Below are 54603 nucleotides of genomic sequence, written 5' to 3' on the forward strand. Positions count from 1 at the left end.
AGGACGTCAAACTGATGTTCGCCATGATCCGGGACTACTGGAATGGCAGCTACCGTGATGTGCCCTGGAAAACTATCGCCGCCATTGCCGGCACCCTCCTTTATGTACTGAACCCGCTGGATGTGATTCCGGACCTGCTGATCGGCATTGGCTTTCTGGATGATGCCGGTGTGGTGGCGCTTTGTCTGAAACTGGTGGAATCGGATCTCTATCGTTATGCCGCCTGGAAGGAGCAGCAGGAAGACCAAATTAGTGCACGCACGTAAAAATCGCACCTTAGCAGTGCAATAAACTCCATATTCACCGGCAATCCCTGCCTTACCTCCCCTCCAACTCCCTTCTCTCCATTGAATTGCATTGTTTTGGAACACCTCTTGCTAACAACGCACTCCATCAATGCACGCACTGCCCGGCAAGAGGCAGCCATCTTATCTATCAGGAGAGAAAACCCGTGGACATCACGAGTGCAGTACATACCCTGACCGAAAGCGCCAACACGCTGTTCATTCTGATTGGCGCCATTATGGTGCTGGCCATGCACGCCGGCTTCGCCTTCCTGGAAGTGGGCACCGTTCGCCACAAGAACCAGGTCAATGCCCTGGTCAAGATCATGACTGACTTCGGCGTCTCTGCCGTTGCCTACTTTTTCGTGGGCTACTACATCGCCTATGGCAGCCACTTCATGGCCGGCGCCACGGAACTGACCGCTGCCAACGGCTACGATCTGGTCAAGTTCTTCTTTCTGATGACCTTCGCCGCCGCCATTCCCGCCATCGTCTCCGGCGGCATTGCCGAGCGGGCCCGGTTCTACCCCATGCTGATTGCCTCCGGCCTGATCGTGGCCTTTGTGTACCCGTTTTTCGAAGGCCTGATCTGGAACGGTAACTACGGCTTCCAGGCATGGCTGGAGACCCAGTTTGGTGCAGGATTCCATGACTTCGCCGGCTCCGTTGTGGTGCACGCTGTCGGTGGCTGGATTGCCCTGGCTGCGGTCCTGCTGCTTGGCGCCCGTAATGGCCGCTACCGGAATGGCAAGGTGGTGGCCTTTGCGCCCTCCAACATTCCGTTCCTGGCCCTCGGCGCCTGGATACTGACCGTGGGCTGGTTTGGCTTCAACGTGATGTCCGCGCAAACGCTGGACGGCATCAGTGGCCTGGTGGCGGTGAACAGCCTGATGGCCATGGTTGGTGGTGTGCTGGTCGCCATGCTGGTTGGCCGTAAGGACCCGGGCTTTATCCATAACGGTCCGCTGGCCGGGCTGGTGGCCGTGTGTGCCGGTTCCGATCTGATGCACCCGGTCGGTGCGCTGGTGACCGGTGGTATTGCCGGGGCCGTCTTCGTGTACCTGTTCGAATGGGCCCAGGCGAAAATCGAGCGCCTGGACGATGTGTTGGGTGTCTGGCCGCTGCACGGTGTGTGTGGCGTCTGGGGCGCCATTGCCGCTGGCATCTTTGGCCAGGAAGCCCTCGGCGGGCTGGGCGGCGTCAGCCTGATGTCCCAGATTATCGGCGCCGTTGCCGGCGTGGTCGTGGCTTTCGTTGGCGGCCTGATCGTGTACGGCGTGATCAACGCGATCTCCGGGCTCCGCCTGACCCAGGAAGAAGAGTTCAACGGCGCGGACGTGAGCATCCACAAAATCGGCGCCACCTCAATGGACTAAGGCCTGACGGTTAATACCCGGTCAGCTCCATGTAGCCCTCCCCCCGATGGCTGCCGGTGACGCTGGCCGGGCTTTCCCAATAAGGGAAGCGGCCCAGGTTCCAGTATTCTCCGGCCGGGGCTTCCACTGTCAGTTCCACGCCTTCCGATGGTATCCGAATGCGCCATCGCACCGGCACCTCGCCACGCTCTGTCTCCCGGCGCTGCTCCGCCGTCACCTCCAGTTGATCTGGCCCCAGGGTTATCGGGTCCCGCTCCGGAGTAATCCAGGTACCGGACAAATAATCCCCGGCTTCCTGGCGCAGGCGAAACACCATGACCTTGTCACCGGAGTCCAGGTGCAACGCAAACCAGTCCCAGCCCTGCTGCCCCGCCTTCAGAAACTGACTGCTCCACTCCCTGTCGAACCAGCCCTGCCCGGAGACCTGATATGTTTCGCCTTCGATCGTGACGCTGCCACGAATAGCAATGTCTACCAGGCTGAAGTACATCGAGCCCTCACCACTGTCGGATTTGGCGCTGAACCCCTGGTTGCCGTGGGCGACAGGCTCCCCCTGATTAGCCAGAGCCAGATCGTAAGCCCAATCATCACCACTGGCCCGCAATCGCCAATGACCACTGTCCGACTGCAAGCGCCAGTCATCCAGCCAGACTTCAAAGGGCGTTGCAGTTGCCCCCGCCTGCCCGATGTCTCCCCGCGCCAGTTTTTCGGCAAACCGGTGGTCACCACGGAATGATACGGCGGCATGGGCCATCCAGCCAGCTTCCAGCGGCCAGCTTTCGGGTTCCGGCACCGGTTCGTCGGGTGACCGCGCCTTCAGGGCCTGGCGGAACTGGGTCCACTGCAGGCCCATGGGCTCCCCCTGTTCAGTGGTCAGATTAGCCGTGAGGTACCACCACTCGATCCGGTGGCGGGGATGGGGGCCCATATCGCCCGGGAATGACAGGCGATCCCCCGGACCCGGCTGTGCAAATTTCCCCTGCTCGTCCCCCAAACCGGCAAAGCCGGTTTCTTCCGGTGCGTCCGTGCACCCCGACAGGATGCATGCCAAAACCACCAGCCATCCCGCAACAACGGTCACACTGTTCATCGTTCACCTCCGCGGGCACCGCTGGCAAACTCGGGCGGGGGCACCTGCCCCGTCAATTGTCGGCGCATCAGCAAGGCGATGCATCCGCCGATGGCCAGACACAGCACAGCCATTTCCAGCCAGAACCCCGGGTATACCGTCATCGGCAACGACCAGCCAAACGCCAGTGGATTAATGCGGCTGACCAACACCCAGGTCAGCCAGATCCCCAGCGGCAACGCCACCAGTGCCAACGCGCCCGTCAGCACCATGGCAAGCCGGCACAACTGGCCGGCCACTTCGGCCCGCGACATTCCCCACACCGATAACAGCCGGAAATACCACGCCCGGGTTGTGAAAAACACCCAGCCCATCATCAACAAGGATCCGGCCGCCAGCGCCAGGGTCAGCAAGGTGATTGCCCGGGTCAGCAGGAACGTCTGGTCAAATACGGCGGAAGCCAGGGAGCGAATGCTTTCGTTGTCTCTGATCACCGGTTTCTCGGTGTCCCAGGCTCTGGTCAGCGCCTGTTCAATCTGCGCCACCGGCAAGGAGCCGGTGTTAATGGAAAAGCTCTCGAAAGCCGGGCTGTATGCACCCGGCAAACGATGCCCAGCCAACAGGACTTCTCCCGCCGGGCGGCCGTAATCGGCATAGACCCCAACAACAGGCAGGCGCAGGGAGTCACCACCAACCGAGATAAACATCTCGTCACCGGGCTGGAAACCTTGCCGACGCGCCAGCTGCTCGTTGACCATGACACCGGTTCCCGCTGCCAGTTGCGACCAGGCCCCCGGTGCTGCAGACAGAAGCTCCCAGCCGTCGACCAGCGGGCCAATGGGCGATATGGCGAAGAGGTCCGTCGCAACCGGCTCACTATCGCGCCCGGCGCCTTCCATGCCCTCAACCCACACTCTTCCTCGCTGCACAAGGTGCCAGTCACCAAGGTCTTCCAACGCTGACAGCATGGCCACGGCGGCCCGCGATGGTTCGCCCTCCGGCACCTCTACATAGAGTTCCGCTGCGAGGCGCTGACCCAGCCAGGTCTCGAAGGTATCTTCGAAGGTGGTGACCAGGGCCTGAATCGCCAACACCATGGCTACCGCGAATTGCAGCGCCACCACTGGCATGGCAAGACGGCGAAACAGTACCGACAACTCCCGCAACCGCCATTGCCTGACCACATCCCCGCTACGGCGGGCCTGCCAGTCAGCAAGCCCGGAAAGCATCCGGGGTGTCAACAGCCCCAGGGCGACAAACACCACCGCTATTCCGGTGAACAGCCAGATCAGCGTGGTGGTCAGGGCGACTGTCGCCAGCCCGGCCAGCAGCAAAGCCACCAGCAAAAGGCGATAGTTCCGGCTACCAGGCGCTATTCGCCAGAGCGGCTTCAGGGTATCGACGAAACAGGCGGCCAGTACCACCAGCGCCATAACCAGTGCCGGCCACAGCAGATCGCCGGTTTGCACGGCATACAGGGGCGCGTCGAACAGCCTTTCCATGGCTTCCCCGAATCCGCTGCCCAGTGCGCTGGCAAGCCAACGCCCAAGCCAGATGCCGGGCACCACACACAGGGTTGTCAGAACCGTCAGTTCAATCAGCAACCACCACCGGACGCTGGCCGCCGGAACCCCGAAGCGTTCAAGCAGGGCAAAACTTTCTCGCCGCTGCGCCAGTCCCAGCAGGTAGACACTCCGCACCAGCAACGCGGTGATAAGCAACACCAACAACCCCAGGGCATCCAGGTTCAACAGGAAGCTTTCCCCCAGCTCTCCGGTATCAGGACCCATTGAAAAGTCACGAATCCGGTAACCGGTGGGCAGGGTCCCAGCAGGCATGTTCCCCTCCACCAATAGCGCCAGCCTGGCGGGTTGACCCTGGCTGGCAAGCTCCGAGGCTTCACTGATATCCAGGAACGGGTGTCCATCGAGCAGATCTTCCCGGGCCTGCCCGGGGACGTCATCGCCAAAGCACGCTCCGGCAAACGGATCAACGCCGATAACCCTGCCCTCGGGGGCCGGTCTCTGCACTTCCAGCCAGGGCATGACGCACAGCCCCTGTCGGCGCAAGCGAACAAAGTCGCTGACCGTGACCGCCTTCTGGTCCTCGCGAACCACCTGCTGACGACCAGCCACCGCCTGCTCACTTTGCGCCAGGCTGGCGCGGGCGAGATCCGTCAGATGGCTAACACCGGTCCACAGGGTAGTTGCCAGTACAATCATCAGCGCCAGTGCCACCAACTGCATGGGATGGCGCCGATAATGGCTAAACAGCGCGGCAAACAGGGTCATGACGGCGACGATGTCACAACGGGCTGCTCCAGCCCCAGGTCAAGGCGCGACTGACAGCGGGCCGCCAGCGCCAGGTCATGGGTGGCGAGGATCAACGAACAGCCGGTTTCCTGCTGCATACTGAACAGGCAGTCTGCCACGTCATCCGCCGTGTGGTGGTCCAGGCTTCCCGTCGGCTCGTCCGCCAGGATCAGGCCGGGACTCATGGCAAATGCCATGGCCAGGGCGGCACGCTGACGCTGACCACCGGACACCTGATCCGGATACCGGTCCGCCAGTTCTCCGATTCCCAGGCGCTCCAGCCAGCCCTTTGCAGACGGCTCCGGCTGCCCCGCCAGTCGCGCCCGGAAACGGACATTCTCAAGCAGGGACAGTGCCGGCATGAGATTGGCATCCTGGAACACTACACCGATTGCGCGTCGTCTCAGGACCGCCCAACGCCTTTCTTCATCCCGGGAATAGCCGCCAGCATTCCCCTGGAAAGTTTCTCCCAGCACCCCAATACGCCCACGATCCGCTGCTTCCAGACCGCACAACAGGTTCAGCACCGTGCTTTTTCCAGAACCTGAACGACCGGTGAGCGCCAGTGAGCCTCCTTCGCCAAGTTCCATGTCGAGGTCGGACAGCACCTCTACGGCTTCACCCGCTCCGACAAAGCGTTTAACCAACCTGGTGACCTGTACGACTGCCATTGATGGTTCCCTTGGTAAAATGTATCCAGCCCTCTGACCCAGCCCCACTACAAGATAGCCACTATCCGACCCTACCCCGAAAAATCAGCACAACTCACTACAAACATCTTATTGACATTTTTTGGAAAACTTTTTGGAACCTTTATTCAGACCTTGTCGTTTGGTGAAGCAAGGGCCTTTACCGCCCGCATACAATAACAATCTGAAAGGTACAGACATGGTCAACATCAGAAAAACATCGCTCCTGGCGCTTGTGGCAGGCAGTACCGCGCTTGCGGGATGCCTCGACAGTGGCGGCCAGACCGGTAAAAATGCCGACCCTATCTACGAAATCGACAACCCAAACCACCCTGGTGACGGCACCAAACCCATTTTCCGGCCACTGGACACCGCGTTTCCGCTTCCCAGTGATCCGCTGTTTTTCCTGAACCCGGAAAACGACGGTACCATGCTCAACGGTACCGATCCCGCCAACCCGGTGACCACCGGACTTGGTTTCGTTGATGGTAACTCCATCCTCGCTCCCTTTGACATCAAGATCAGCGACAGCCTGGATCCGAACCAGACACTGGACGCCCGCAACTTTATTGAAGTGAACGGCGAGGTGGTCCCCAACCCGGACCAGAACGTGTTCGTACTGGAAATCGAATACCCCACGGGTGACAGCGTTTTCCAGCAACAGCGGGAAGTTGGCGGTGTTGTGGCCGCCGAAAAGTATCGCCACGCCAAACGCCTGGAAGAACAGGGCGACACCGCAGCCGCCGATGCACTCTACCAGGAACTGCTGGAGCAGCGCTTCCGCATCGAGATCATGACCGTCGATGCAGACGGCCCTGCTGATGCCGCTGGCGGTTCGGCAAACAACGCCATTCGCATCCTGCCGATCAAACCGCTGAAGCCGAAAACCAAGTATGCAGTGGTCCTGAGTAATGACATTGTGGACAAGGATGGTGAACCGCTGATCCAGGAAATCCGCTTTGAAACCGCCTCCAACCCGGAGTTTGTCCTCAGCAACCCGGCGTTGCAGCCGTTCCGGGATTCCATGCTGCCGGCACGGGCGCTTGGCTCGGATTTCTTTGATTTCAAACGCCAGGTACGCAGTGAGGGAGGCCAAAGCACAGCCGCAATTCCCACGTTCGACGACGTTACCTTTGCCATCAGTTTCACCACCACCGCGGTTGAGGATGTCCTGCTGGCGAATGCCGCACCCGCCAGCTGGTTTCGCAACCAGTTGTTGATGGATCGCAAACAATCGGTGCTCAACGACCTGATCGCCGGGAACTTCAACCTGTCGGACCAGGCCATGAGCGGGGCGTCCAGTGAGGACCAGCAGATAAACTCGCGGATTTACGACCTGCTGACCGACGACACCTACCGCCTGTACGACGCCGAGCTTGCCGGCATCCTGACCGATGCGAACGACAATGGCGTGACGGTTCTCTATGGCGACCTGGTGGCCGCAGAAGACGATGACCGACGCCTCGCCTTCATCCTCCAGGACACTGCCACCCAGGCAGCCGAGGACATTGTTGATGTGTCCACCCGGGCGGCCGAGCTGGCGGCTCAGGCTGCGGAGGCTCTGGATACCCCGGCGGCCTACGATCCGGACTCCGGCGAGCCTTCGCCGGTGCGGTTCTTCAGTCAGAAAGATGGACGGGAGGTCAATCCGGCGTTCGGGCAACAGGCCGACCTGATTGTTGTTGACGACATTGACGTCCAGGTTTACGAAGGTGAAATCACCCTGCCGTATCACCAACAATTGCCGGAAGGGACGGACGGCAGCCCGCTGCAGACTGGCTCATGGCTACCGGCTGACTTCGGCGACAACAGCGAACTGCCTCAGGCGGTGTCCGACCGGGTGAGCTATCGCTTCCCGTTTGTACAGAAACAGGCCGACACCAAGATTCCCATCGTTGTCGGCACACCGGACCCCGCTTTTGGTGGTCCGCCTGCTGATGGCTACCCGGTTATCCTCTACCAGCACGCCGCCACTCAGGACCGTTCTGCGATTCTGCCCATGGCTACGGCAGCCGCATTGCTTTGCCTCGCGGATGGGGGTACTCCCTCAAACAGTGACAATTGCTTCATCACCGTCGGCATCGACATGCCGCTGAACGGCGTCTTTGGAGAAGCCGCTACCAGCGCCCGGGACGAAGACGACCCCGAAACCACACCCGGCATGGTGGAAATTTCCGAGCAGCCCGGCGCTTCCGCGGATGCTACTGAACGTCACTTCGGTTTCACCGCCAATGACGCGATGCAGGCGGTCACCCGGGATCAGGTGGACAATCCCGAATCCGGCAGCCTGTTCCTGAACTTCACCAACTACGCCAATACCCGGGACAACATGCGCCAGGGCGCGCTGGACCTGCTTCACATCAATGCCCTGCTGCCAGCCATTGAAGACGCCATCAACCAGTGCGAGGCCGATGGCGACTGCAGTGACGGGATCGCCATGAACACTGACCGGGTGTACTTCATCAGCCACTCCCTGAGCGGCATGGGCGGGGTGCCCTATCCGGTGATCAACAACCTGGCCGCGCAGGACAACCCGGATCTGAATCCGATCCTGGCGTCCGTCATGTTCAACACCGGCGGGCAGTTCTCGCGCCTGGCGGAAAACTCCCGCGAGACTATTGCCCCGGCGCTGCTGCCAGCGCTTGAGGCGGCATCCGGCGGACTGCTGGCCCAGGGCCGGACCGAACTGAACATCTACTTCAACGTGTTCCAGGCCCTACTGGACTCCACCGACCCGGTGGCTTTCGCTCCGCTGTTCCAGGAATCCGGCAATGAAGCCACCCTGCTGACCTCCATCGTCGGACTCGAAGGCGATGCCGATCGCCCATCCGACGGCACCATTCCCAACGCAGCTGATGACCAACTGTACGACATGGGACCACTGCAGCTGGTGACCGACACCGGCTTCGAGATCAACAGCGAACCTGCGCCTCTGGCCGGCACTGATCCCATGGCCCGCTTCATGGGTGCGGTCAGCATTGATAACGGAGACGGCACCGATGACGGTACCCGCCCCGTGATCACTCGCTATCTGGAAGGGTCTCACGGTAACCCGATTTCTGCCGGGCAGAAGGGCGCCGATGCGTTCAGCTCCAGCGCAGTGTTCGATGAAATGGCCGCACAGCTGGTCGCTCTGTTCCGAAGCCGTATCGATGCAAACACGGCATTCACAGTGGATGTGAACAACGACTGCGTGGTCAAAGACGTAGGCAACAGCCCCGGCGACCCGGAGTGTGACGGGTCCACCGACGGTGGTGCCGAGCCTGACGACGGTGACGGATCCGGCGGCGACGGTGATGACGGCGGGGACGACGGCGGTTTCCTCGGTGGACTGCTGTAACCGGCAACGCTGAAACGTCTACCCCGGGACCCGCAACGTCTTTGCAGCGGGTCCCCAAGAAAAAAAGAACTGGAGCAGTAGAAATGACAATAACAAACACTTCACGATTTAACCGAACACGACTATCGCTGGCGACAGCTGCACTGTCGGCAATGGTATCCGCGCCTGCCGCGGCCATTAACTTTGACGTCTACGGCATCGATGCGTCGTTCAGCACCACGCTGACCGCCGGTATTGGCTTCCGGCTGGAAGATCAGGATCCGGACCTGATCTCCCAGGGCAACCTGGGACCGGAGTTCGCCTACAGCGACACCGGTGCCTCGTCCAACAACTTTGACGACGGTAACCTGAACTTTGAAAAAGGCGATCCTTACTCGCAGATCCTTCGTGGCCGCTCGGAGCTGTTCCTCGACTACAGCCCCGACAGTGACTACCTGACCCGGATCGGCGCTCTGGTTCGCGGCAGCTATTACTACGATTTCGAGCTCAAGGATAACGAGCGTGCGGTGGACCCGGTGGGGCAACAGCGCAAGCTCAACCCGGAAGCCAAAGACAATGCTGCCGGCGCGGACCTGCTGGATGCCTACATTTTCACCGACTGGTACGCCGGCAATACGCCGGTGTCCGTCCGCTATGGCCGACAAGTACTGAGCTGGGGGGAAAGCACTTTCATCCTTGGCGGCATCAACGCCACCAACCCCATTGACGTGCCGGCCTTCCGGGCCCCGGGCGCGGAACTGAAAGACGTTCTGTTGCCGGTCAACATGCTGTACACCTCTGTCGGCATAACGCCCGAGATCAACGTCGAAGCCTACGTCCAGACCGAGTGGGAACCATTCAAGATCGATGATTGCGGCACCTTCTTCTCCTCCGCGGATGTCGCAGCCGACGGCTGTGGCCCGGTGCTGCTGGCGGGCCAGGTGCCGGACTCACAGGCGTTCGAGGAAGGTTTCATCTCCCCCCGCCGGGGTGACGTCGAGCCCGGCGACAAAGATCAGTTCGGCGCCGCCGTTCGCTGGTTCGTACCGGCCCTCGATTCGGAGCTGGGTTTCTACTACATTCGCTACCACAGCCGGCTGCCCTACATCAGCGGCGTGGTGAACAATCCGGAAAACCCGGAAGAAAACCAGATCAATGACCCGAACGAGCCGTTCACCCGGTTCCCCAGCTACTTCATCGATTACCCCAAGGGCATCGACCTGTATGGCATCAGTATCAACACCACCTTGCCGACTGGTACCTCCCTGGGCGCGGAATACAGCTTCCGCCCCAACATGCCCATCCAGTGGAATACCTTTGAACTGATCTACGGCGGCCTGCAACAACGCGGCCCGGATGGTCAGGTGGTGAGCAAACTGGAGCAGCGCGTGCGGGACGACGATCCCAATTTCAACTATGCGGGCAAGGCTGTTGACGGTTATGACCACTACGACGTGTCCCAGGTCCAGGCTACGCTGATCCACTTTGTGGACCGTGTGCTCGGTGCGGGGCGGTTTATCACCGTGGCCGAAATTGGCGCCACCTACGTGCATGACCTGCCGGACAAAAGCGAAGCCCGCTACGGCCGATCCGGCATCTACGGCGTAGGACCGGTACCGCTGGATGGCGAGTCCTTCTCTGGTGACTTCTGTAGCGAAGGCCCGGGTGATGAAACCTCCAGGCTGAACATCAACCCCACCAATTGCGGCGCGGACGGTTTCACCACGTCCTTCTCTTGGGGCTACCGCGTCCTGTTCGCACTGGACTACTCCAATGCCATTGCCGGTATCAACCTGATGCCCAAGTTGTTCTTTACCCATGATGTCGAAGGCTATGCCCCGGACCCCGGCGGCAACTTCAACGAGGGCAACAAGTCGGCCAGCCTTGGTCTGGATGCCAACTACCAGAACAAATACTCCGGCTCGATCAGTTACACGAACTATTTCGGTGGTGACTACAACGTCATTTCTGACCGGGATTTCATCTCCGCCAGTGTTTCCTACTCATTCTGATTCACTAACCACAATCACAAAGGAGTCTCTTGTGAACACATACAGAAAACACCTCATCGGTAGCGCCATCGCCGTCTCACTGTTTTCCTCGGGAGCAGCCCTGGCGGCTGTTTCCGCTGAGGAAGCGGCCAAGCTCGGCAACGAACTGACACCCATTGGCGCCGAAAAAGCGGGCAACGGTGACGAAATTCCGGCCTGGGACGGAGGCCTGACATCACCACCGGTGGAACAGCCACAGGAAGGAATTTATCCGGACCCGTTCCCGAACGACGAGCGCCTGTTCGTCATCGACCAGAGCAACGTGGAGGAGTACAAGGACCGGCTCTCTCCGGGCCAGGTTGCCACCATCAAGGCCTACGACGATTATGTCATTCCGGTCTACCAGACCCGGCGCACTGCGGCTTACCCCGACTTCATGATGGAAAAGGCTGTCGAGAACGCTACCAAGGTGTCCCTGACCTCCGACGGCAACGGCCTCCAGAGCTATGAAACGGGTGTACCCTTCCCGATTCCCAAGAGTGGTGTCGAGGTCATTTTCAACCACATTACCCGTTATCGCGGCGGCTCCATTATCCGTAACGTTGCCCAGGTAACCCCACAGGCAAACGGTGATTACAGCCCGGTCAAATTCACCGAGCATCTGACCGACCGTGTCGCATTGGCAGACTATGAGCCGGGCCAGGATGACAACGTGATGTTCTACTTCAAGCAGGTCATCACCGCGCCTTCCCGTCTGGCGGGCAACGTGCTGCTGGTTCACGAGACCCTGAACCAGGTCAAGGAAGCACGCCGGGCCTGGCTGTACAACTCAGGCCAGCGTCGTGTCCGCCGCGCCCCGCAGGTAGCCTATGATGGCCCGGGCACCGCCGCCGATGGCCAGCGCACCTCCGACAACCTCGACCTGTATAACGGCGCGCCGGATCGCTATGACTGGGAGCTGATCGGCAAGAAGGAAATGTACATCCCGTACAATTCCTACCGACTGGGCGACCAGGATCTGAGCTACGATGACATCATCCAGCCCGGCCACATCAACCCGGAGCTGACCCGCTACGAGCTGCACCGCGTCTGGCATGTGCGCGCCACCCTGAAGGACGGCGAGCGTCATATCTATGCCCAGCGTGATTTCTACGTCGATGAGGATTCCTGGCAGATTGCCGTGGTCGACCACTACGACGGACGCAATCAGCTCTGGCGCGTAGCCGAGGCCCACATGGTTCAGGGTTATGATGTCGTCGTGCCCAGCTATGCCGCTGAAACCCTGTACGACCTGCTGTCCGGCCGCTACCTGGTGATGGGTCTGACCAACGAGGAAGACGACCCGTACACCTTTGGCGTGAAAGCCCGCTCCAACGAGTTCACGCCCGCAGCCCTGCGCCGCGCCGGCGTGCGTTAACAGCGCCGCTTGGCGCCCCATGGGGATAAACACAAAGCCCGCTTCAGCAATGAAGCGGGCTTTTTTATTCAGCGATAGCGCCGCTGATCCAGTGTAGTCAGCCGGTCCGGGTGGAACACCATCAGCCCGGTCACGAACGTGCCGTTCACGAAGCCCTCAGGCAACATGATCAGCGGCAGGTACTGGAGGTACTCGTGGACCAGCTCTCTGAATTCATACACCCCGGCGGTCCACAGCATCACGCACATCACCACCCCGGCACACGCCACCGCGATACCGGCGCCGAAAAAGCCACAGAAGAAGATATACGCGAAGAAATTCCGGAAATTCCTGCTACGCTCCCAAAGCATAATGCCGTGGCTGACCAGCGCCGGCACCATCACCGTGACCAGGCCGTTGGCCGCAAACATAACCAGCGGTTCCCGCCCGGTGATGACGGTAATCACCAGCGCCAGCAGGCCGGCCAGCACCGCCAGCCCCCACCCCAGCATCAGGGTAATGACTGTCATTCCGAAAATATGGATGGACAGGCCCGGCGAGATTCCGGCCCTCAGTTGCCAGAGGAACCCAAGGACGACGGCGGCGCCGAAGAAGGAGTGCTGCAGAGCGTTGTCCCTGCGCAGGACCTGCCAGTTCACCTGACGGACAGCAGTGACCAGTATCCCGAGGAACAGGAATGCCGTAATGATCAACTGAGTAGTGGATAGCAGGTTGGCCGTCAAGCCCATGGAAGTTCACCCTTTCAAACCGGGCAGCCAGTATATCAGGGCACGCGAAATACCCCTGATGCATCGACGAAACAATCCCTGCCCGCCTCCTTGGCCAGGTAGAGGTGATGATCCGCTTTGCCAATCACCGGGTCCGGACTGGAAGGAATCGCCGGCAGGTCTGTCACCGCGGCAATCCCCGCACTGACAGTGACCTCGATGGGCAAGTCTTCGAAAACAAACGCGTGCCCATGCACCGCCTGCAGGATCCTGGCAACCATGCCGCCAACATCATCCGTGTCGTCCAGCGCAAACGCGACCATGAACTCCTCCCCGCCATAGCGGGCCACCACATCCATGCAGCGGGTATTTTCCATCAGGATATCGGCAAACTCGGTCAGTACATAATCACCGGCAAGGTGCCCGAGGGAATCATTGATCTGCTTGAAATGGTCGATATCAAACATCGCCACGGCAAACGGTTCGTGCTTCCGGGCCGCCTGCCCCAGCATCTCCTCCAGGCGCGGCATCAGGTAACGCCGGTTGTGCAGACCGGTCAAAGGATCCCGAATGGACTGGCTAAGCAGCTTTTGCTCCAGGCTATGACGCTCCAGCGCACCGGACAGCAGCCCCGAAACAATGATCAGGAGATCGCCCTGATCCTCCCGCCAGATCCGCTTCTGTAGTGAGTCCACCCCAAAAAAACCGGTTACGTGCCCTCGAACCTTGACCGGCACAGCGAACATGGAGCAAACACCCCGACGTTCCAGCAACTCCTTCTCCCCGCCAGCAATATCGGGCAATTCAGACGCGTCGGGTATAAAGACAACCTTATTGTCGCTCACCATCCCGTGAATCTGTTGCTGCCACCACTGGAAACCTCCAATGTAGACGTTTTTCTGCCTGTCAATCAGGGCGGAGACGCCAGGACTCACCCACTCATGGGTGTTCGCCATAAACTGGTAATTGTCCGAGAAGGTAAACAGATAGGCACGATCAACACCAAAGAACTCACCAATTTTTCTCAGCAGTTCGTTGATGCACTCATCGATGGTCCCGAAATGCAGGTTAATGAATTCCTTGGAAAGATCGGCGATCAGCTTCTGGAAACCAGCCTGATACGAATACTCCGCCTCACTCTCACGCAGTGTCTGCTCCAGTTCTTTGTATTGCTGGATATTGTGAAACTGACCGTACCACAGAGTGCTGCCATCACTCTGGCGCTCCGGTTCAGAGTGGCCTTCAAACCACTGGTACTCTCCGGATGTGAGCTTCAGCCTGGCACAGTGCTTCCACGTCGTCAGATTACGAGCGGAAGCCTGGATACTTTCCCCGACGTCGGCCAGGTCATCCGGGTGAACAATCCCAAAAACGACATCTGCACTTTTCTGCAATGCCTCGGGTTTCAGCCCGAACCAATCGGTCACCCGCCGACTGACATAAGGGTAACGATGTTCACTGCCATCAGCACTCAACCAGTAGGTGTAGATAATGCCGGGCACGCTGGCTGTCAGCTTATTATAAAATTCTGGCGATTTCTGGCCTGGGCCATCGCTATCCTGTTGATCATGCATAACACTGCGTGACTCCTCTCAAGGGAGCCGTTTTTCCGGCGACCTACAAAAAAAGTGTAGAGTATGGCAACAAATCCCGCGAGCATGCCCCCGGAGCATCATTTGAGTACCCATATTAACCCAGCGTCCCGTGAATGGCAGGCCTTCTGGCTTGCGATCGGTTTCCTCACCCGGATACCGATGCTGATCCAGATCGATTATTCACAACGTCTGATGAACCAGAGCAGCCTTTATTTCCCAATCGTCGGCCTGCTCCTCGGCGCATGCTATGTCGGCGCCTACACCTTATTGACCCTTGCCTTCAGTCCACTGATCTCGATTGTATTGGTGGTCATCCTGCACCTGTGGCTGACAGGAGCCTTCCACGAGGATGGCCTGGCGGACAGTGTAGATGCATTGGGTGGTGGATATACGATCGAAAAACGTCTGGAGATCATGAAGGATAGCCGAATTGGCACCTACGGCACAGTGGCGCTGGTGATGGCCCTGGTGCTGAAAGTCGCCCTGCTGACAGAGGCAAACCCCGTCTGGCTGGCGTTTTTGGCCGCCCCCATGGTGGCACGCCTGACGCCACTGCTGATCATGGGCTACCTGCCCTACGTGACCGATCCGGACAAGAGCAAGAGCAAACCGGTGGCTGACGGTTTTTCGAGAACCCGGCTGACGATTGCCGCGACCTTCACAGTTTTTGTGTCCCTGGCACTGGTTCTGTACGAACCCTGGCTATTGTTGTGGGGTCTGTGTGCAACACTTGGAGTTGCCCTGGTTTGGGGAGGCTACCTGCGCAGCCAATTGGGCGGCTACACCGGCGATACCCTGGGCGCCAGTGTGGTGCTCTCCGAACTTGTCCTGTTGCTGGGCCTGGTCATCTGATCGCGACACTATCAGTTCCGAATCCGGCGAGTTTTACCGGCCAGCACTGGTACACTTTCAGACATGGACACATTGACTGATGATCTCTGCTACCAGGCACTGCAAACCCGGGATGCCCGTTTTGACGGTCGCTTCTACACCGCCGTACTGACCACCGGGATCTTCTGCCGCCCTATCTGCCCCGCCGTAACGCCCAAGCGGGGCAACGTGCGCTTTTACCCGTCGGCGGAAGCGGCCATGGCCAATGGCTTCAGGCCGTGCCTGCGATGCCGCCCGGAGGCCGCCCCTGGCAGCCCGGCTGCTGCCGGCGTGCATACCACGCTGGCACGAGCGGTCAGGCTGGTGGAGGAAGGCGCTCTGGACACCCATTCAGTACCGGAGCTGGCTGAACGCCTGGGCATTACCGATCGCTACCTGCGCCAGCTCTATAAGCGCCACACCGGCGTAACGCCCCAGCAACATGCCCAGGCCCGACGCCTGTTACGGGCAAGGCAGCTGATCGTGGACAGCAACCTGAGCATGACCGAGATTGCCGAGATCGCCGGTTTCCGCAGCCTTCGACGCTTCAACCATACCCTGAAAGAAACCTATGGCGATGCTCCCACAGCCTATCGCCGTGGCCCCAGACAGCCGGCCAGCAACACCCGCCGCAGCCCCGATGATCCCTTCAAGCCGGCTCGCGATGATCTCGTCCTGTTCCTCCAGGCACGACCGCCCTTTGACAGCGATGCCCTGCTGGCGTTCTTCCGTGCCCGCGCCATTCCCGGGCTGGAAGCAGTGGGCGATCAGTATTACGCCCGTGCGATTGAGATCAATGGTCGGCCGGGGCTGGTGATCTGCCGGCCGCGGACTGACCAGCCGGGTCTACAGGTGATCGTCAGGGGGCCGGCACGGCAGGCCATCCTCGAGGTGAGCGAGCGGATACGCCGGCTGTTCGATCTGGACGCAGATCTGGCCACCATCGCCGGCCACCTGTCCCGGGATCCACTGTTGCGCCCCGTCGTTACACAGCGCCCCGGCCTTCGCGTACCCGGATGCTGGGACCGGTTCGAGTTCGCCGTGCGGGCTATTCTGGGCCAGCAGATATCCGTAACCGCCGCCCGCACAATTGCCGGTCGGCTGGTCGCCCGCTATGGAACTCCCCTTCCGGAAGACCTGACGGCTGGTACCGGCATCACTCATCGATTCCCGGAGCCAGCGGACCTGGCAGCGCAACCACTGGATAAACTGGGACTGCCCCGCAGCCGGGCAGAAACCCTCGCCCGAGTCGCTGCAAGGTTTGCCGAACCCGGTTTTGCCGAGCTGGATGGCAGTACCCTGCTGGAGCAGCTTGCCCCCCTTCGCGGTATCGGTCCCTGGACACTCAACTACCTGGCCCTGCGCGGCCTGTCCGACCCCGACGCTTTTCCGGCCAGCGACCTGGGCATCCTCAAGGCCGCAGCCAGCCTTGGCGGACCAGCCAACGCCAAAGCCCTTACCCGTCACGCTGAACGCTGGCGTCCGTGGCGGGCTTATGCCGCCCAGTATTTGTGGGCCACGCTGGCCGACCATCCACCCCGGCAGGAGACCACGCCATGAACACAGTCATCACTATCAGCCGCTTTCCCAGCCCCGTCGGCCCCCTGAGCCTGGCCACGGTGGATGGCAAACTGGTCCACCTGGACTTCGACGGCAACGAAGACCGTATGCACGCCCTGCAGGCCCGGCGGTTCCGCCACCCTCAGTGGCGGGAGCAGCCGCACTCCGCCCCCAGCGCCATCACCGAGTGGCTGGAGGCCTACTTCGCCGGCGAGCTTCGGCCCCTGCCAAGGGAGCAGATCCAGCTGACCGGCACCGACTTCCAGCAACGCGTCTGGCAGGGGCTCATCGACATCCCGACGGGGGAACATCGCTCCTACAGCGCCTTGGCCAAAACCCTGGGTAACCCCAAAGCGGTGCGCGCCGTGGCCCGGGCGAATGCCCTCAACCCAGTGGCCATCCTCATTCCCTGCCATCGGGTGATCGGTGCCAACGGCACGCTCACCGGCTACGCCGGCGGTATTGAGCGCAAGGCCTGGCTGCTCGACCACGAGGCAAAGTACCTGAAGGCCGTTTAATCCAACGGGGCTGGGCATTTGCGTCGATAACGGCCACAATCACGGCACGGATGTCCCTTGTAAGGATAAGGAGCCCAGCCGAACATGCCACCACACACGACCCACGCCCAGCCCCCGGGCGCGCAGGAAGACAAACGCGCGCTCTGGTCCTGGGCGCTGTACGACTGGGCCAACAGCGCCTTTTTCACCATCATTCTCACCTTCGTTTTTGCCCAGTACTTCAGCGTATCGGTGATGCAGGACGAAGTGGCGGGCACCAACGCCTGGGGCAACATCGTGGGCATTTCCGGTATCTTTATCGCCATCCTGGCGCCGATACTGGGCGCCATTGCAGACCAGTCCGGGCGGCGCAAACCCTGGTTCATCACCTTCACCCTGCTGTGCGTGCTGTCTTCCGCCATGCTGTGGACCGTCACACCGGATCAGGACCAGTTCTGGAACGCCGCGCTGTGGGTCGGCCTGGGCACGCTCGGTGCCGAATTCGCGTTTATCTTCTACAACTCCATGCTGCCGGACCTGGCCAGCCGGGAACGCACCGGCCGCTGGTCCGGCTGGGCCTGGGCACTGGGTTACGTGGGTGGTGTGACAAGCCTGGTGGTCGCGCTGTACGGTTTTATCGAGACCGACGCCAATCTCTTCAACCTGGACCGGGACCAGGCCGAACACGTGCGCGCCACCTTCGTGCTCGTGGCCGTCTGGTACCTGGTATTCGCCCTGCCCGCCTTTATCTTCACCCCGGACCGGCCACCCACCGGCCTGGGCCTGGCGGCTGCCACCCGTGCCGGGTTCGTGCAACTGAAGGAGTCCATCGCCAACGTCCGCCAATACAAGGACATTGTGCGCTTCCTGATCGCCCGTATGCTGTACACCGACGGTCTGGCCACCATCTTCACCTTTGGGGGTGTGTACGCCGCCGGCACTTTCAACATGGGCCCCACCGAAGTCCTGCAATTTGCCATCGCCCTGAACGTGACGGCAGGCCTGGGGGCCCTGGGGTTTGCCTGGATTGACGACGCCCTGGGCGGACGCAACACCATCCTGCTGGCACTGGTGGGATTGGGCAGCAGTGCGCTGGCCATCCTGCTGGTGGATGGCGCCACTGCCTTCCTGGTGTGGGGCATGATTCTGGGCATTTTCGTGGGACCGCTGCAATCCGCCAGCCGGTCACACCTGGCCCGCGTTGCCCCACCCCACCTTCAGACCCAGATGTTCGGTCTGTTTGCCTTCTCCGGCAAGGCCACCGCATTCGCGGGCCCCCTGTTGGTGGGCTGGGTCACAGCTGTCACCGACAGCCAGCGCTGGGGCATGAGCACCATCCTGATATTCCTGCTGATCGGTTTCCTGCTGATGCTGACGGTACCCGCAACCGAAACCAAGGAGGTCGAAGAAACCGCCTAACGCCCGCCGCTTTCCGGCGGAGCCCACAGCGGCACTTCTTCTCGGGTGGGAGGTTGCCAGTCCTGCTTCATAACATGGCTGAGGGTGTCTTCCAGCTTCATGAACAATTCGCCGTAACGGGGGCTAAAGCTGATGCCCGATTCGATATCCTTCCAGGCTTCGTGCAGTTCAGCCTCATGGGCTTTCTCGTTATTTACAAAGGCCCAGGTCATCTGGCGGGCTCGCAAGGGGTGTACGCCAAACGCCGTAAGCGCCTGACCGCCCAGCTCCAGGGCGGAATGATAGGTTTCGCTGACCACGTCATCGGCGCCCGCGTCCCGCAGATCATACCCATGGCCCCGATCAAAGGCTCGCGCCAGAATCCAGACACCCGGGAAGTGTTGCTTGACATGGTGCACCAGGGCCACTGCCCGCTCCCGGTCATCGATGGCCACCACCAGCAGGCGAGCGTCGGCGATACCGGCGGTTTCCAGCAGGTCCATCCGGCTGGCGTCGCCAAAATAGCTCTTGATGTTGATGCGGCGCAGGTTCTCGATCTGATCCAGCGCCAGATCCAGGGCCACAATCGGAATGTTGTTGGCGCGCAACAAGCGGCAGACTATTTGCCCGAAACGCCCCACACCGGCCACAATCACCGGCGCCTGTTCCTCGATGGTATCCGCATCCTGCTGCTCGTTACGGGCTTCGCGGTATCGCGGCAGGATCAGGCGGTCATAGGCGATGAACAACAACGGCGTGAGGAACATGGACAGCGCCACCACCAGGGCCAGCACCTGGGCAATGTCCATGGGTATCACCCGGTTCTGCATGCTGTAAGTCAGCAGCACAAACCCGAATTCACCGGCCTGGGCCAGTCCCAGGGTAAACAACCAGCCGTCCCGGCCACGAAGCCCGAACAGCAGCGCCAGCAACAACAGAACCCCCGCCTTGACCAAGATTACCAGCAGCCCCAGCGTCAGCACCGTGCCCCACTGTGCCGACAATACATCGAAATTGATGCCGGCACCGACGGTGATGAAGAACAGGCCGAGCAGCAGGCCTTTAAACGGCTCAATGTTGGCCTCGAGCTCATGACGGAATTCGCTGTTGGCCAGCACCACGCCAGCCAGGAAAGCGCCCAGCGCGGGTGACAGGTTCACCACACTCATCAGTGCGGCAATGCCGATCACCAGCATCAGCGCCATGGCGGTAAACACTTCCCGCATACCGGACTGCACCACATAGCGGAACAGCGGCCGACTCAGATAGTGACCGCCCACGATCACCGTAGCCACCGCGCCAATCACGACCAGCGCATGGGCCCAGCCGGGCAGATCCGCCACCAGGCTGAAACTGCCGTGATGGTCCGCTTCTGCCGAACCAACCGCCGCCAGCCCCGACACCGCCAGCAGCGGAATTACGGCAAGCATGGGAATCACGGCAATGTCCTGGAACAATAACACCGAGAAGGCCCCGCGACCGCCCTCGGTCTTGCTCAGCCCCTTTTCATTGAGGGTTTGCAGGACAATGGCGGTGGAGGACAGGGAAAAGATCAGACCCACCGCGATGGTGGTTTGCCATGGCAGCCCCAGCCACCAGGCAATGGCCATACCCGCAACGGAGGTCAGCACCACCTGCAGACCACCCAGTCCCAGTAAACGGACCCGCATGGCCCACAAGGATTTCGGATCCAGCTCCATGCCCACCAGAAACAGCATCATCACCACGCCAAATTCGGCGAAGTGCTGGATGGTGGCGGTCTCCTGGCCCACCAGCCCGGTTACCGGCCCGATCACCACCCCGGCCACCAGATAGCCGAGCACCGACCCCAGCCCCAGGCGCTTGGCCAACGGTACCGCGACAACCGCCGCCAACAGATAAATAAACGCCTGGATAAAGTATTCCGTCATCGATGCTGTTCCGTTTCCGATTGATCGTTCGGGTCACACCCCGTCTCCGCACTCTTTTGCCTCCCTTCAGGTTAGCGAAGGATCAAATTTTCGGAAACCGTTCTTTCCGGAATTCTTGACTGTATACATGGCCTTGTCGGCCTGGGACATCAGCGAGCAGAAATCGTCAGCGGTGCCAGGAAACGTTGAAATGCCGATGCTGCAACCCACGGTGACCGTGCCCTTGTTCAGCTCAACCGGCTCGCTGACCTGAGCGATAATACGTTCCGCAAGGGGCTCAAATGGATAACTTTCGGAATCGTCCGCGGTGCCTTCCACCAGAAAGGCGAACTCATCGCCCCCCACTCTCGCCACCATTTCACCCGCGCGCTGGATCTGCCGAAACCGTTCCGAGATTACCTGCAGCAGGTGGTCGCCAGCCATGTGTCCATACTGGTCATTTACTTCTTTGAAGCCGTCTATATCAACCAGGTAAAGCGCCACCTCGCCTGCCTGGTTCCGGCGCTGCAGGGCAATGGCAGACTCGAGGCTTTCTTCGAACGCCGCCCGGTTATGCAGCCCGGTGAGTGAGTCGTGGGACGCCCTGTAAAGGATCTCCGCCTCCTTGCGGCGGTCTTCGGTGATATCGCGGGCAATGGCAAACAGTTTGGTTGTGACATGGGTAATGGCGGGGCAGTACCAGGCAATCCATCGCCAGCTGCCGTCCTTGGCCCGATAGCGGTTTTCAAAACTGACACTGTCGTACCCGGCTCCCAGCCCCTCCAACTCCCTGGTCGTTCTGGCCACATCGTCCGGATGCACAAAGTCCACAAACGGACGTGACAGCAACTCCTCCCTTGAATAGCCCAGGGTATTGGCAAACGCGGCATTCACCTGTTTGAAGTAACCATCCAGCCCGGCAATGCACAGCATCTGAACGGAGTGTTCGAAGAACCACTCCCACTCCTTCAGGCTGCGGTCGTATTTCTCCAGTTCGCTGGACATTTGCAGCTTGGTATCCAGCAAGTCTTCACGTTCCCGCTCCAACACCCTGAGCCGGGTCTCAAGATCCTCCAACCGCTCGGCCTTTTGACGCAGCCTGGCGATAATCTTGTCATTCGGATCATCCGCTGTACCCATAGGCGCCAGCCTCCAAACAGCAACTTTCACCTGTCAGGGAATATCGCCAGGTGCAAAAACGTAAGAACCCACGCTTTCAACATAGCACCCACAATTGGAACTGTGAACAAATGTTCAATTATAAGGGCGAGGCACAATGGGCTTGCTCTCAAACACGCCGCCAGTCATTCATTGCCTCCAGCCGGCGGCGCATGCTCCGCACATGGCTGCCTTCCCAGTAGAGCTGGCGACAGGTGGCGCAGGCCCACACTTTATGTGCATCCAGCGCGGAGGCACCGGGGTAGAAATGCTGTATCTCCCACTCACTGGCGGCAAAAAGCGGTGTATTACAATTCTTACAGCGGCTGAAAGGAGCAAAGCACCAATCCAGATCCAGCCTGAGGGTCAGCTCCTTCAGGCGTGCCTGCTCATCCTGAGCGGTCAGGTAAATCACGTAGGAAGGGGCGATGGTAAAGTTCAGCAAGTCTGTATCGGTAGTGATCAGCCAACGCTGCTCGGCCCGCGCCAGGTCCACCAGTTGCCGGTCCGGTGCCCCCTGAACGGGCGAGGACGCATCGTAACCGGCAACGCGAAGCCATTGTGCCAGGCTGTTCAACATCTCGTCGCATAAAAAGCGCAGTGGTGCCAATGAACACAGACTGCCGTCTATCATCTTCATGGAATCCTGACTGAAACCTGCCCTGCTTCCTCCAGCTTAGCTGTTTTCAGTCTCAGGTCTCAGCCTTTCGGTACATACGGCCGCACATCCCAGCAGAAATAGCGTTTCAGGACACTGTTGGCTTCATGCTCTTTCTGGCGCCAGCCGTAGACCTTGGGCTTGTTGGTCTCAATGGCGAGGGTACCAAACACCAGCCAGTCGTAAATCGCCAGCGTGGAGGTCACATTCTTCGCTGAGTTGGGACCACGGGCATGGTGATGATGGTGCTGGGTCGGGAACACCAGTACATGAGCCAGCGCCCACATGGTCTTGCGCACCCAGGCCCAGCGATGGTTATGGAAATACAGATCGTAATTCCAGTTGACGTGGGTATGGGCCGCCCAGAAACCCTTGAATGCCGTGGCAATCAGAAAGACATCCACCAGCCCCAGGTAAAGACACAGCAACTGGAAGGTATAATTGGGCATGATCAGCCACCAGGCCCAGCCGTTGACGAAAGTCTGGGTCACCGACAGTTTCCCTTTGTTATCCGTACCGCCAGACATGTGGTGTGGCCGGTGACTCATCTTGTAGAACGCCTGGACCCACTGAAGGATTCGGTTGTTGGGGCGACGCCGGTGAGCGAACAGGTGGAAGCTGCCGTGAATGAACTCCTCCACGCAGAAAAACACGATCAGCGTCGGCCAGAAGTAAGCCTGTTCAAGCCAGGCCAGTGAACCGGCACTGCCGGGAACCAGCGTTGACAGGCCAAGGGTCAGCACCAGCAATACCAGCGGACGCTGAACCGCCACCATCATGAAGGTCGCGAGAAAAGCCATCCGCCAGTCTTGTTTACTCTTCCGACCCTCGCGGGTGCGGCCACTGACCACCTCCCAGACAGCGGTCACCACAATGAAAGACGTTACCAGCATCGTCAGTTTTTGATCATCCATTTTTGTTCTCCCAGACATTGGCTGCAGGCATGTCTTCTGACGTTAATGGCACCCTGTATATTTTTCTATTCAATATTTGGTATAAGTATTATCCATGAAGCTGAATTTACGCAGTGTCGACCTCAACCTGCTGCCCGTGTTCGATGCCATCATGGAAGCCGGTCAGCTCTCCCGCGCCGCAGAGACTCTGGGTATGAGCCAGCCGGCCATCAGTGCCGCCCTGCAGCGCCTGCGCCAGACTCTGGATGACCCACTGTTTGTGCGCACACGTCAGGGCATGTTGCCCACGCCCCGGGCCCGGGAACTTCACAGTAGCCTCAACCAACAACTGGCCGCCATGCGTGACACCCTGGACCCGGCCAACCGTTTCGTGCCCGCCACCAGCCAGCGTCGCTTTCGCGTGCTCAGCAATGACTATTTCGAAATGGTGGTGTTGCCTCCGCTTCTGGCACGCCTGCAAACGGAAGCGCCGGGGGTAGTGGTGGAAGTGGCATTGGCCGGTGACGACGTGCCGCAGACCCTCTGCACGGCACAGGCCGATCTTGCCGTGGACGCCTTTGGCACCGAGAACGACCAACTGCACCGGCAGGTGCTGATGACGGAGAAACTGGCGGTCGTGGCGCGGCAGGGGCACCCGACACTGCGTGGCAGCTGCACCAAACAGCAGTTTCTGGAGGCTGAACACGTGGTGTTACCTGACCGCAATCGCCGCCTGCCGCTGGATCAGATCCTCAACGAACCCGGTTGGCAGCGCCGCACCGGCGCACGGGTCACCCAGTTCGCCAGTATGTTGGCCACCTGCAGCCGATCCGACATGATTGCCACCGTCCCGGAGCGCATGGCACAGCAATACGCCGAGGCGCTGGGACTACAGACCCTGCCTTTTCCGATCGACATTCCCCCGCTACCGGTCTACCTGATGTGGGCCCCGGTGCTCGATAACGACCCCGCCCATCAATGGTTTCGGCAGCGCTTGCTTGAAAGTGTCGTGGACTGATTGAATGGGTATATCTGGCGGCGGTCTTTCAAGACTTATGGACCCGAAATCGGGATAATACCAGCCAGTACCCAATAGCCCGCTCAATTCTGTAAACCCGGTATCCTGTTCATGGAAATCAAAGTTAACTTTCTCGAAAACCTCAGACTTGAAGCCAAGTTTGATGATTTCACCGTCACCACTGACCAGCCCATTCGCTACAAGGGTGATGGCTCCGCCCCGAGCCCGTTCGATTATTTCCTGGCCTCGTCGGCCCTCTGTGCGGCCTACTTTGTCCGGGTTTACTGCAAGGCACGGGACATTCCCACGGAAAACATCCGCCTGTCGCAAAACAACATTGTCGACCCGGAGAACCGCTACAACCAGATTTTCAGAATTGAAGTGGAGCTGCCGGAAGATATTTCCGATAAGGACCGCCAGGGCATCCTGCGCTCAATCGACCGCTGTACCGTGAAGAAAGTGGTGCAGACCGGCCCTGAATTCCAGATTGAAACCGTCGAAAACCTCGACGAAGACGCCCAGGCCCTGCTGATGGCCGCGCCGGAAGGCGACTCCAGCACCTACATCGTTGGTAAGGACCTGCCGCTGGAGCAGACCATCGCCAACATGTCCGGCATTCTGGCGGACCTTGGCATGAAAATCGAAATCGCCTCCTGGCGCAATATCGTGCCCCATGTGTGGTCGCTGCACATCCGCGATGCCGCCTCGCCCATGTGTTTCACCAACGGCAAGGGCGCTACCAAGGAAAGCGCCCTGTGCTCTGCGCTTGGCGAATTCATCGAACGCCTGAACTGCAACTTCTTCTACAACGACCAGTTCTTCGGCGAGGAGATCGCCAACAGCGACTTCGTACATTACCCCAACGAGAAATGGTTCAAACCCGGGCCGGATGACGAGCTGCCCGAGGGCATACTCGATGAACATTGCCTCGCCATCTACAACCCCGAGGATGAGCTTTGCGGCTCACACCTGATCGACACCAACTCCGGCAAAACTGAGCGTGGCATCTGCTCCCTGCCCTTCGTGCGCCAGACCGACGGCGAGGAGGTCTACTTCCCCTCCAACCTGATCGAAAACCTGTACCTCAGCAACGGCATGAGTGCCGGCAACACCCTGCAGGAGGCACAGGTACAGTGCCTGTCGGAGATCTTCGAGCGGGCGGTGAAAAAGCAGATCATCGAGGGAGAAATTGCCCTGCCGGACGTGCCCCGGGACGTGCTTGAGAAATACCCGGACATTCTCGAGGGCATCGAGGCCCTGGAAGCCCAGGGCTTCCCGACACTGGTGAAGGATGCCTCCCTGGGCGGTCAGTTCCCGGTGATGTGTGTCACCCTGATGAACCCCAGAACCGGCGGCGTGTTTGCCTCCTTCGGCGCACACCCAAGCTTTGAAGTGGCACTTGAACGCAGCCTGACGGAATTGCTCCAGGGCCGCAGCTTCGAGGGCCTGAACGACGTACCAGCTCCCACGTTCAACAGCCTGGCCGTCACCGAGCCCAACAACTTCGTCGAACACTTTATCGATTCCACCGGTGTGGTGTCCTGGCGCTTCTTCAGCGCCAGATCCGATTACGAGTTCCGGGAGTGGGATTTCTCCGGTACCAACGCGGAAGAGGCCGAGGGCCTGTTCGGCATCCTCAGAGACATGGGCAAGGAAGTCTATGTGGCCGTGTATGAAGAACTGGGCGCACCGGTCTGCCGCATTCTGGTGCCGGGTTATTCTGAGGTGTATCCGGTCGAGGATCTGATCATGGATAACACCAACATGGCGTTGGACTACCGTGAAGACATCCTCAACCTGCACCGCCTGAGTGACGAGCAACTGGCCGATCTGGTCGAGCGCCTGGAAGCCAGCCAGCTCGACAACTACATGACGATCATCACCCTGATTGGTGTGGAGTTCGACGAAAACACCGTATGGGGTCAGCTCACCATCCTCGAGCTGAAAATCCTGATCTGTCTCGCCCTGCAATGGCACGAGGAAGCCCTCGAGTTTGTCGACATGTTCCTGCAATTCAACGACAACACCGTCGAACGCGGTCTGTTTTATCAGGCGGTGCAGGCGGTACTGGAAGTCACCCTCGACGACGAGATGACGCTGGACGACTACCTGACCAACTTCCGGCGCATGTTCGGGGACGACACCATGAACGCCGTCGTCGGGTCAGTGAGTGGCGAGGTGCGTTTCCACGGCCTTACCCCGACCAGCATGCAGCTGGAAGGGCTCGACAAACACCTGCGGCTGATTGAAAGCTACAAGAAGCTGCACGCAGCCCGGGCGGCTAGGGCCGGTGCATAGTCATTGCGAAACCCATAATAGCTGCGTTGCCAGAAGTCGGTTTCCATGTCGGTTGTGATGGTTACCTTTTCGGGTGTCACGGTGCTGTGTTGGGGCTGGTTTAGCCAGGTGCCTCGGCTGAAATCGACTGTCATGAAGCACCTTTCACTTAAACGGTTAAACTTTGGCCTTTAGCCCATACCTTTACCCGACATCAAGCCGGCAATATCCGAAGTAGACAGTGCCTTGATCTCGCGGGTCTCCTGACCCGCGTATGTCGAATCCTCAGACGCGAGCGCTCCTGCCCACCACAGGGACCTGCTTCGTTTTACATCACACTAGAGGTTTTAGCGCACTGCGCAATCGTTGGGTTAGATGTTTTGGGTGGGCTTTACAATCCATCCGCCCAATAAATTCATCGCGGTAAAGTAACGGTAGGCAAAAGTAGCCATACTGACGTTTGGCCGCGGGTACATAGCATTCCAGCTGATAGTCGTATTGAAACAGTGCCTTGAGCCGTTCGCGCTGAATGACACTGTTGTCGAATGGCGAAAGAATCAGCATGCGGTTGTTCAACCGGGGAAGGGGGCGTTCGAGCGCACCCGTTCGGTCAGGTCATAGGTTTTTTGGAAACCTTCGCGGTCGCTGACCATCAGGTCGCCTTGCATATACAGCTGTTCGAGTGCCCTTTTGGCTGGCTTCCAGTCCCACCAGCCCGAACGTTTCGTGGCGTTGGTTTCTACATCCCGGGATCGTAGCGGGCCATCTGAACGTATGCGGGCCAACAGTTCACCCATGAGCTTCTTGTCACGGGTTCTATACCAATGGGTTTGGCCGCTTTTAATGGCGTGTTTGTAGGGTAAGGAGAAGCGGAAATCGGCGATGGGCAGAAAAGCTGCCGCGTGTGCCCAATACTCAAAAATATCGCCATCGCGCAACATTTGATTTGTCATGGCTGGCTTGAACTTAGGCACCCTGGAGTACAAAACATGATGGTGTGCCCGTTCCACCACCGATATGGTGTCAACCTGCACATAACCTATGTGGTTGATCGCTTTACGCGCCCCCGCCAAACCTCGCCCATAGGGCTGAGCCTGCAGCAAACCTTGTGCAGCCAGGGCAAGGCGCCGTAAGCGTACCAGCTCTTGTGAACGTTTAATTTCAATCATGGTCATCCTTGCCTAACAGGACCGTAGAAAAACCACCCAAGACAGCTCGTTTACACACCAGGCTTCTTGCCCCGGTCCGCGGGCGGCTTGGGCTTGGGGGGGCTGCCGGGTACCCACCAGCGGCCGGCCTCTGCGGCAGCCTGTTCCGGCGGCATGCCCCGGGTCTTCCACATGGAGAAGAGGATCGAGCCGCCGATCAGCGCGGCCGTGATCAAGAGCGCGACTTCCGTCGGAATCACCTTGGCGTCAAACCAGGCATTGAGAATCATCTTCACGCCCACGACCACCAGCACTAGCGAAAGACCGTATTTCAGGTAATGGAAACGGTGGATGACGCCCGCCAGAGCGAAGTACAGGGCGCGCAGACCAAGGATGGCAAAGACGTTGGAGGTATAGACCAGGAAGGGGTCGGTGGTGATGGCGAAGATCGCTGGAATGGAGTCCAGCGCGAACACTACGTCGGTCAACTCCACCACGACCAGCACGACGAACAGCGGTGTCACGTAGCGCACGCCGTTCTGGACCGTAAAGAAATGATGGCCGACGAAGCCGTCGGTTACACGAAAACGACGGCGGATAAAGTTAACCACGCGGTTGTTCTCCATGTCCGGTTCCTGTCCCACCGTCACCAACATCTTGATGCCGGTGAACAGGAGGAAGGCACCGAACAGGTAGATAACCCAGTGGAACGCCTCGATCACAGCCGCGCCGGTCAGGATGAGGGTGGCGCGCATCACCAGCGCGCCCAGAATGCCCCAGAACAGCACCCGGTACTGATACTGGGGCGGAACGGCAAAGTGCGTGAAGATCAGCACGAAAACAAAGATATTGTCGACGCTGAGGCTCTTCTCGATGAAGTAACCCGTCAGGAACTGATAGCCGGCGGTCTCGCTCATGAAAACGAACACGCCGGCCGCGAAGATCATTGCCAGCACGATGTAGCCCAGGCTCAGCCAGAGCGCATGCCTGATGGTGATTTCCTTGTCGCCCCGGTGCAGAACGCCGAGATCGAGTGCTAGCAACAGGAGCACGAACAGATTAAAGCCAACCCATGGCCACAGCGAGTCCATATATCCTCATCCTTACTCAGCGTTTATCAGTGACTGATCCGCATGCCGTAGCGGGCATCCCCTTGACCACATTGATACTGATTGAGCCTTGTCATTCGTCCGTGTCGGGAACTTCCTGGCTAAGCCATTCCCGCAGACTGTCACCCAGGTGTGACTGGGGATAGGACCGGTTTTCCTCCTCCATACCGATCTCTTCTTCCCAGGTTCTGATTTGCGTGTTGACCTGCTCGAACATGGCCTCGGGATCGTCGAGTGACAGGCCCACGCTCTGATACACGGCCTTGGTGAACCAGGTCATTTCCGAGTCGTCGCCGCAGCCGAAGGACGTGCGGTCTTCCCGGGCGGAGGTCATGATCAGTGTATCGCTGTCTTTGAGTTGGTTGAGCCAGTGGCCGGAGTAGCACGCAGAGACCACCAGCAGTTTCCGGCGGGCGTTCAGTGGCTCCAGCATCTCCGCAAAGGCCTTAGGCGACAGGTCCGGCAGTTCGATACCGGGTTGCTGCAACAGCAGTTGCCCATCTTTCCTGCCATGGCTGACCAGGTGAATGACAAGCAGGTCTTCCTCCGGGTTCATTTGCTCATCCAACGCCTTCAGGGCCGTTGCGATGGATGGCCGGGTAGCCAGGGGTAAGGTTTCGTAATCCCGGTGATTGAGCAGCATGATGGCGCGCTTATCCACATCAAACTGCGCCTGCAGGCCTGTTCTGGCCACCTCGATATCGCGCATGAAAACCGACTCGGTGCCGTCTCCGCCCACGGCGAGGAAATAGGCGTCAGTCACACCAGGCCGTTCGAGTGCCAGGCTTTCTATCTGGTTGTTCAGGCGCTGGCGATCCTCGGCAAGGATCTTTTCGGTGAGGGGCGCTGGCGGTTCTTCCGGGGTGTATTCCTCCCTATCTAAAAACTCACCGTATTCCCAGGTGCCCGATAGGCTGTCCATACCCTCCGATTCGTCAGGAAAGGAGTAGGTGCCTTCCCCGTGGTAATACCAGTCACGGAACTCCCCCTCATAGCTGCCATAGTCAGTCATGTGCTTCCCCTTTACCGGGGCGCCATCTTCGAACTCGGCGATATAGACGCTGCCACTGGCTTCGTAACGGCCTTCACCATGGAACTCATTGTTCCGGAATGCTCCCTCATAACGGCTGTCGTCATCTTCAAGCACACCCTGTCCCGACATCAGGCCTTTCTTGAACTCGCCTTCGTAACGCCAACCCGCCGGGGATTCGAGTGTTCCCTGACCATGCCAGTACCCCTCCCGGAACTGACCGCTGTAGACCGTGCCACTGGCAAACTCCTGAACGCCCTCACCATGAAAGAGACCGTCCCGGATATCGCCGGAATAGGTACTGCCATCCGGAAGGCGAGCATCGGGCGACAGCAGTTCTGGTGCGTCGCAGGCTGCAAGTACAAGAACGGCGATCAGTGGCAGGGTCATTCGCAAGGGGCGCTGTAAAACAGTCATCATCTTGTTTTCTTGGTCCTGGGAGGTGTGTGGAAGTTTGCAGCCGCATCCTATCAACATTGGTGACAGGAAATCGCGGAGTGGTTCACTGCACACAGATAGCAGATGTGAGGTCGTTATAGTAACCTTGCCATCACATTCGTGTAACGAATAAACCATTGCTCCAAGGATAGGATGTCATGGAAAGGAAATCCGGGAAATTGCTGGCTGCCGGCCTGGCCTTCGTGCTTTGGGGTGGCTGGGCACTGGTGGTCAACTGGCAGGCCGGCGCGCAGGCGGCGACCATTGCCGCTCTGATACAGGGTTCCACCAGCTTTGTGGTTACCCTGCTTATGGCCGCTGCGGTCACCTGGCAGGTTCGACGTTTCAGGCATCCGGTCTGCCGGGTGCTGGCACCTCCCCTTATTACCGTGTCGGTGACAGGCTCCTTTCTCTTTCTCGTGCATTCGCTGGGGCAGACCCCCGGCTTGTGGCAGACCATTCTTCCGCCCACCACGATCGCTTTTTGCTACTGCCTGTTGCTGAGTGTGCAACTTCAGCGCGAGGCTTCCCTCTCATCAACCCGGTTACCGGTTTCGGATCTCAATAATGATGGATAACGTACAGGGCCAGAGAAGGCCGCTCAAGGTTCGACAGAAACAATGGGCCGGTGGGATTGCCCGCTGGCTGGGGCAGCGCGGGGTAACCCCGAACCAGATCTCGCTGGCGAGCATCGCCTTTGCCCTGGCGGGAGCAGCCGCCTTCCTGATCAGCGGGAACCTCGAAGGCGGCTGGCGCTGGTGGCCCCTGCTGCTGGCGGCGACGATGATTCAGGGGCGCCTGCTGTGCAACCTGTTTGATGGCATGGTTGCCGTTGAGGGCGGCAAGAGCACGCCCGCGGGTGAGCTGTTCAACGAGGTACCGGACCGGGTCAGCGACACCCTGTTGCTGGTGGCGCTGGGCTATTCCCTGCCGGGTTTTGAATCAGCGATATGGCTTGGTTGGTTGGCCGCCTTGCTGGCCGTTCTGACGGCCTATGTCCGGGTGCTGGGCAGCGCTCTCGGCGTGTTGGCGGATTTCCGGGGGCCGATGGCCAAGCAGCACCGCATGGCATTGCTGACGACTGCTTGCGTATTGTCCGTGTTCGACAGCCTGTGGGCCGAACCCGGAATGGCGCTGTGGCTCGCGCTGGTGCTGGTGGCGGCGGGCAGTGCCGCAACCTGTGGGCGGCGACTGGCAGGCATACACGCGCAACTGAATCGCGAGGAGGGCTGAGCCATGGATCTGTCGTTCCTGCTGATCCTCTCACTGCCGACCAGCGTCCAGTACGCCATTGCAGGATTGTTCCTGCTGTTGGTAGCCGGCTCCGTGGCGGAGCGGGTACTGGCATCCCGCATGGAAGCCGAGGCCCATCGCGAGCTGCGCCAGCGCATCAACTCCTGGTGGATCATGGTCGGGATCCTGCTGGTGGTGCTGATCATCGGTCGTGGGGCCTCGCTGGTGTTCTTCGCGGTGCTGAGTTTCCTGGCCCTGCGAGAGTTCTTTTCCATCCTGCCGGTGCGCCATACCGACAGACGGGTAATCCTGGCCCTGTACCTGATGATCCCGGTGCACTATTACTGGATCAGCCTGGAGTGGTACGGCGTGTTCATCATTTTTATTCCGGTGTACCTGTTCCTGTTCATCCCCTTTGCATTGCTGATGCTGGGGGAAACCAAAGGCTTTATCCGCTCCGCCACCTCTTACCAGTGGGCGGTGATGACCACGGTCTTTGCCATCAGCCATGTGGCCTACCTGCTGATCCTGCCCGCGGAGCGGAACCCCGCTGGCGGGCCCGTCGGGCTGGTGCTGTACCTGCTGTTCCTGACCCAGTTCAACGACGTGGCCCAGTATGTCTGGGGCAAGACCCTGGGCAAGCGCAAGATCGTGCCGAAGATCAGCCCCAACAAGACCTGGGCGGGATTTGTCGGTGGCGTGGCGACCACCATGGTACTGGCCATGCTGCTTGCCCCCTGGCTTACCCCCCTGTCCATGCCGGAGGGATTGCTGGCGGGGCTATTGATCGGGGTTGCGGGCTTCGTGGGCGACCTGACCGTGTCGGCGACCAAGCGGGACCTGGGCATCAAGGACACCGGGCGACTGATTCCCGGGCACGGCGGCATCCTCGACAGAATCGACAGCCTGATGTACACCGCGCCGCTGTTCTTCCATTACCTCTACTACCTCAAGTATTAGGGGGTAGCTATGTTTAGCAACGCGCTGAAAAAACTGTTCTTCCTGATCATCGTCAAGCCTGTGGTCTTCATTGGTCTGGGGGTCAACCTGTTCAATCGGGAAAAGCTACCGGATTCAGGGCCGGCCATTATCGCGGCCAATCACAACAGCCACCTCGATACCATGGTGCTGATGTCGCTTTTCCCCCTCGGGCAACTGCCCAGGGTACGCCCCGTTGCCGCTGCGGATTATTTCCTGCGCAACAGGCTGATGGCCTGGTTTGCACTGCGGGTGATCGGGATCATCCCCCTTGACCGCCAGGGCCAGGCAGCGCGGGATGAGCTGTTTGCAGAATGCCGGGCGGCACTGGAGCGGGGCGAGATACTGCTGGTGTTCCCGGAAGGCAGCCGGGGCGCACCAGAACAACTGCAGCCATTGAAGAAAGGGGTCTACCATCTGGCAAAGTCCGCGGGCATGACCGGCGTCACTACCGTGGTGATGCATGGCCTTGGCAGGTCGATGCCCAAGGGTGGATCCATGCCGGTCCCCTTCAACTGTGACGTGGTGGTGGGGGAAACCCACTACCCCGGTGACAACGCAACGACGTTTATCGACACCCTCAACGGAGCTTTCGAGGAGCAACTGGCCCAGTGCCTGACCCGAAGGGTTGAGGAATAGAGCGTTTTAGTGAACGAGGCCGGGCATCTCTGCGCTCAACCGCTGTTTTAGGGTTACCTGTCCTGTTTGTTTTCTTTCGAATGTATGAGGCGCGAAAATTTAGGCACCACATACAGTACGATCCAGGCCAGAAGGGTACACAAAATTGCCGTCTGCTCTCGCCCCAGGCCGACCGCAATTCCTATCGCGGCGGTAAACCAGATGCCCGCCGCCGTGGTGAGTCCACTTGCATTTTGTTCATCATTGCCATTGATGATCGTTCCCGCACACAGAAAGCCAATGCCGGTAATCACGCCCTGGATAACACGGCTCATTTCCGAGTCAGAGATGCCCACTTGTTGGGGAATCAGGATGAACAAAGCCGCCCCCATGCAAACCAGCATATGAGTACGCACTCCAGCGGCCTTGCCTCGTTGTTCCCGTTCAAGCCCCAGCACGCCCCCTAAAAGCCCAGCGAGCAGGAGCCTGATCAACACAATAAGCATTTCGCCCAGGTCGTTAAGGTCTGAAAACTCGGAAACAACGGTATTGCCGATCAGTGTCATTTCGTCGTTCATAGACGTCTCTTTCATGTGGAAAAGGGGCGGCACCTGCTTAAGTCTAGACCACGGCGAAACTTAGTAATGGTTATGATGTCCGGTTACCCGTTATTTCGGCACGCACATCAACTAGAGTCGCGAAACGGTCTGAATGTCACGGACTTGCACCGGTACAACCATTGAGCCTCCGTGTAAATGCCGTCGAAGTTTTACAGCGTCTCCGTCAATCCTCAGGATAACGCCTTCCATTCGCCGACCACTTTTCAGAGTGATGGATACATCCCGCTGGAGGTACTGCTTCAGATCCGCTGGCGACTCCGGATTGCCGCTGGTTACAGAGTCGGCAGGCGCGGTGTTTTTCTTGTCGGTAGTGGGCGTTTCGGGTTGCTCTGCATCGCTCGCGGCGATGTCCTGCTCGGCCAGAGCGACACTGACAGGCTGCATCCCCGTTCTTTCCGTGCCCATTTTCGGGTTCAGGCGGCCGCTCAGATACACCGGGTCGGGGCTGAGATAATTGTCGTCAAGATCCAGAGCGGGAAAGGGCTCCATTTCAAAGACCAGCTTACTGCCCGGATTGCCGATGTAGTCGCGGTATACCTCGACGAAACTTTCGCTCGGTTTCAGACCCATCTTCTGCCACTCGGCAACCCAGGCTTCCATGTGATGTTTTTGATACTCGGCTATGGTCATGCCGGTCTCCCCGGCACACAGTTCGAGCATGTGACCGAGCTGGCCGTGATCCTCAATGCCAATACTGGCGGAGGATAATGACATTGAGCTGGCAGTTTCGGCAGACAAGCCAGCCTCGTTAATGGAATTCGAACGGTCCAATACCATGTCGAGGCTGACGGCCATCAGATCGCGGAACAGCATCCGGTTGGTAAAGCGTATCCGCATGCCCCCTTCAGACAGTTGGTAGCCCATGGTCATATCCAGCACCAGGCGATCAAAGCCCATGGCATTGATATCACGGCGACTAAACCTTGAACGCCCATTGCATCCTGCCGTTTCCAGTTTGGTATAGAGGCTATCGGCAACCGCGGTGTTTTGCAGGTTGGTCATGAACTCCATATCCGCTACCAGGCCTTCTATCGAAAACTCGAGGCGGTCCGGAATTTGGTTCTCACGCAGTTTGTCTTGCAGGTTCATCAATACCCAGAGATTGCCGGTGTTCAATCCAATCTTGTCGGCGACGATCTCCTCGTTATTCCTCAACGAGACGAAGCGAAGGTCCGTCACCTCAATATTGCCAGACCAGGTGGTGGAAACATCGCCGTATTCCATCCGGACGAATGGCGCGATGGTCCGCTTGATGCTTTCGAGCCCATCAGAGACAGAGCTGGTAATTTTGTACTGAACGAAGGCGAAACCGACCGCAACAGCGACCACGACGATAAGCAAAAAGCGCTTCATAAAGTTCCCTTTTTACAGCATTCCTTAACGGATTCAGGGTTATGGAGAAAGGCGTTCTGAATTTGATGGCACGAAAAGATCATACCTTAACTTTACGTAATGTGGGAAGGCGGGGAGAGGGGCGCGGAAGGAGAGGCACATCCGCGCCGGGGGCGTCCCCTGAGAGCACTTGTTACACATTGACTGAGTACTTGAGGTCACGCGCTTCGTCTCCAGTCATGCCACGAAATCCCCAGCAGTGAGCTGGTTGTTCCTTTATCGTCACCTCGACGTCCACGGGTGAAATACCAACCTCCGACTCAATCCTACTAAATAGCTCCTTTATCAGAGCCTTTTGGGTCTCTGGAGTACGACCCTGCATCATGTTGATCTCAATGACCGTGTAGGCGGGCGTTCTGCCACCTGGATAATAAAAATCCTCGGCGTCCATTGGGATGAAACGATGAGCCCGTTTGTCTTCTGGCATGCCCAGAACTGACCGCATACATCCATGAATGACCTCAGAAAGCTGGGCCTTGACCGGATTAAGATATTCCTTGATTCCATAGATGACTATCACTATGCCTCCTGCATTGTATAACGCCGCTCAGCACACGCGGTTACGAAATGGATGCGGAGCTGCCGTTAATGGTGGTATCGACTGGCATGCGCCAGCTGCGGAACATGCTTTTTCTACTAGACTTACCCCGCAACTCCAGAAGCCAGTAATAACATAGCGGGTCATTAACGGGCAGCCCGGCGGGCACATCAAAACTGAATCTTACAATGCTTTCCCTGCCTTCGGGTTGCACCCGGATCTCCTGTTTTACGCTCCAATATTCGGCATCCCGCGACGAATAATCATTACTCGCTATTGCGTCTTCCTCATAACAAACCAGCTTGATCTCCACCGACTGGCACCCTCGCATAGGCTTCAAAAAACGTATGATCCCCGAAGCCTCCCCACCAACCTCAGGATGAGCACCGAGTTTTAGCAGCGTAGCTCCGTTTTTGAAAAGCTTCCGGCTTGTGTTCAGTCGAGAGGAGAGCATAAAAATCCCGAAAAGCGGGCCACATAACAAATACGGATGAAAAAAATTGCCCAGCGTCACGGCGTAGACGATCAGTGGCAACAGCAGAAAAAACAGCCCTAGAAGATACTGTGACTTTGCCCCTGTTGCCTGCGCACTGCGCGTCCACCGGTCAACCCCGGGATACCCCTGCTCTTTGCGGGATTTTGGTTTCAGGCCGGGTATCGGAATGCTTTTTTTAAATATCACTCGATAGCCTCGGCTCGGGCCCGGTTTGCTTACTGAAATGATTTTTGGGCTTTCATCGCCAAAGTCTGTTCCTGACATATATATTTTCTGTCCCTGAAGTAAATCGGACGCTGAGGTTGCCATAGCCAAAGATTACTTTCTCTGTTTCAGCTAACAAATATGAGCCTCAGTGGGCTTACCCCGACAGAGGTCTCCGGTGGCCGGTCCGAACTGGAGCCTTTAAAAGAATATTGCCGTATCTGTCAGTAATTCCTCGGAGCGTTCGAGAGCTTCGGCAAGCATCTCTGGCGTCAGGTAGTCTTCGTAAGCTTTGATCGCATCGAGTGTCGCTGGCCGCCCTGTGTTTCTATGGAGCGCCAATAGCAAGGCTGCTCCTTCGATCGGACGTGGCGCTTCAAAGTGATATGAGATCGTGGGCGAGTACACCTCTGCGATATCGGGCCCCATCATAATTTGGGCACCCGCTTCAAGCACGGCATCGTAATAATCGGTTTGAGCCATGGCTTCGACCCAGTAGCGAGCCTCTTCCAATTCTCCCTGCTCCCTAAGCTTAATAGCGAGTTTCGACATGGCCTTTGGATAACCATTTTTCGCTGCTTTTTGGAGCCATTTCCTGGCGTCCTCTTGTCGACCGGCTTTCGTCCAGTAAAAACCCTTCTCCTGACCATCAATTAAGTAAGCAAGCCGATATTGAGAGTAAGCGTGACCGGCCTCCGCAGCGCGCTGAATCCACTCCCACTCATCACCTGAATTATTTTGCGCCCGATAGATGGAATGAACCGCTTTCATGGCCTCGGGGTTGCCAGACTCGGCTCGTGGTAATACCAGATCCAAAGCTTTATCAAGCCATTCATCCTGATCCATCCAGCAGCTCCAGAGCCCGCTGCAGTCGTAATCTTTTTGCGCTAATCGCAAAAGGGCGTATATACGACCGCGATCGGCTGCCTGCTGGTAGAATGCCTCGGCCTCCCTATTTAGCTCGCCGCGCCTTTGGATGAATCTCCCCGCATAGTAGAAGGCCTCGGTATAACCCAGATCTGCTGCTTTCTCCAATTTCGGGAAAGCTTTTGAAGGGAAACCGCGTTCATGCCAGGCAAGTCCTTCCCGGAGCATCGTTTCAGATTTTTCAGCGTCGGCTTGCGCCTGTAAGGGAAGGCCTGTAACTAGAAGGCTAGAATACAACAGAAGCTTTATTATCGGCACCAGAAACGGCATTTGGTTCCTCCCTGACCAATGGTGGCCATAGTGTCTCAAAAGCCGTGTACCAAGGGTATATCCATTTCGGCTATTCTATCGCGAACAGTTGTAGTCAAAGGATTGATTAAGTGCGCTATTTTTTAACTTTATTCATTGGTTTAATTATCAACTCTTCTTCCCTGGCGTCCCAGCCTGAGCTCCTTGGAGCCATCTCTGAAGAGGATCTGACGAAAGCGCAAGAACTGGTCAGGCTGGGCGCCAATCCATTCAAGTCTAATGAAAACGGCGATTCGGCGGTCTCCGTCGGCCTGAAGACGTCCGAGGGCAGTGAAGTGCGACAGTGGGCTGAAGCGCTGGCTGATGAAAGTGCACTTAAAGCGAGAGTCCTTCGAAACCTTATTGAATACAACATCCTGACGGTTGCCAAGTTCAGAGCGGAGTTAGAGGAAGCTTCTTTTTACATCGACGCCATTTTATGGGATGGGGAAACCTTGCTGGGGCACCTTTGTCGCCTTAAGGGGAAGGAAGACTATATCTCTGTGCTTTTGGACTTCGGTGCAGATACTGAGATTGCGGGTCCGGATGAAAGGCCCCCGCTTTTCAGCGCTATCCATGTAGGCAACGCAAGAGCAAGTGACATTCTGATTTCAGCAGGAGCCAATCTTGGAGCGTTGGACGATCGCGGGCTTACGCCTTTGCACTTTACCGCAGACGACTGGGGGTATCAGTCTAATGATGCAAAGATTGCTCGCTTACTCATTAAAGCGGGCGCCGACATTAATGCCGCAACCGAATCTGAAGACACTCCTCTGTATTACGCAATATTGTTCGATCGCCCCGAAATTTTCGAAGTGCTTCTAGATGCAGGGGCTGACCCGGACATCCCTTCCGAACGCGGCATGACGCCTCTTATGCAGATTGTTTCGCAACATACTCCCTCCAGATTAATGATGGCTGAAGCACTCATTAAAGCAGGAGCCAACCTCGACGCAAGAAACGTATCCGGCCGGACAGCCCTCCACACAGCCGCCCTGATGGATGTGCTCGGAGGGGAAGGATGTTGCGAGACTTATGAAGAAGCTGATGCCAAGGTTGCTCAGTTGATAATTGACGCGGGAGCGGATATCAACGCCAGAGACGTAAATGGGATGACCCCTTTGTTATTCGCAATTGTAGAAAAGCATCGGAGAGTAACCGAGGTATTACTTGAAGCAGGTGCCGACCCCAATACCCCAAATCATTTTGGCCGGACGCCTCTTGAAATCGCCACATTGTATCGCGATAAGGATTTGGCCAAGTCTATTATTATGGCTGGCGCAGATATCACGCCTGAGATCTGGCGCCGTCTTTCTTCGCAATAATGGAGCTTGCTGGCCGGAAGTTGCGCAGGGGGGCGCTTTATGTCCTATACCCATGTACCGTAGAGCCCGATGGCTTGTAATTTACTCCGATCAGAAATTTAACGCAGAGCGAAGAGGCGTAAAGGCCACCTGTGTGACGCGCATTGTTATGCACTGTTAGACATCCCGCCGCTGCCCGATGCACAGCAATGCCGTAGGTTCCATGCCTGAAGGCAAACTCAATGCTTCCTTCACTCTTGAATCCTCGAACCCTGCCACGAGAACACAACCAATTCCGAGAGCAGTACTCTGGAGGTGGACATTTTGTGCTAAAGCACCGGTTTCCATATAAACATAGCGAGCACCGCGCTCTCCCTGGGGTGGCTGACGTTCAAAGTGCCTAACCGCGTCTCCGAGCTTCGCTGTAACTCCGATGACGATAGCCGCCTCCTTCAACCATGGCTGATCACCAATACCTAGCTCGTGCATGGCTTCTTCCGGAATCCGGTCACCTACAAGCTTCAGCGAATGGCTGTCAGCCATATACTCATAGGTGCCGGGCTCAAGTTCCGATACATGCTGCACCACAATTTGTAGATGCAACGGATAAAGACCACCCGCCGATGGTGTTGCTCTTTTTTGGTCAGGACCTGTTACTCCTTGGGCCGACCAAAGCAATTGGGACAAAACACTTATAGGTAGCGCTGTCTTTGTGTACTCCCTTGTGCTGCGTCGAGCCTCAATACAACCAACCAATGACTCGGAGTCTTGCAATTCCGGTGCAGGTAGCTCGAAGACCATGCATTTACTCCCTATGCGTAACGCCCGGCTAGACATTATGACTCACCACCAGGCGCTGAAGGTGCAAACCGACGACTGAGAGTGCCATCACAGCAATGTTGGTTGTCACAGGATTGAATGCAGCACCTAGCAGCACAGACTGGAACATAGCTACAAACACCAGCAATCCAAACATTGCCACGGCTGTTAGAAGCAAAGGCCAACGTTGGCGCCAAAATAACAGAACAGCAACGGACATTCCGATCTCTAACACTCCACCAATGATTGCCAACTGTTCTGCACCGGCCCTTGAGAAACCGGTGGCCATACTCATTGCCAGCTCATCCTCATGCAGATAGAGCAATTTGGGAACCAAGCCATGATAGAACCATATAAAGGCGATAGTGCATCGGCAGACTGCATAGCTTAAAAATGTACTACTCACCCAGGAACCTTGAATTGTGATCTTTATTCGGAATAACACAGGCCTCGTAGCGACCGAATAGTCTGTAACGATTCAGTGCGACACGATCGTAAAGCCAATCCCGAATAATCGAAGGCACCGCCCAGCCGATACACATGATTGGCCAAGGCCACGGCAATCGCTGCATCACTCTAAAGAATGCTGACGATTTCGTATAAATATTGCCCCCTTCAGCCAGGAACATGGTTTCATAGTGATCGGTTGGAAAACTGTACCATTGCAGAATGGCCTTACCTTCCGGTGACTGAACGGTTGCTAACTTGAATTGGCGCTTCCTATCAAACTTGATAAGAAAACGTGCCCAAACCGAACACAGCCGGCATACACCATCAAAAAGGACCACCCGACCTCCGGCTGCCACACCTGGTGCGATTTCCGATTCTTGAATCATGAATAAGCTAATGCCTGCAGAGGGAATCAAAAGCGGTACGCTTTGTTAACACTGCACCGAGGAGAACGCGTCTCCCCAGGGCAGCAACCTACTGATTAATGGCAGTGGTAAGGCTTTGAACCCGCATGACAGCCATTTTCATCAGTTCCGCCAGAGTGAGCATGGGCTACGCCAACGATCATCATTGAAGCAAACAGGAAAGCGACTAGCTTTTTCATAGAAACACCTTTTTGTTGGAGATATTTTCCATAGTGCCTTCCTTTGCAATGAATCACCCAAATCCGTTGTGAGTGTTAACGCTTTTATTTAGCGGCGACTACGGAGCGCAGTGTAGTAGGCGTCCGGTGTAGGGCCGCCAGGCCCGGAACGCGCTACAACAATTTGTTATGCAATGCCCAGTCTTCGCAAGTCATTCGATACACCCGCACCGGTCGGTTATGAAACTCTTGGAGTGTGTAGTCTCCGAACCCTGCCTTTTCCGTCACCTTAACGGATGCTGTATGCTCCGGCTCGATGATAACAATTACCGACTCACAGTGTTTTTGATCGAAGGCATATTGGAGAACACCTTTGACAGCTTCTGTCGCAAACCCCTGATGCCAAAATCTGCGCGCCAAGCGATAACCTAGATTGACTTCTTCAGCCTCGCCAACCAATTCCGGCCCAACGCCACAGAAGCCAATAAAATCACCTGACTCTTTCTCGCACAATGCCCACCGCCCGATTCCATGAGAGGCATAGCACTCAAGGCACCAATCTATAAATTTTTTGGTAGCTTCTTCATCACAAACTCCCCGAACGGAAAACTTCATGACTTCCGGATCACTGAGAATTGCGGTGAGCACTGGAACGTCTTGATGGGATAACTTCCTTCCAATCAACCTCTCTGTTTCAAACAATTGCACCGAACTCTCCCTGTGCTGGTCCTACCCACGAAAAGGAGCCATGGAAAGGGCGTCCCGCGGCCGCGAACTGCTGCGACTTGTTAAGTGTTTCTCTCACTCCGCATACTGAGGACTTTGCTTACTTAGCCCTCCCCCTACAACAATTGCGGCACTCAAAAGCACAAAGTTCTTCATGATGTACTGACCCTCCAGGGTGAGCCCGTAAGGAAATTGCGTGAAGCACACCTCCGGCACCAAAAACAGAGGCAATACCGTTCCGAACAACTGCAGAAAAAGAAGGCTCAATGCAACCCTCAGCAGTGGTCGAAAAATCAAGCAGACACCAATTAGAACTTCCCAGTAACCGAGAAACGGGATAAAAATGCTCGAAGGAAGCCAGAAAACTGTGTTCGTAATCAGGTCATTGACTGGACTGATCCCTAAAGGCTTGAGCGCACCCAGCCAAATAAAAACGGCCGCAATAGAATAACGCAGAAAAATTTGGCCATGCTTGTGCATCCATTCTGCGGCCATCTTGTCGCATCTTCCAAACGTGAACCCGCCTAGCTTTGGTTCCATCGACATCCTCATAGCAACACTTAACGTCCGGCTCAAGCGCCGGTTTAGAGCCGCGAAGCGGCGGAAAACCGGTCGCTGTGCAGCCGATTGTTAAATCCTTTGGCGTACGGTATCCTGACCATGATCAACATCCTGTACAGGAGCAACCTTATGGATGCCATTAGCTACACAGCCGCTAGAACCAATTTAGCAAAAACCATGGAACAGGTCTGTGAAGACCATTCCCCTGTGATCATCACCCGGAGCAAGTCGCAGTCAGTGGTAATGATCTCCCTGGAGGACTACGAGGCGCTGCAAGAAACGGCATACCTCCTGCGCGCACCAAAAAACGCACGGCGTTTGCTGGAATCCGTTGCCGAGCTGGAGCAAGGCGGTGGTCAAGAAAAGGAACTTCTTGAATGAAACTCATCTTCTCCGAGAACGCCTGGGAAGATTATCTGTACTGGCAAAAAACCGACAAAAAGATTCTTAACCGAATCAACAAGCTGATCAAAGAGACCAAGCGAGAACCGTTCGAAGGTGTTGGCAAACCAGAGCCCCTCAAACACAGCCTCGCCGGGTACTGGTCTCGCCGGATCAACGAAGAACACCGAATAGTTTACAAAGTCACGGATGACGCTTTGCTTATCGCCCAGCTCCGGTATCACTACTGATTTAACGCCAGCCATGCATTCTTTTTCTGGTAGCCACGGATCACCCCCTTTCCTTTAAGCCCATCCAGAAATGCAGCTGAGACACCGGAGTAGGCTACCGTGCATTCACGATGAAAATTATCATATCCTCCAAAAACTAACTTCCCATCGCTCTCGATTTGGACATGGATGATTCCCTCCCTTGCGAGGTGATCCTTCTTCGACAACTCCTTCCAAATGTCAGAAAGCGTCTGATCGGTTAATGGGATCACGACGAAATTAAGCTCTGGCGAAACTGTTTGGCGCTTGAGCGTCGACGTTTCTACATACGAGGCGATTGGCCAATCATAAAACTCTAAGTTGGCTAGCGCCCCCTCAAAAGAGATATACGAGTGGTTCGCAAACTCCTTCATCATTGAGAGCAAAAGTCCTGGCTTGTCTCTGGGGTCGATCCAAATCACTGAGTCAGCGTCCCTTGCCTGTACTTGTTATGTGCTGAACTATGAATTACCTGAAAGCTCAATGAGCTTGCTAAAAAAGTAGTGTGCGTTATTGATATCATCCTGGGTATCACCATCCCAGCCTGGAGTATGTTCAAGCTCTTGTTCTAACTCCTTAAGTCGATCATGTAATTCCAAAATCTCAGGAGCTTTGCATTGAGCAGCGATTGTCGGCCACTCGGATTCTGGAATTGGCTCCCAGGGAGCCCGACCTTTTTTCGCTTTTGTTAGCACCTCTTGCAACATACTCATAGCTTTTCACGCATAACATCCGAGTTACCCACAAACAGTAGACGGCGCGTGCCTGGCCTGGTTATGCATTTTCCAATTTTGTGGCTGCTTGTTGGGGTGTAAGCTCTTCCCCCAGCCATATTTCCACTTTGTGGGCCCCAGTACCAAGAGCGATTTCCCGCAGGACTTTCGCCTCTACTTCAGACAATCCACCCTCCGTCATCTCAAGCGGGTGCATCAGTATTTCTGGGCTCTTTTTGAGAAGTTGCTTTGGCAGAACTTTCTTTATGCCTTTCGACAAATGGCGTTCTGCTAATTGGAACTCCCCTATCAGAAGTCGAGATGTACTGAAGGGTTCCGGTGAAGAAACAACCTCGACAACAAGATCACCTGAGACCTTTATGATCTCAAAACGATTTTTCGAGATTTTCACGTAGAGCTTTTCTGTGAACAGCTTTTTGATCAAACTCGTTTCCTATACATAACACAGATGGTAACCGGCGACCTTTTTGGAGCGCAGCGGAGAAAAGGGCGTCCGGTGGACGGTCGCCAGGCCGGGAACGAACTTGAACATTGGTTATGCATCCTTTCCAGCATAGGCCTCTAGCTTTTCAGGAACATAAGGCCAAAACACTACCCAATTTTCTGGTTTGGGGTAGCGCCTCCGGTACTCCTCCCTTTCTCTTTCATTAAGCCTGCCATACCAGTCAACGAATCGGTACCAGTAGTCTTCGCCGGCCCCCATTCGCCAGCCAATAGACCCCAAGGGTATCTCGGGGTGCTGAAGCCATGGCGGCAGCATCTCATTATCCATTAGCCTGCCCCTGCGTCCGTAGTGAGCGCTGCATAACGCCGCTCAGCACGCGCGGTTGCGGAATGGAGGCGAAGCCGCAATGCAGTAACCGTCGCCGTGGCTGGCATGGTTAGCGCCAGAACCCGCCTGGCTGACTCTTAAAAAATCTCCCAGCCCGCGATAAGACCACTTCCCTGCGGGCCGGATCCTGATCTACTTCAAGAAGGAAGTCTGCGACTCCCTCACGAAATGCTGAAGCAAGCGTTTCGATATGGAGGACCTTCGTCGTCAGGCCTGCCCTGTCTATAACAGACTGCAGTTCCTCGGCCTTGCGGTCACCGTAAGCATAGACAAGCTCATCCGCTTTTCCTTCGCTGCTCAGCTTACTTTCCATGGCGTAGTGGTGTGCAACACTGCAGCGAGCTGCATAGAGATCCGTTGCCGTACAGAAGATGCCTTCTTTCCCCAAAAGGTATTTACCACACCAGTGAATATAATCCTGCCTGCTAGGGCTTTCTTTATCTGATGGGCGGCCTAATCCCGAAAAAATGTCGATGCCGGTGTAAATGAGAATGAGCGCTTGTATCCGACAATCGCTTTTGAGGCACAGATCGATTGCCCGGAAATGATCTTGTACGCTCTCAAATAGAGAATCTTGGCTCATAATTTTTCGCTAACGCCCTGAATAAGCCGCCGTTTGGAGCGCCAGCGCAAAACGGTCGGCTTCATTCACTGGTTACGTATCTGTAGAAACATCGTCCCATTCTTGGTCCATGTATCCTACTAACCAGTTAAGCGCGTAATGCCTTTCAAGCACTACGCTTGAATCGATCTCTGAGGGTATTTCTAGCCCGTTTACACGCGCGTCTACCACAGCCCAGTGATAACGGTATATCAGGTCATTGGCATCCAACAGATCTGAAATTGGCCTAAGCTCTGCGTCAGCGATGAATCGCTCTCTAGTCCGTTCTTGTAAGAACGTTACAGCAGCAGGCACATCACATATTGACGTTGGCGGTGCTAACTCTTCAACGTAGCTCAATGCCCAGAGCAAGACCCATGCAGCCTCGTAACGCCAGATAAACTGGGTTTTATCAAATTGGCTAGGATTTTGATCTTCAATAAACCTTCTTTCATTCGGTGACAAAACGGTCGAAAGATCGTAGCTGTTTATCAGATTATCTACGATTTCTTGTTCTAACCCCTCAGCTTTGGCAGCGACGATGAGAAGCGTCATAGCCCGAAGTGCGACCTCTTCCTTTTCCCTTATCAACGCTTCGCTTGCATCTTCGATATAGGGAAGATGAGGATTAATAGGAACATTGCGCTCTTTGAGCAATGCTTCAGAGCGCGCCTTCCTAACTGAAGCCTCTTTGGAGGTTTTCGCTTCCATCTTTTCTATGTGCTCCTTTCTGCTTTCAATGTCAGATGCCAATGTGCCGCTTGACAATAGAGCCAAAATCAATGCGAGAAATACTTTCATGGTCTGTACACGTAACGCCCGGCTCACGCGCCGGTTTGGAGCCGCGTAGCGGCGGAAAAACGGTCGCTGTGCAGCCGATTGTTATACGACTAATGGACACTCTGCCCTTCAGTATTCTTGATTACTGACAGAGAGAGCTCTCCATTGTCCTTTTCGTTTGTTGCCCAGATTACGATTTGGTGGTTCGCAATTTCGTAGTGGAGTCTCACCAGCGGCTCTCGCGCGCTTTCCAATTTGTAGCCCCGAATTCTTACTTGTCCGATAAAGCTTTCAGGAGAAGCTATGGACTCCGAACTTCGGTGAAACTCCAAAGTAATTTGATCTTGAAAATCTTCATCGGTGCTGAACGAGTATGAACCCATCGCGGGATAGCCATCGCCGGCCCGGGCGAAGGGCGCAATCGAACCATCGTAAATACGAATACCGAACGTTTCAGTCAGTGTTCCATTCGCTCCAATTGGTGCATTTGCATCAATTACAATTCGGCTCTCTGAAGAGCCCTTTTTCTTTAGCCCTGATAGTAGCTTCTTAAGCATGGTTCACCGTATAACGCTAATGGTAACCGGCGCCGGAGCGCCAGCGGAGGGAACCAAAAGCGGCACGCTTTTGGCGTCCGGTTGACCGTATGGTTATATTCTCTAGACACAGCAGAAACAGAGCCCACCCCAAAGATCCTGATGCTTAGCTTTCACCTCGATGCCATTTGAGTCTGAATGGATACAAGCCCGAATTCCTTTGCTGGGAGGAAACGCACCTTCCGCATCTCGACGATCCAAGAGATCGAACAATTCATGCTGCTTCGGCTCTGAAATGTAGGGCTTAACGAAACGGAGCGCCTCGTAAACTTCTTGGTTATTCATCAAAGCTGGACCTCCGATAAATATAACGCGAAAGCGCACTGACAGCCAGCCAAGGCCGTCCGCGTGATGCGACCCGTTATATACCAATTAAAACCAAGCCACCTAATATATTTACTTATTCTTTAATCTCTATTAGAACTTATATGCTTATCTATCAAATCCTTAATCATCATCTTCAAGAAGTACTCTGAATTACTCAAAACCTCGTCTTTATTTAAGTTTGTTATTCTAGTTCGAACGTACAGAATTGCAGGATCTTTATCACCATCTTTCGCCCTGGGGTTTTTCCGAGGTTCCACAATCATAATTCCATAGCGCAGCCCCAGCGGCCTTATATGCCTTACCTCTTCCACCCAGAGGGTTATTCGTGGACTCGACCGCCCCCCTTCCTCCTCTAAGAGCCCTTCATCTCGCAAAATTTGATCAACACTCTCTCGCCAATCGACAAGTTGCTCTCTTTCAATGGAGTCTACAGACGAATATAGGGCCGTTCGATATGACTTAATCCCTTTTAGATTCGGGGAGTATGTGAATCTTTCTAAGAAATCAATGCTCGCAAACGCTTTTCCGAAGCTCAAAAAGAACAAACCAATAGCTACCAGAAAAATTTTCCTTAAAGTCATTATTATCTCCATGCACCTTCATTAACTACTCGATACTAAAACATATAACGCCAGCCATCAGCGGCGCCCTGACAAGGGCGTCCGGTGGAGGGCCAAGGGCCCGGAACAGACTGAATGGCCTTGTTAGAAGTCAGCAAGGCATCCTCCACAGAACGCTGCGAACTGTATTTACGTTGCCAGAAGCTATGACTTGTGCTGGCATTTGATTGTCCAGTGCCGGAATCGGCCTGCGAAGCCACTCAAAGGCACTACCTTGTAGATGATGCCAAGCGACACACGCGACATCCCTATGACCACAACATGCAGATACAAGCTCATCCTGGCATGGACATGCGCGAAATTCTTCTGCAAAGCAAGCCACGTAACTTGTCCAGTCGGTGTGATCCATACTTATCTTCTAACGCTTGCATAAACGGCGCCCGACTAGGGCGTCCGGTGGAGGCCCGTCGGGCCGGAACGAATTTAATGCACTGGTTATGACTTTAGCCCGTAAACCAGCAGGAATTTGATACCCACACTTGCAGCTATGCCCAAGACGATGATCGTATAGAATGCCAGTAAATTGCCGTAGTAGCGGTCAATGAGCCAGAAAAAGACAAAACCGGTTACAAGGTCGTACACGAAGGTGAGTGCCAGGACTATCCCAGCAAATGCTGTGAACTGTTGGAAAAATGCCAGCAGCAGACCGATCACTAAGAACGTACCTGCGTAAATGACAGTTGTCTGCCCGGGCCGCCCATTGTTCATGACATGCCGAATGCAGAAAATCAGTATCGCTAGCTTTAAAACTACTCCCATCTTTCCCTTCCTTGGTCATAACGCCGGCCATAAGCGGCGCCCTGTCAAGGGCGTCCGGTGGAGGGCCTTCGGCCCGGAACAGACTTAATGGCCTTGTTAACAGGGCTCACCACCATGGTTGATCAACATCTTGGCGAGCACTTTCTGGACCGGCATGCTTCCATTGAATTGCCTCGCTCAATGTGAGCTTTCGAATTCCGCAATGTACAACACTGCAATTCTGTATGCTGCCATCAACTAGGGAAATTCCTTCTATATTGCGACCAGTCTCATCCACTTCGATGCAGAGGCAAGGATGAAACGTACAGCTCTCGAAGTATTCGCCGACCGCCAAGGAGCCGGGCTTACTGACGTGATCTGCCATAATAATCTCTGAATGTTAACGCTGATGGTAACCGGCGCCGTAGCGCAGCGAAGGGAACCAAAAGCGGTACGCTTTTAGCGTCCGGTTGACCGACTGGTTAAGGGCCGGTTACCTGTTGTTTTGTATTGGCACCCAATGCCGAATGCCCACTCTCGGTACCTTGCAGCAACTCAAACCATGGCGCCAGGAACCAGAGCACCAAATGAGCGGATTTGCCAGCGAATACGCCGGATTTCCCCGCAACCTGAATACCGGATTGGCCGCCAAAACCGTTGCCAAACTGAAGGTTGTTCTCAGCCTGCGGCCAAACACTGAAGCCGCTGCCTACCACCAGACCAAAGACCACCGGAGCCAGGCCTTTAACATTTGTATATGAGTCTGAATGATCACTTTTCCACTGACTCATATCTCAATTCAACAATAACCCAAAACTAGGCAGAAAATCCCGCCAGGTCAATAAGTTCTGGCTGTTTTCCTGACCGCCGTCCCAAACAAAAATGATCACAAAGGCCACTATCCACTTTTTCAACCATCCTTCCATACCCCTGATTTAGAACGGAAACTTACAGGTTTCTACAAACTCCCCCAGTTCATGGTCGCAATGATCATTTTTCCAGTTGCCAACGCCGCAAGCCCTACATAAACTGTATGCATATACAGCACAAAAAAGGACTTGTATTCATGGATGACATTCCAGTCCCACTGCCAGCTATCCCGACCCGGTTCATGGATCGTTTCCGCGCATTTATTCGCGCCCGGCACCTGGCTTATCGCACCGAGAAAACCTACTGCAACTGGGTACGGGAATTTATCCGGTTCCACGACAAACGCCATCCGGAATCCATGGGTGCAGAGGAGGTGAATGCGTGGTTAAGTCATCTGGCGAACAATCGCAACGTGGCGGTCAACACGCAGAAAACAGCGCTGAATGCGGTGGTTTTCATGTATCACCAGTTTCTCGGCAGAGAACTGGGCAACCTGCAGTTCACCAACACGAATCGGGGACGCAAGTTACCAACGGTTTTTAGCCATGATGAAGCGATGTCGGTGTTGTCGAATATGCAGGGCACTAATCGGCTGGTAGCCAGCCTGATGTACGGCTCTGGTTTACGGGTGATGGAAGCCGCAAGATTGCGGGTTCAGGATGTGGACTTTTCGGAGCCATGCCTGTTCGTGCGTGAAACCAAGGGCGACAAATGGCGCCGCACAATCTTGCTCGCCTCCATTTGTGAGAGCCTGAAGAATCAGGTGGAGTACGCACTCGCGCTTCACCAGCAGGACCTGGAAGACGGCTTCGGTGAGGTCTACATGCCCCAGGCGCTGAACAAGAAATACCCGGCAGCGGCACGCAGCCCGGCGTGGCAGTATGTCTTTCCGGCACTGCGCCTCTCGATTGATCCCCGCTCAGGAGTTCGGCGACGGCATCATGTAGGTGAACAGCAGGTTCGTCGGTCAGTGAATGACGCAATCCGGGCGACCGGTATTCGCAAGAAAGCCAGTTGTCATACATTCCGCCACAGCTTCGCGACCAATCTGTTAAAGCGAGGCACAGACATTCGCAGCATTCAGGAATTACTGGGCCACAACGACCTCAGCACCACTCAGATATACACTCATGTGGTCGGCACCCATGAGCGCGGCATCAGCAGCCCTCTGGATGCCTGACTGTCCTCAATTCCGCTCCAGTTTTTTTAGTGCCACCTTCAGCTCCGCGTTTTCCTGTGGCTGCCCCCAGCCGTTGCCATGCACCAGCTCCTCAATCGGCAACCGTGAACGCCAGCCTTTGGCCTGCAGTTCCGGCTGGTCGAGGAATTCGCTGACGTAGCCCAGGCACAGGTAGGCCAGCGGATAAACCTGTTCCGGCAGGTTGAGAGTGTTGGCGAGCTTCTGCTGATCCAGGATGCTGACCCAACCCACGCCGATGCCTTCGGCGCGGGCGGCCAGCCACAGGTTCTGTACCGCCAGGCAGGTGCTGAACAGGTCGGTTTCCACAATCGAGTTGCGGCCCAGCACGTGGGTGCCGCCGCGGTTGCGATCGCAGGTGATGCAGAGGTTGATGGGGCTTTCGAGGATGCCCTGGAGTTTCAGGCTCTTGTAGCGGGTATTGCGCTCGCCGCTGTAGTTGTCGGCGGCTTTGCGGTTTTCTTCTTCAAAGATGTCGAGAACGGACTGGCGCACCTCGGTGCTGTCGATGACGATAAAGTCCCAGGGCTGCATGAATCCCACGGAGGGGGCGTGGTGAGCGGCGCTAAGCAGGCGGGCCAGGACGTCCGCCGGGATCGGGTCGGGCAGGAACTGGGAGCGGACATCCCGCCGTTCGTAGATGGCGCGGTAGAGGCCTTGGCGCTCGTCGTCGGTGAAGGGGCGGTTGGTCATTGGTTTGGGGTGTCCTGGTTGGGTGTCGGGTTACGCTGCGCTAACCCGACCTATGTTTGGATCGGTCGTCTGCGTTGGTGGTCTGTTTGCTCAGGCCGAGCAGGTTGCGTAGCCAATCCGTGTCCAGATGGTCTTCCACCAGGTCTGCCAGCCGGTCCAGTTGTTGTTGGCGGTGCTGCTGGTAATTCACAGCCTCGCCGGCCAGTTCGGTGTCGGCATCCAGGCCCGCCCAGTGCAGAATCGCGCGGCAGGCTTCGGGTTGATCGAAGATGCCATGAACGTAGGTACCTGCGACCAGGCCATCCTCGCTGATGGCACCGTCCGGTTTGTCATCCAGTACAGCGACGGGGGATGCCAGAGACGGTCCGGTGGTAACGCCGTTATGCATTTCGTAGCCGGTGAAGCTGGCTTTGTCCGGGCCGATCATGAGCGTGCCGGTCACTTCCTTCAGCTGTTTGCCGTCCACCATCCGCGTGGTCATATCCAGCAGGCCCAGGCCTTCGGTGCTGCCGGCCTCGCCTTCCAGTCCGTCCGGGTCTTCCACCTCAGTACCCAGCATCTGAAAGCCGCCGCAGATGGCGAAGACCTTGCCGCCGTATCGCAGGTGCTTATGGATCGCCTGGGGCCAGCCCTGAGCCGTCAACCACTGCAGGTCGTGGCGGGTGCTCTTACTACCGGGCAGCAGGATCAGGTCCGCCGGGGGGATGGGCTGGTCCGGGCCGATGAATTGGAGGTTGACGCCCGGGTGCAGGCGCAGGGGGTCGAAGTCGTTATGGTTGCTGATTCGGGGCAGTACCGGGACGATCACGTTCAGCGCGCCGGCCTTGCTGCTGCCGCTGGTACCCACGCTGTCTTCGGCGTCGATCACCAGCCCGTGCAGGTACGGCAGCACACCGGCCACCGGTTTGCCGGTGCGTTCGGCCAGCCAGTCCAGCCCCGGTTCCAGCAGGGCGATATCGCCGCGGAAACGGTTGATGATAAAACCCTTGGTGCGTGCCCGTTCGCTGTCGGAAACCAGTTCCAGGGTACCCACCAGTTGCGCGAACACGCCGCCCTTGTCGATATCGCCGACGAGCAACACGGGGCAGTCCGCCGCTTCGGCGAAACCCATGTTAGCGATATCATTGGCGCGCAGGTTGATCTCGGCGGGGCTGCCGGCGCCTTCGGCAATGATCACGTCATAACGGGCGCTCAAATCGCGCCATGCGTTCATCACCGAGGTCATCGCCTCCGCCTTGTAGGCGTGGTAATCCATTGCGTCCATGTTGCCATGAACCTTGCCCCGCAGGATCACCTGGGCGCCCCGGTCACTCTGGGGCTTGAGCAATACCGGGTTCATGTCGCTGTGGGGCTCCAGGCCACAGGCCAGGGCCTGCAGGGCGGTGGAGCGGCCGATTTCACCGCCATCCACGGTAACCGCGCTGTTCAGGGCCATATTCTGGGGCTTGAACGGCGCCACGGACACACCCTGGCGCGCCAGCCACCGGCACAGGGCGGCCACCACCGTGGTTTTGCCGGCGTCGGAGGTGGTGCCCTGTATCATCAGTGTGGTCATGGGGTTCCGGCCTGTTACAGCTCTACGCCTTTTTGGGCTTTCACGTCCTGGTCTTTGAAGGCGTGTTTTACTACACCCATTTCCGTCACCGTGTCCGCCAGGTCCACCAGTTCCTGCGGCGCTGAACGACCGGTGACCACCACATGCTGCATCTCCGGCCGGGCCTGCAGGTCATCCAGCACCCGGTCCAGGTCGATGTAGTCGTATTTCAGGGCGATGTTGAGTTCGTCCAGCAGGATCAGGTCGTAGCTGTCGTCCTTCAGCATCGCGGCCGCCACATCCCAGGCGGCATTGGCGGCTTCCACATCCTGCTCCCGGTTCTTGGTGTCCCAGGTGTAGCCCTGGCCCATCACGTGGTAGTCCACTTTGGGCAGGTCCCGGAAGAAGGCTTCCTCACCGGTGCTGAACGCACCCTTGATGAACTGGACAATGCCCACTTTCATGCCATGGCCGAGGGCCCGGGCCACCATGCCAAAACCGGAGCTGCTCTTGCCCTTGCCGGGGCCGGTGAGCACCAGCAACACGCCCTGCTCTTTCTGGGCGTTGGCTATGCGCTCCTGCATGATTTTCTGTTTGGCTTCCATGCGGCGGGCATGGCGTTCGGGGTCTTTGGCGCGTTCACGCATGGTCAGGCTCCTTGTCTGTGAGCAGGCGAATGGCCTGCCCGCGAAAAATTCCGGCCACCAGCTCGGGGGCGGACGGGAAATAACCGTGAAAATAGCTGGCCACCAGACCGTTGCGGCAATACACCGGTTCGGCTTCGGTGCCCGCCAGCTTGCGGGTTCGGGCCAGGGGTTGCCAGTCGGTCTCCAGGCGGGAGTGATGATAGGTATGACCCCGCAACTGCCCCTGTTCGGTGTTCAGGCCCTGCAGACCCAGCGCCTGCAGGCGACCGGCCATGCTGGCCCGCCCCGGCATCAGCCCCAGCAGTCTGTGGCTCTGGCCGTCGTGGTCTGACAGTTCCTCCGCACAGGCCATCAGGCCGCCGCATTCCGCCAGCATGGGCTTACCGGCGTTGTAGTGATTGCGAATGGCGTCCAGCATCGGCTGGTTGCCGGCCAGAGTAGCACCGTGCAGTTCCGGGTAACCGCCCGGCAGCCAGAGCGCATCGGCTTCGGGTAATGTCGAATCCGCCAGCGGCGAGAAGAACGCCAGCTCCGCGCCCATGGCCCGCAGTAGGTCCAGGTTGGCGCGATAGATAAAACTAAAGGCCGCATCTTGAGCAATGGCGATGCGCACACCCGTCAGTAACGGTGGCGGGGGCTCCGGGGTTTGCGCTTCCAGCGTCACCGGAAGCGGCAAACCATCCAGCCCCGCCTCGGCAAGGACATCGGCGGCTGCGTCCAGGCGCTGGTCCAGATCACCCAGCTCACCAGCCTGCACCAGCCCCAGGTGGCGGTCCGGAATATTCATGGCCTCGTTACGGGGAATCGCCCCCAGCAGCTCTATGCCTTCCGGCAGGCTTTCCCGCAGCATGTCACCATGGCGGGAGCTGCCAATGCGGTTGGCGATCACCTGTCGCACCGGCAATTCAGGGTCGAAGCTGGCCAGCCCCAGGGCCACGGCGCCAAACGTCTGGGCCATACCACGCGCATCGATCACAGGCAAAGCGGGAATACCCATTAATTTAGCCAGATCGGCACTGGAAGGATCTCCATCGAATAGCCCCATGGAACCTTCCACCAGAATAAGATCAGCGTCCTGAGCCGCTTCGGCCAGTCGCCAGCGGCATTCGGCCTCTCCAGTCATCCAGGGATGCAACTGATAAACCGGTTGGCCAGAGGCGACTTCCAGCACCATAGGGTCCAGATAGTCCGGCCCATGCTTGAACACACGCACTTTTCGCCCGGCATTCCGGTGCAGTCTGGCCAGTGCTGCGGTCACCATGGATTTACCCTGACCGGAGCCAGGGGCGGTAATCATTGCTGCAGGTACAGTTGCCTTCATATCAACCCTAGGTTCGCCTACCA

The 54603-nt window shown here is 57.1% G+C and carries 59 protein-coding genes (1 of these 59 cut by a window edge); 20 read left to right on the forward strand and 39 right to left on the reverse strand.

From position 1 onward, the window contains the following. Together ACJO5Y_RS07325 and ACJO5Y_RS07330 are read left to right on the forward strand one after the other, a co-directional pair. Window positions 1-266: the 3' portion of a YkvA family protein gene (locus ACJO5Y_RS07325; protein WP_406985771.1), read on the forward strand. 148 nt of this gene lie to the left of the window's left edge; 266 of the gene's 414 nt are visible here — the last part of the coding sequence; the start codon falls outside the window, past its left edge; its stop codon occupies window positions 264-266. A gap of 185 nt (window positions 267-451) precedes the next feature. Then, window positions 452-1660: an ammonium transporter gene (locus ACJO5Y_RS07330; protein ID WP_406985772.1), complete on the forward strand. Its 1209-nt coding sequence runs from the start codon at window positions 452-454 to the stop codon at window positions 1658-1660. Between the two features lie 10 nt (window positions 1661-1670). Here ACJO5Y_RS07330 and ACJO5Y_RS07335 read toward each other — a convergent pair whose 3' ends face one another. The 3 genes from ACJO5Y_RS07335 to ACJO5Y_RS07345 are packed head-to-tail and all read right to left on the reverse strand — an operon-like array spanning window position 1671 to window position 5712. After that, complete coding sequence (locus ACJO5Y_RS07335; protein WP_406985773.1) at window positions 1671-2750, reverse strand: lipocalin-like domain-containing protein; 1080 nt, start codon at window positions 2748-2750, stop codon at window positions 1671-1673. Next, a complete protein-coding gene (locus ACJO5Y_RS07340) occupies window positions 2747-5020 on the reverse strand; it encodes an FtsX-like permease family protein (RefSeq protein WP_406985774.1) in 2274 nt (757 codons plus the stop codon). The genes ACJO5Y_RS07335 and ACJO5Y_RS07340 overlap by 4 nt, the downstream gene beginning before the upstream one ends. Further along, window positions 5017-5712, reverse strand: a complete 696-nt coding sequence (locus tag ACJO5Y_RS07345) for an ABC transporter ATP-binding protein (RefSeq protein WP_406985775.1) — start codon at window positions 5710-5712, stop codon at window positions 5017-5019. Before ACJO5Y_RS07345 ends, ACJO5Y_RS07340 begins: the two co-directional genes overlap by 4 nt. A 217-nt stretch (window positions 5713-5929) precedes the next feature. On the opposite strand from ACJO5Y_RS07345, the gene ACJO5Y_RS07350 reads away from it, so the two are divergent. From ACJO5Y_RS07350 to ACJO5Y_RS07360, 3 genes are all read left to right on the forward strand, one after another. Further along, complete coding sequence (locus ACJO5Y_RS07350; RefSeq protein ID WP_406985776.1) at window positions 5930-9070, forward strand: hypothetical protein; 3141 nt, start codon at window positions 5930-5932, stop codon at window positions 9068-9070. An 83-nt stretch (window positions 9071-9153) separates the two neighbouring features. Further along, on the forward strand, window positions 9154-11061 hold the full coding sequence (locus tag ACJO5Y_RS07355) for a DUF1302 domain-containing protein (RefSeq protein WP_406985777.1): 1908 nt from the start codon (window positions 9154-9156) through the stop codon (window positions 11059-11061). A 31-nt stretch (window positions 11062-11092) separates the two neighbouring features. Beyond that, on the forward strand, window positions 11093-12457 hold the full coding sequence (locus ACJO5Y_RS07360; protein ID WP_406985778.1) for a DUF1329 domain-containing protein: 1365 nt from the start codon (window positions 11093-11095) through the stop codon (window positions 12455-12457). A gap of 68 nt (window positions 12458-12525) precedes the next feature. Here the strand turns inward: ACJO5Y_RS07360 and ACJO5Y_RS07365 are convergent, their stop codons facing one another. Together ACJO5Y_RS07365 and ACJO5Y_RS07370 are read right to left on the reverse strand one after the other, a co-directional pair. After that, entirely contained in the window at window positions 12526-13185 is a 660-nt protein-coding gene (locus tag ACJO5Y_RS07365; protein WP_406985779.1) for an energy-coupling factor ABC transporter permease, read from the reverse strand. A 35-nt stretch (window positions 13186-13220) separates the two neighbouring features. Continuing rightward, window positions 13221-14738 carry a sensor domain-containing diguanylate cyclase gene (locus ACJO5Y_RS07370; protein WP_406985780.1) on the reverse strand — a complete coding sequence of 506 codons (1518 nt, stop codon included), beginning with the start codon at window positions 14736-14738 and terminating at the stop codon, window positions 13221-13223. A gap of 84 nt (window positions 14739-14822) precedes the next feature. On the opposite strand from ACJO5Y_RS07370, the gene cobS reads away from it, so the two are divergent. From cobS to ACJO5Y_RS07390, 4 genes are all read left to right on the forward strand, one after another. Next, window positions 14823-15611 carry an adenosylcobinamide-GDP ribazoletransferase gene (cobS, locus tag ACJO5Y_RS07375; protein WP_406985833.1) on the forward strand — a complete coding sequence of 263 codons (789 nt, stop codon included), beginning with the start codon at window positions 14823-14825 and terminating at the stop codon, window positions 15609-15611. A 63-nt stretch (window positions 15612-15674) separates the two neighbouring features. Beyond that, a complete protein-coding gene (locus ACJO5Y_RS07380) occupies window positions 15675-17189 on the forward strand; it encodes an AlkA N-terminal domain-containing protein (RefSeq protein ID WP_406985781.1) in 1515 nt (504 codons plus the stop codon). Beyond that, window positions 17186-17707 (forward strand): methylated-DNA--[protein]-cysteine S-methyltransferase, encoded by a 522-nt coding sequence (locus tag ACJO5Y_RS07385; RefSeq protein ID WP_406985782.1) that lies wholly within the window; start codon window positions 17186-17188, stop codon window positions 17705-17707. The genes ACJO5Y_RS07380 and ACJO5Y_RS07385 overlap by 4 nt, the downstream gene beginning before the upstream one ends. A gap of 84 nt (window positions 17708-17791) precedes the next feature. Then, window positions 17792-19105 carry an MFS transporter gene (locus ACJO5Y_RS07390; RefSeq protein ID WP_406985783.1) on the forward strand — a complete coding sequence of 438 codons (1314 nt, stop codon included), beginning with the start codon at window positions 17792-17794 and terminating at the stop codon, window positions 19103-19105. On the opposite strand, the gene ACJO5Y_RS07395 is transcribed toward ACJO5Y_RS07390, so the two are convergent. The 4 genes from ACJO5Y_RS07395 to ACJO5Y_RS07410 all read right to left on the reverse strand — a co-directional run bounded on the left by ACJO5Y_RS07395 (window position 19102) and on the right by ACJO5Y_RS07410 (window position 23703). Beyond that, window positions 19102-20994: a monovalent cation:proton antiporter-2 (CPA2) family protein gene (locus tag ACJO5Y_RS07395; protein ID WP_406985784.1), complete on the reverse strand. Its 1893-nt coding sequence runs from the start codon at window positions 20992-20994 to the stop codon at window positions 19102-19104. The genes ACJO5Y_RS07390 and ACJO5Y_RS07395 overlap by 4 nt on opposite strands. Window positions 20995-21060: 66 nt before the next feature. Further along, entirely contained in the window at window positions 21061-22113 is a 1053-nt protein-coding gene (locus ACJO5Y_RS07400) for a diguanylate cyclase domain-containing protein (RefSeq protein ID WP_406985785.1), read from the reverse strand. A 148-nt stretch (window positions 22114-22261) separates the two neighbouring features. Then, window positions 22262-22765 (reverse strand): DUF5615 family PIN-like protein, encoded by a 504-nt coding sequence (locus tag ACJO5Y_RS07405; protein WP_406985786.1) that lies wholly within the window; start codon window positions 22763-22765, stop codon window positions 22262-22264. A gap of 65 nt (window positions 22766-22830) precedes the next feature. Further along, entirely contained in the window at window positions 22831-23703 is an 873-nt protein-coding gene (locus ACJO5Y_RS07410; protein WP_406985787.1) for a sterol desaturase family protein, read from the reverse strand. 94 nt (window positions 23704-23797) lie between these two features. Between ACJO5Y_RS07410 and ACJO5Y_RS07415 the strand changes: the two genes are divergently transcribed. Together ACJO5Y_RS07415 and ACJO5Y_RS07420 are read left to right on the forward strand one after the other, a co-directional pair. Beyond that, window positions 23798-24700 (forward strand): LysR family transcriptional regulator, encoded by a 903-nt coding sequence (locus tag ACJO5Y_RS07415; RefSeq protein WP_406985788.1) that lies wholly within the window; start codon window positions 23798-23800, stop codon window positions 24698-24700. A 111-nt stretch (window positions 24701-24811) separates the two neighbouring features. After that, a complete protein-coding gene (locus tag ACJO5Y_RS07420; protein WP_406985789.1) occupies window positions 24812-26998 on the forward strand; it encodes an OsmC domain/YcaO domain-containing protein in 2187 nt (728 codons plus the stop codon). On the opposite strand, the gene ACJO5Y_RS07425 is transcribed toward ACJO5Y_RS07420, so the two are convergent. From ACJO5Y_RS07425 to ACJO5Y_RS07445, 5 genes are all read right to left on the reverse strand, one after another. Then, on the reverse strand, window positions 26953-27132 hold the full coding sequence (locus ACJO5Y_RS07425; protein WP_406985790.1) for a DUF1349 domain-containing protein: 180 nt from the start codon (window positions 27130-27132) through the stop codon (window positions 26953-26955). The two genes, ACJO5Y_RS07420 and ACJO5Y_RS07425, sit on opposite strands and share 46 nt — an antisense overlap. Before the next feature lie 178 nt (window positions 27133-27310). After that, window positions 27311-27541, reverse strand: a complete 231-nt coding sequence (locus tag ACJO5Y_RS07430) for a DNA glycosylase AlkZ-like family protein (protein ID WP_406985791.1) — start codon at window positions 27539-27541, stop codon at window positions 27311-27313. A gap of 8 nt (window positions 27542-27549) precedes the next feature. Further along, window positions 27550-28146, reverse strand: coding sequence for a DNA glycosylase AlkZ-like family protein (locus tag ACJO5Y_RS07435; RefSeq protein ID WP_406985792.1), 597 nt, complete (start codon window positions 28144-28146; stop codon window positions 27550-27552). Between the two features lie 50 nt (window positions 28147-28196). Continuing rightward, window positions 28197-29216: a TerC family protein gene (locus tag ACJO5Y_RS07440; RefSeq protein WP_406985793.1), complete on the reverse strand. Its 1020-nt coding sequence runs from the start codon at window positions 29214-29216 to the stop codon at window positions 28197-28199. 91 nt (window positions 29217-29307) lie between these two features. Continuing rightward, window positions 29308-30684, reverse strand: a complete 1377-nt coding sequence (locus ACJO5Y_RS07445; protein WP_406985794.1) for a C13 family peptidase — start codon at window positions 30682-30684, stop codon at window positions 29308-29310. A gap of 176 nt (window positions 30685-30860) precedes the next feature. On the opposite strand from ACJO5Y_RS07445, the gene ACJO5Y_RS07450 reads away from it, so the two are divergent. Genes ACJO5Y_RS07450 through ACJO5Y_RS07465 form a run of 4 tightly spaced genes read left to right on the forward strand, consistent with a single transcriptional unit; the run spans window position 30861 to window position 33552 of the window. After that, window positions 30861-31280, forward strand: a complete 420-nt coding sequence (locus tag ACJO5Y_RS07450; RefSeq protein ID WP_406985795.1) for a hypothetical protein — start codon at window positions 30861-30863, stop codon at window positions 31278-31280. Further along, window positions 31270-31935, forward strand: coding sequence for a CDP-alcohol phosphatidyltransferase family protein (locus ACJO5Y_RS07455; protein WP_406985796.1), 666 nt, complete (start codon window positions 31270-31272; stop codon window positions 31933-31935). Before ACJO5Y_RS07450 ends, ACJO5Y_RS07455 begins: the two co-directional genes overlap by 11 nt. Window positions 31936-31938: 3 nt before the next feature. Then, window positions 31939-32895, forward strand: a complete 957-nt coding sequence (locus ACJO5Y_RS07460) for a phosphatidate cytidylyltransferase (RefSeq protein WP_406985797.1) — start codon at window positions 31939-31941, stop codon at window positions 32893-32895. A gap of 9 nt (window positions 32896-32904) precedes the next feature. Next, on the forward strand, window positions 32905-33552 hold the full coding sequence (locus ACJO5Y_RS07465) for a lysophospholipid acyltransferase family protein (protein ID WP_406985798.1): 648 nt from the start codon (window positions 32905-32907) through the stop codon (window positions 33550-33552). 53 nt (window positions 33553-33605) lie between these two features. Here ACJO5Y_RS07465 and ACJO5Y_RS07470 read toward each other — a convergent pair whose 3' ends face one another. From ACJO5Y_RS07470 to ACJO5Y_RS07490, 5 genes are all read right to left on the reverse strand, one after another. Further along, window positions 33606-34109 carry an MgtC/SapB family protein gene (locus ACJO5Y_RS07470; RefSeq protein ID WP_406985799.1) on the reverse strand — a complete coding sequence of 168 codons (504 nt, stop codon included), beginning with the start codon at window positions 34107-34109 and terminating at the stop codon, window positions 33606-33608. A 111-nt stretch (window positions 34110-34220) separates the two neighbouring features. Further along, on the reverse strand, window positions 34221-35504 hold the full coding sequence (locus tag ACJO5Y_RS07475; RefSeq protein WP_406985800.1) for a hypothetical protein: 1284 nt from the start codon (window positions 35502-35504) through the stop codon (window positions 34221-34223). 172 nt (window positions 35505-35676) lie between these two features. Then, window positions 35677-36063, reverse strand: a complete 387-nt coding sequence (locus tag ACJO5Y_RS07480; RefSeq protein ID WP_406985801.1) for a tautomerase family protein — start codon at window positions 36061-36063, stop codon at window positions 35677-35679. A 40-nt stretch (window positions 36064-36103) separates the two neighbouring features. Then, a complete protein-coding gene (locus ACJO5Y_RS07485) occupies window positions 36104-36841 on the reverse strand; it encodes a hypothetical protein (RefSeq protein WP_406985802.1) in 738 nt (245 codons plus the stop codon). A gap of 141 nt (window positions 36842-36982) precedes the next feature. Further along, on the reverse strand, window positions 36983-37978 hold the full coding sequence (locus ACJO5Y_RS07490) for a tetratricopeptide repeat protein (RefSeq protein WP_406985803.1): 996 nt from the start codon (window positions 37976-37978) through the stop codon (window positions 36983-36985). Window positions 37979-38088: 110 nt separating this feature from the next. Here ACJO5Y_RS07490 and ACJO5Y_RS07495 point away from each other — a divergent pair, with 110 nt between their 5' ends. Then, complete coding sequence (locus ACJO5Y_RS07495; protein WP_406985804.1) at window positions 38089-39321, forward strand: ankyrin repeat domain-containing protein; 1233 nt, start codon at window positions 38089-38091, stop codon at window positions 39319-39321. Between the two features lie 156 nt (window positions 39322-39477). Here the strand turns inward: ACJO5Y_RS07495 and ACJO5Y_RS07500 are convergent, their stop codons facing one another. From ACJO5Y_RS07500 to ACJO5Y_RS07525, 6 genes are all read right to left on the reverse strand, one after another. After that, entirely contained in the window at window positions 39478-40101 is a 624-nt protein-coding gene (locus tag ACJO5Y_RS07500) for a SagB/ThcOx family dehydrogenase (RefSeq protein WP_406985805.1), read from the reverse strand. 28 nt (window positions 40102-40129) lie between these two features. Continuing rightward, the gene (locus tag ACJO5Y_RS07505; protein WP_406985806.1) at window positions 40130-40564 is read right to left on the reverse strand and encodes a DoxX-like family protein; all 435 of its coding nucleotides are present in this window, start codon (window positions 40562-40564) and stop codon (window positions 40130-40132) included. Further along, window positions 40518-40955: a thiol-disulfide oxidoreductase DCC family protein gene (locus ACJO5Y_RS07510; protein WP_406985807.1), complete on the reverse strand. Its 438-nt coding sequence runs from the start codon at window positions 40953-40955 to the stop codon at window positions 40518-40520. Before ACJO5Y_RS07510 ends, ACJO5Y_RS07505 begins: the two co-directional genes overlap by 47 nt. A gap of 95 nt (window positions 40956-41050) precedes the next feature. Continuing rightward, on the reverse strand, window positions 41051-41173 hold the full coding sequence (locus ACJO5Y_RS07515) for a YHYH domain-containing protein (protein ID WP_406985808.1): 123 nt from the start codon (window positions 41171-41173) through the stop codon (window positions 41051-41053). Window positions 41174-41326: 153 nt separating this feature from the next. Next, a complete protein-coding gene (locus tag ACJO5Y_RS07520; RefSeq protein ID WP_406985809.1) occupies window positions 41327-41860 on the reverse strand; it encodes a GNAT family N-acetyltransferase in 534 nt (177 codons plus the stop codon). A 93-nt stretch (window positions 41861-41953) separates the two neighbouring features. Further along, window positions 41954-42373 carry a hypothetical protein gene (locus tag ACJO5Y_RS07525; RefSeq protein WP_406985810.1) on the reverse strand — a complete coding sequence of 140 codons (420 nt, stop codon included), beginning with the start codon at window positions 42371-42373 and terminating at the stop codon, window positions 41954-41956. A 195-nt stretch (window positions 42374-42568) separates the two neighbouring features. Between ACJO5Y_RS07525 and ACJO5Y_RS07530 the strand changes: the two genes are divergently transcribed. Together ACJO5Y_RS07530 and ACJO5Y_RS07535 are read left to right on the forward strand one after the other, a co-directional pair. Then, window positions 42569-42820 (forward strand): type II toxin-antitoxin system Phd/YefM family antitoxin, encoded by a 252-nt coding sequence (locus ACJO5Y_RS07530; RefSeq protein WP_012137510.1) that lies wholly within the window; start codon window positions 42569-42571, stop codon window positions 42818-42820. Continuing rightward, window positions 42817-43071 (forward strand): Txe/YoeB family addiction module toxin, encoded by a 255-nt coding sequence (locus ACJO5Y_RS07535; RefSeq protein WP_008938367.1) that lies wholly within the window; start codon window positions 42817-42819, stop codon window positions 43069-43071. Before ACJO5Y_RS07530 ends, ACJO5Y_RS07535 begins: the two co-directional genes overlap by 4 nt. Here the strand turns inward: ACJO5Y_RS07535 and ACJO5Y_RS07540 are convergent. The 10 genes from ACJO5Y_RS07540 to ACJO5Y_RS07585 form a co-directional block, all read right to left on the reverse strand. Further along, the gene (locus ACJO5Y_RS07540; protein ID WP_406985811.1) at window positions 43065-43466 is read right to left on the reverse strand and encodes a hypothetical protein; all 402 of its coding nucleotides are present in this window, start codon (window positions 43464-43466) and stop codon (window positions 43065-43067) included. The genes ACJO5Y_RS07535 and ACJO5Y_RS07540 overlap by 7 nt on opposite strands. 84 nt (window positions 43467-43550) lie before the next feature. Next, window positions 43551-43802 carry a hypothetical protein gene (locus ACJO5Y_RS07545; RefSeq protein WP_406985812.1) on the reverse strand — a complete coding sequence of 84 codons (252 nt, stop codon included), beginning with the start codon at window positions 43800-43802 and terminating at the stop codon, window positions 43551-43553. A gap of 61 nt (window positions 43803-43863) precedes the next feature. Beyond that, a complete protein-coding gene (locus ACJO5Y_RS07550) occupies window positions 43864-44247 on the reverse strand; it encodes a hypothetical protein (RefSeq protein WP_406985813.1) in 384 nt (127 codons plus the stop codon). 111 nt (window positions 44248-44358) lie between these two features. After that, window positions 44359-44595, reverse strand: coding sequence for a hypothetical protein (locus ACJO5Y_RS07555; RefSeq protein WP_406985814.1), 237 nt, complete (start codon window positions 44593-44595; stop codon window positions 44359-44361). 109 nt (window positions 44596-44704) lie between these two features. Beyond that, window positions 44705-45238 carry a hypothetical protein gene (locus ACJO5Y_RS07560; protein WP_406985815.1) on the reverse strand — a complete coding sequence of 178 codons (534 nt, stop codon included), beginning with the start codon at window positions 45236-45238 and terminating at the stop codon, window positions 44705-44707. A 72-nt stretch (window positions 45239-45310) separates the two neighbouring features. Then, window positions 45311-46057 carry a DUF4272 domain-containing protein gene (locus ACJO5Y_RS07565; protein WP_406985816.1) on the reverse strand — a complete coding sequence of 249 codons (747 nt, stop codon included), beginning with the start codon at window positions 46055-46057 and terminating at the stop codon, window positions 45311-45313. Window positions 46058-46146: 89 nt separating this feature from the next. Continuing rightward, complete coding sequence (locus ACJO5Y_RS07570) at window positions 46147-46593, reverse strand: Hsp70 family protein (RefSeq protein ID WP_406985817.1); 447 nt, start codon at window positions 46591-46593, stop codon at window positions 46147-46149. 446 nt (window positions 46594-47039) lie between these two features. Continuing rightward, window positions 47040-47540 carry a hypothetical protein gene (locus ACJO5Y_RS07575; protein ID WP_406985818.1) on the reverse strand — a complete coding sequence of 167 codons (501 nt, stop codon included), beginning with the start codon at window positions 47538-47540 and terminating at the stop codon, window positions 47040-47042. Window positions 47541-47670: 130 nt separating this feature from the next. Next, a complete protein-coding gene (locus tag ACJO5Y_RS07580) occupies window positions 47671-47928 on the reverse strand; it encodes an antitoxin Xre/MbcA/ParS toxin-binding domain-containing protein (protein WP_406985819.1) in 258 nt (85 codons plus the stop codon). Window positions 47929-48014: 86 nt separating this feature from the next. Further along, window positions 48015-48338 carry a hypothetical protein gene (locus tag ACJO5Y_RS07585; protein ID WP_406985820.1) on the reverse strand — a complete coding sequence of 108 codons (324 nt, stop codon included), beginning with the start codon at window positions 48336-48338 and terminating at the stop codon, window positions 48015-48017. Between the two features lie 566 nt (window positions 48339-48904). On the opposite strand from ACJO5Y_RS07585, the gene ACJO5Y_RS07590 reads away from it, so the two are divergent. Beyond that, window positions 48905-49078 carry a hypothetical protein gene (locus tag ACJO5Y_RS07590; protein WP_406985821.1) on the forward strand — a complete coding sequence of 58 codons (174 nt, stop codon included), beginning with the start codon at window positions 48905-48907 and terminating at the stop codon, window positions 49076-49078. 305 nt (window positions 49079-49383) lie between these two features. Then, window positions 49384-50367, forward strand: a complete 984-nt coding sequence (locus tag ACJO5Y_RS07595; protein ID WP_406985822.1) for an integron integrase — start codon at window positions 49384-49386, stop codon at window positions 50365-50367. 6 nt (window positions 50368-50373) lie between these two features. Here the strand turns inward: ACJO5Y_RS07595 and bluB are convergent, their stop codons facing one another. From bluB to ACJO5Y_RS07615, 4 genes are read right to left on the reverse strand one after another with little or no spacing between them, the layout of a single operon-like run. Continuing rightward, window positions 50374-51078, reverse strand: coding sequence for a 5,6-dimethylbenzimidazole synthase (bluB, locus tag ACJO5Y_RS07600; RefSeq protein WP_406985823.1), 705 nt, complete (start codon window positions 51076-51078; stop codon window positions 50374-50376). A gap of 40 nt (window positions 51079-51118) precedes the next feature. After that, entirely contained in the window at window positions 51119-52633 is a 1515-nt protein-coding gene (locus ACJO5Y_RS07605) for a cobyric acid synthase (RefSeq protein WP_406985824.1), read from the reverse strand. 14 nt (window positions 52634-52647) lie between these two features. Continuing rightward, a complete protein-coding gene (cobO, locus tag ACJO5Y_RS07610) occupies window positions 52648-53259 on the reverse strand; it encodes a cob(I)yrinic acid a,c-diamide adenosyltransferase (RefSeq protein WP_406985825.1) in 612 nt (203 codons plus the stop codon). Beyond that, entirely contained in the window at window positions 53252-54580 is a 1329-nt protein-coding gene (locus ACJO5Y_RS07615) for a cobyrinic acid a,c-diamide synthase CobB (protein ID WP_406985834.1), read from the reverse strand. The genes cobO and ACJO5Y_RS07615 overlap by 8 nt, the downstream gene beginning before the upstream one ends. Between the last annotated feature and the right edge of the window lie 23 nt (window positions 54581-54603).

Origin of the sequence: Marinobacter alkalisoli (genome assembly GCF_045449855.1) — a bacterium.
In the GTDB taxonomy this organism is placed as follows: domain Bacteria; phylum Pseudomonadota; class Gammaproteobacteria; order Pseudomonadales; family Oleiphilaceae; genus Marinobacter.

Coding starts and splice junctions, on each gene's coding strand:
- ACJO5Y_RS07580 (WP_406985819.1), bottom strand. CDS start 47,928: ATGGATCACACCGACTGGACAAGTTACGTGGCTTGCTTTGCAGAAGAA.
- ACJO5Y_RS07585 (WP_406985820.1), bottom strand. CDS start 48,338: ATGGGAGTAGTTTTAAAGCTAGCGATACTGATTTTCTGCATTCGGCAT.
- ACJO5Y_RS07410 (WP_406985787.1), bottom strand. CDS start 23,703: ATGGATGATCAAAAACTGACGATGCTGGTAACGTCTTTCATTGTGGTG.
- ACJO5Y_RS07500 (WP_406985805.1), bottom strand. CDS start 40,101: ATGGTCTTCGAGCTACCTGCACCGGAATTGCAAGACTCCGAGTCATTG.
- ACJO5Y_RS07435 (WP_406985792.1), bottom strand. CDS start 28,146: ATGATTGAAATTAAACGTTCACAAGAGCTGGTACGCTTACGGCGCCTT.
- ACJO5Y_RS07430 (WP_406985791.1), bottom strand. CDS start 27,541: ATGCTGATTCTTTCGCCATTCGACAACAGTGTCATTCAGCGCGAACGG.
- ACJO5Y_RS07475 (WP_406985800.1), bottom strand. CDS start 35,504: ATGAAGCGCTTTTTGCTTATCGTCGTGGTCGCTGTTGCGGTCGGTTTC.
- ACJO5Y_RS07530 (WP_012137510.1), top strand. CDS start 42,569: ATGGATGCCATTAGCTACACAGCCGCTAGAACCAATTTAGCAAAAACC.
- ACJO5Y_RS07350 (WP_406985776.1), top strand. CDS start 5,930: ATGGTCAACATCAGAAAAACATCGCTCCTGGCGCTTGTGGCAGGCAGT.
- cobO (WP_406985825.1), bottom strand. CDS start 53,259: ATGCGTGAACGCGCCAAAGACCCCGAACGCCATGCCCGCCGCATGGAA.
- ACJO5Y_RS07525 (WP_406985810.1), bottom strand. CDS start 42,373: ATGGCCGCAGAATGGATGCACAAGCATGGCCAAATTTTTCTGCGTTAT.
- ACJO5Y_RS07355 (WP_406985777.1), top strand. CDS start 9,154: ATGACAATAACAAACACTTCACGATTTAACCGAACACGACTATCGCTG.
- ACJO5Y_RS07510 (WP_406985807.1), bottom strand. CDS start 40,955: ATGATTCAAGAATCGGAAATCGCACCAGGTGTGGCAGCCGGAGGTCGG.
- ACJO5Y_RS07405 (WP_406985786.1), bottom strand. CDS start 22,765: ATGATAGACGGCAGTCTGTGTTCATTGGCACCACTGCGCTTTTTATGC.
- ACJO5Y_RS07445 (WP_406985794.1), bottom strand. CDS start 30,684: ATGATGACTGTTTTACAGCGCCCCTTGCGAATGACCCTGCCACTGATC.
- ACJO5Y_RS07590 (WP_406985821.1), top strand. CDS start 48,905: ATGAGCGGATTTGCCAGCGAATACGCCGGATTTCCCCGCAACCTGAAT.
- ACJO5Y_RS07380 (WP_406985781.1), top strand. CDS start 15,675: ATGGACACATTGACTGATGATCTCTGCTACCAGGCACTGCAAACCCGG.
- ACJO5Y_RS07465 (WP_406985798.1), top strand. CDS start 32,905: ATGTTTAGCAACGCGCTGAAAAAACTGTTCTTCCTGATCATCGTCAAG.
- ACJO5Y_RS07490 (WP_406985803.1), bottom strand. CDS start 37,978: ATGCCGTTTCTGGTGCCGATAATAAAGCTTCTGTTGTATTCTAGCCTT.
- ACJO5Y_RS07460 (WP_406985797.1), top strand. CDS start 31,939: ATGGATCTGTCGTTCCTGCTGATCCTCTCACTGCCGACCAGCGTCCAG.
- ACJO5Y_RS07415 (WP_406985788.1), top strand. CDS start 23,798: ATGAAGCTGAATTTACGCAGTGTCGACCTCAACCTGCTGCCCGTGTTC.
- ACJO5Y_RS07335 (WP_406985773.1), bottom strand. CDS start 2,750: ATGAACAGTGTGACCGTTGTTGCGGGATGGCTGGTGGTTTTGGCATGC.
- ACJO5Y_RS07345 (WP_406985775.1), bottom strand. CDS start 5,712: ATGGCAGTCGTACAGGTCACCAGGTTGGTTAAACGCTTTGTCGGAGCG.
- ACJO5Y_RS07365 (WP_406985779.1), bottom strand. CDS start 13,185: ATGGGCTTGACGGCCAACCTGCTATCCACTACTCAGTTGATCATTACG.
- ACJO5Y_RS07515 (WP_406985808.1), bottom strand. CDS start 41,173: ATGAAAAAGCTAGTCGCTTTCCTGTTTGCTTCAATGATGATCGTTGGC.
- bluB (WP_406985823.1), bottom strand. CDS start 51,078: ATGACCAACCGCCCCTTCACCGACGACGAGCGCCAAGGCCTCTACCGC.
- ACJO5Y_RS07470 (WP_406985799.1), bottom strand. CDS start 34,109: ATGAACGACGAAATGACACTGATCGGCAATACCGTTGTTTCCGAGTTT.
- ACJO5Y_RS07440 (WP_406985793.1), bottom strand. CDS start 29,216: ATGGACTCGCTGTGGCCATGGGTTGGCTTTAATCTGTTCGTGCTCCTG.
- ACJO5Y_RS07565 (WP_406985816.1), bottom strand. CDS start 46,057: ATGAAAGTATTTCTCGCATTGATTTTGGCTCTATTGTCAAGCGGCACA.
- ACJO5Y_RS07385 (WP_406985782.1), top strand. CDS start 17,186: ATGAACACAGTCATCACTATCAGCCGCTTTCCCAGCCCCGTCGGCCCC.
- ACJO5Y_RS07575 (WP_406985818.1), bottom strand. CDS start 47,540: ATGACTTTAAGGAAAATTTTTCTGGTAGCTATTGGTTTGTTCTTTTTG.
- ACJO5Y_RS07340 (WP_406985774.1), bottom strand. CDS start 5,020: ATGACCCTGTTTGCCGCGCTGTTTAGCCATTATCGGCGCCATCCCATG.
- ACJO5Y_RS07400 (WP_406985785.1), bottom strand. CDS start 22,113: ATGGGTACAGCGGATGATCCGAATGACAAGATTATCGCCAGGCTGCGT.
- ACJO5Y_RS07455 (WP_406985796.1), top strand. CDS start 31,270: ATGATGGATAACGTACAGGGCCAGAGAAGGCCGCTCAAGGTTCGACAG.
- ACJO5Y_RS07370 (WP_406985780.1), bottom strand. CDS start 14,738: ATGCATGATCAACAGGATAGCGATGGCCCAGGCCAGAAATCGCCAGAA.
- ACJO5Y_RS07420 (WP_406985789.1), top strand. CDS start 24,812: ATGGAAATCAAAGTTAACTTTCTCGAAAACCTCAGACTTGAAGCCAAG.
- ACJO5Y_RS07595 (WP_406985822.1), top strand. CDS start 49,384: ATGGATGACATTCCAGTCCCACTGCCAGCTATCCCGACCCGGTTCATG.
- ACJO5Y_RS07395 (WP_406985784.1), bottom strand. CDS start 20,994: ATGACGGAATACTTTATCCAGGCGTTTATTTATCTGTTGGCGGCGGTT.
- ACJO5Y_RS07540 (WP_406985811.1), bottom strand. CDS start 43,466: ATGATGAAGGAGTTTGCGAACCACTCGTATATCTCTTTTGAGGGGGCG.
- ACJO5Y_RS07425 (WP_406985790.1), bottom strand. CDS start 27,132: ATGACAGTCGATTTCAGCCGAGGCACCTGGCTAAACCAGCCCCAACAC.
- ACJO5Y_RS07570 (WP_406985817.1), bottom strand. CDS start 46,593: ATGCTTAAGAAGCTACTATCAGGGCTAAAGAAAAAGGGCTCTTCAGAG.
- ACJO5Y_RS07555 (WP_406985814.1), bottom strand. CDS start 44,595: ATGGATAATGAGATGCTGCCGCCATGGCTTCAGCACCCCGAGATACCC.
- ACJO5Y_RS07560 (WP_406985815.1), bottom strand. CDS start 45,238: ATGAGCCAAGATTCTCTATTTGAGAGCGTACAAGATCATTTCCGGGCA.
- ACJO5Y_RS07605 (WP_406985824.1), bottom strand. CDS start 52,633: ATGACCACACTGATGATACAGGGCACCACCTCCGACGCCGGCAAAACC.
- ACJO5Y_RS07390 (WP_406985783.1), top strand. CDS start 17,792: ATGCCACCACACACGACCCACGCCCAGCCCCCGGGCGCGCAGGAAGAC.
- ACJO5Y_RS07450 (WP_406985795.1), top strand. CDS start 30,861: ATGGAAAGGAAATCCGGGAAATTGCTGGCTGCCGGCCTGGCCTTCGTG.
- ACJO5Y_RS07545 (WP_406985812.1), bottom strand. CDS start 43,802: ATGAGTATGTTGCAAGAGGTGCTAACAAAAGCGAAAAAAGGTCGGGCT.
- ACJO5Y_RS07485 (WP_406985802.1), bottom strand. CDS start 36,841: ATGTCAGGAACAGACTTTGGCGATGAAAGCCCAAAAATCATTTCAGTA.
- ACJO5Y_RS07615 (WP_406985834.1), bottom strand. CDS start 54,580: ATGAAGGCAACTGTACCTGCAGCAATGATTACCGCCCCTGGCTCCGGT.
- ACJO5Y_RS07535 (WP_008938367.1), top strand. CDS start 42,817: ATGAAACTCATCTTCTCCGAGAACGCCTGGGAAGATTATCTGTACTGG.
- cobS (WP_406985833.1), top strand. CDS start 14,823: ATGCCCCCGGAGCATCATTTGAGTACCCATATTAACCCAGCGTCCCGT.